The organism is Agromyces kandeliae, assembly GCF_009674665.1.
GTDB classification, from domain to species: Bacteria; Actinomycetota; Actinomycetes; order Actinomycetales; family Microbacteriaceae; genus Agromyces; species Agromyces kandeliae.
On the sequence record NZ_WKJD01000006.1, the window covers coordinates 342091 to 398607 of the forward strand.

Annotated in this window: 51 protein-coding genes (2 of these 51 cut by a window edge); 26 read left to right on the plus strand and 25 right to left on the minus strand. The window is 71.9% G+C overall.

The window, feature by feature from the left end:
- The 5 genes in view from GJR97_RS18670 to GJR97_RS03940 are tightly spaced (at most 2 nt apart) and all read left to right on the plus strand, a layout consistent with a single transcriptional unit that may run on beyond the window.
- Positions 1 to 86, plus strand: the end of a protein-coding gene (locus GJR97_RS18670; RefSeq protein WP_154345177.1) for a hypothetical protein. Its footprint begins 1099 nt before the window's first position; the window shows 86 of its 1185 coding nt (coding positions 1100-1185); its start codon lies off the left edge, out of view; the stop codon is at positions 84 to 86.
- Positions 77 to 745, plus strand: coding sequence for a DUF4129 domain-containing protein (locus GJR97_RS03925; RefSeq protein ID WP_324613121.1), 669 nt, complete (start codon positions 77 to 79; stop codon positions 743 to 745). Before GJR97_RS18670 ends, GJR97_RS03925 begins: the two co-directional genes overlap by 10 nt.
- Entirely contained in the window at positions 742 to 2013 is a 1272-nt protein-coding gene (locus GJR97_RS03930; RefSeq protein ID WP_324613122.1) for a DUF4350 domain-containing protein, read from the plus strand. Before GJR97_RS03925 ends, GJR97_RS03930 begins: the two co-directional genes overlap by 4 nt.
- The gene (locus GJR97_RS03935; RefSeq protein ID WP_154345178.1) at positions 2010 to 2981 is read left to right on the plus strand and encodes an AAA family ATPase; all 972 of its coding nucleotides are present in this window, start codon (positions 2010 to 2012) and stop codon (positions 2979 to 2981) included. The genes GJR97_RS03930 and GJR97_RS03935 overlap by 4 nt, the downstream gene beginning before the upstream one ends.
- A gap of 2 nt (positions 2982 to 2983) precedes the next feature.
- On the plus strand, positions 2984 to 4318 hold the full coding sequence (locus GJR97_RS03940; RefSeq protein WP_154345179.1) for a DUF58 domain-containing protein: 1335 nt from the start codon (positions 2984 to 2986) through the stop codon (positions 4316 to 4318).
- Between the two features lie 47 nt (positions 4319 to 4365).
- On the opposite strand, the gene GJR97_RS03945 is transcribed toward GJR97_RS03940, so the two are convergent.
- Positions 4366 to 5361: a stage II sporulation protein M gene (locus tag GJR97_RS03945; RefSeq protein ID WP_154345180.1), complete on the minus strand. Its 996-nt coding sequence runs from the start codon at positions 5359 to 5361 to the stop codon at positions 4366 to 4368.
- Between the two features lie 17 nt (positions 5362 to 5378).
- Between GJR97_RS03945 and GJR97_RS03950 the strand changes: the two genes are divergently transcribed.
- Positions 5379 to 6221 (plus strand): RDD family protein, encoded by an 843-nt coding sequence (locus tag GJR97_RS03950; protein ID WP_154345181.1) that lies wholly within the window; start codon positions 5379 to 5381, stop codon positions 6219 to 6221.
- A 24-nt stretch (positions 6222 to 6245) separates the two neighbouring features.
- On the opposite strand, the gene ahcY is transcribed toward GJR97_RS03950, so the two are convergent.
- The 3 genes from ahcY to GJR97_RS03965 are packed head-to-tail and all read right to left on the minus strand — an operon-like array spanning position 6246 to position 9433.
- Positions 6246 to 7733 carry an adenosylhomocysteinase gene (gene ahcY / locus GJR97_RS03955; protein WP_154345182.1) on the minus strand — a complete coding sequence of 496 codons (1488 nt, stop codon included), beginning with the start codon at positions 7731 to 7733 and terminating at the stop codon, positions 6246 to 6248.
- A gap of 54 nt (positions 7734 to 7787) precedes the next feature.
- Complete coding sequence (locus tag GJR97_RS03960) at positions 7788 to 9221, minus strand: phosphomannomutase/phosphoglucomutase (protein ID WP_154345183.1); 1434 nt, start codon at positions 9219 to 9221, stop codon at positions 7788 to 7790.
- Positions 9218 to 9433, minus strand: a complete 216-nt coding sequence (locus GJR97_RS03965; protein WP_154345184.1) for a DUF3499 family protein — start codon at positions 9431 to 9433, stop codon at positions 9218 to 9220. Before GJR97_RS03965 ends, GJR97_RS03960 begins: the two co-directional genes overlap by 4 nt.
- A 45-nt stretch (positions 9434 to 9478) precedes the next feature.
- Between GJR97_RS03965 and GJR97_RS03970 the strand changes: the two genes are divergently transcribed.
- Positions 9479 to 9922, plus strand: a complete 444-nt coding sequence (locus tag GJR97_RS03970; RefSeq protein WP_154345185.1) for a hypothetical protein — start codon at positions 9479 to 9481, stop codon at positions 9920 to 9922.
- A gap of 53 nt (positions 9923 to 9975) precedes the next feature.
- Here the strand turns inward: GJR97_RS03970 and GJR97_RS03975 are convergent, their stop codons facing one another.
- The 5 genes from GJR97_RS03975 to GJR97_RS03995 form a co-directional block, all read right to left on the minus strand.
- Positions 9976 to 11415 carry a DUF5719 family protein gene (locus GJR97_RS03975; RefSeq protein ID WP_154345186.1) on the minus strand — a complete coding sequence of 480 codons (1440 nt, stop codon included), beginning with the start codon at positions 11413 to 11415 and terminating at the stop codon, positions 9976 to 9978.
- Positions 11399 to 14395, minus strand: coding sequence for a glycosyltransferase family 2 protein (locus GJR97_RS03980; RefSeq protein WP_195760600.1), 2997 nt, complete (start codon positions 14393 to 14395; stop codon positions 11399 to 11401). The genes GJR97_RS03975 and GJR97_RS03980 overlap by 17 nt, the downstream gene beginning before the upstream one ends.
- A gap of 86 nt (positions 14396 to 14481) precedes the next feature.
- Positions 14482 to 14802, minus strand: a complete 321-nt coding sequence (locus GJR97_RS03985; RefSeq protein WP_129234301.1) for a WhiB family transcriptional regulator — start codon at positions 14800 to 14802, stop codon at positions 14482 to 14484.
- Between the two features lie 164 nt (positions 14803 to 14966).
- Complete coding sequence (gene galE, locus GJR97_RS03990) at positions 14967 to 15935, minus strand: UDP-glucose 4-epimerase GalE (protein ID WP_154345188.1); 969 nt, start codon at positions 15933 to 15935, stop codon at positions 14967 to 14969.
- A 55-nt stretch (positions 15936 to 15990) separates the two neighbouring features.
- Positions 15991 to 16140 (minus strand): hypothetical protein, encoded by a 150-nt coding sequence (locus GJR97_RS03995; RefSeq protein ID WP_154345189.1) that lies wholly within the window; start codon positions 16138 to 16140, stop codon positions 15991 to 15993.
- A gap of 98 nt (positions 16141 to 16238) precedes the next feature.
- On the opposite strand from GJR97_RS03995, the gene GJR97_RS04000 reads away from it, so the two are divergent.
- A complete protein-coding gene (locus GJR97_RS04000; protein ID WP_324613123.1) occupies positions 16239 to 17195 on the plus strand; it encodes a GlxA family transcriptional regulator in 957 nt (318 codons plus the stop codon).
- 46 nt (positions 17196 to 17241) lie between these two features.
- On the opposite strand, the gene manA is transcribed toward GJR97_RS04000, so the two are convergent.
- A complete protein-coding gene (gene manA / locus GJR97_RS04005; RefSeq protein WP_154345190.1) occupies positions 17242 to 18486 on the minus strand; it encodes a mannose-6-phosphate isomerase, class I in 1245 nt (414 codons plus the stop codon).
- 106 nt (positions 18487 to 18592) lie between these two features.
- Here manA and GJR97_RS04010 point away from each other — a divergent pair, with 106 nt between their 5' ends.
- From GJR97_RS04010 to GJR97_RS04020, 3 genes are read left to right on the plus strand one after another with little or no spacing between them, the layout of a single operon-like run.
- Entirely contained in the window at positions 18593 to 19771 is a 1179-nt protein-coding gene (locus GJR97_RS04010; RefSeq protein ID WP_154345191.1) for an acyl-CoA dehydrogenase family protein, read from the plus strand.
- Positions 19772 to 19820: 49 nt separating this feature from the next.
- A complete protein-coding gene (locus GJR97_RS04015) occupies positions 19821 to 21185 on the plus strand; it encodes an O-antigen ligase family protein (protein WP_195760601.1) in 1365 nt (454 codons plus the stop codon).
- Positions 21182 to 22453, plus strand: a complete 1272-nt coding sequence (locus tag GJR97_RS04020; protein ID WP_324613124.1) for an O-antigen ligase family protein — start codon at positions 21182 to 21184, stop codon at positions 22451 to 22453. Before GJR97_RS04015 ends, GJR97_RS04020 begins: the two co-directional genes overlap by 4 nt.
- A gap of 13 nt (positions 22454 to 22466) precedes the next feature.
- On the opposite strand, the gene GJR97_RS04025 is transcribed toward GJR97_RS04020, so the two are convergent.
- The gene (locus GJR97_RS04025) at positions 22467 to 23504 is read right to left on the minus strand and encodes a glycosyltransferase family 2 protein (protein WP_154345193.1); all 1038 of its coding nucleotides are present in this window, start codon (positions 23502 to 23504) and stop codon (positions 22467 to 22469) included.
- Positions 23501 to 24673, minus strand: coding sequence for a glycosyltransferase family 2 protein (locus tag GJR97_RS04030; RefSeq protein WP_229275949.1), 1173 nt, complete (start codon positions 24671 to 24673; stop codon positions 23501 to 23503). The genes GJR97_RS04025 and GJR97_RS04030 overlap by 4 nt, the downstream gene beginning before the upstream one ends.
- Positions 24674 to 24730: 57 nt before the next feature.
- On the opposite strand from GJR97_RS04030, the gene GJR97_RS04035 reads away from it, so the two are divergent.
- The 3 genes from GJR97_RS04035 to GJR97_RS17830 are packed head-to-tail and all read left to right on the plus strand — an operon-like array spanning position 24731 to position 27914.
- Positions 24731 to 25609, plus strand: a complete 879-nt coding sequence (locus tag GJR97_RS04035) for a glycosyltransferase family 2 protein (protein WP_154345195.1) — start codon at positions 24731 to 24733, stop codon at positions 25607 to 25609.
- Entirely contained in the window at positions 25606 to 26820 is a 1215-nt protein-coding gene (locus GJR97_RS17825) for a hypothetical protein (RefSeq protein WP_195760602.1), read from the plus strand. The genes GJR97_RS04035 and GJR97_RS17825 overlap by 4 nt, the downstream gene beginning before the upstream one ends.
- Positions 26817 to 27914, plus strand: a complete 1098-nt coding sequence (locus GJR97_RS17830) for a glycosyltransferase family 4 protein (RefSeq protein WP_195760603.1) — start codon at positions 26817 to 26819, stop codon at positions 27912 to 27914. The genes GJR97_RS17825 and GJR97_RS17830 overlap by 4 nt, the downstream gene beginning before the upstream one ends.
- A gap of 4 nt (positions 27915 to 27918) precedes the next feature.
- Here the strand turns inward: GJR97_RS17830 and GJR97_RS04045 are convergent, their stop codons facing one another.
- From GJR97_RS04045 to GJR97_RS18675, 5 genes are all read right to left on the minus strand, one after another.
- Positions 27919 to 29106 (minus strand): glycosyltransferase family 4 protein, encoded by a 1188-nt coding sequence (locus GJR97_RS04045; protein WP_154345197.1) that lies wholly within the window; start codon positions 29104 to 29106, stop codon positions 27919 to 27921.
- The gene (locus GJR97_RS04050; protein ID WP_154345198.1) at positions 29103 to 30707 is read right to left on the minus strand and encodes a DUF2142 domain-containing protein; all 1605 of its coding nucleotides are present in this window, start codon (positions 30705 to 30707) and stop codon (positions 29103 to 29105) included. Before GJR97_RS04050 ends, GJR97_RS04045 begins: the two co-directional genes overlap by 4 nt.
- A gap of 69 nt (positions 30708 to 30776) precedes the next feature.
- On the minus strand, positions 30777 to 32828 hold the full coding sequence (locus GJR97_RS04055; protein ID WP_154345199.1) for a hypothetical protein: 2052 nt from the start codon (positions 32826 to 32828) through the stop codon (positions 30777 to 30779).
- A complete protein-coding gene (locus GJR97_RS04060) occupies positions 32825 to 33277 on the minus strand; it encodes a hypothetical protein (protein WP_154345200.1) in 453 nt (150 codons plus the stop codon). Before GJR97_RS04060 ends, GJR97_RS04055 begins: the two co-directional genes overlap by 4 nt.
- A gap of 90 nt (positions 33278 to 33367) precedes the next feature.
- Positions 33368 to 36202 (minus strand): YfhO family protein, encoded by a 2835-nt coding sequence (locus tag GJR97_RS18675; protein ID WP_154345201.1) that lies wholly within the window; start codon positions 36200 to 36202, stop codon positions 33368 to 33370.
- A gap of 137 nt (positions 36203 to 36339) precedes the next feature.
- On the opposite strand from GJR97_RS18675, the gene GJR97_RS04070 reads away from it, so the two are divergent.
- Positions 36340 to 37281: a glycosyltransferase gene (locus tag GJR97_RS04070; protein ID WP_129233186.1), complete on the plus strand. Its 942-nt coding sequence runs from the start codon at positions 36340 to 36342 to the stop codon at positions 37279 to 37281.
- A gap of 1 nt (position 37282) precedes the next feature.
- Positions 37283 to 38194, plus strand: coding sequence for an NAD-dependent epimerase/dehydratase family protein (locus tag GJR97_RS04075; RefSeq protein WP_129233187.1), 912 nt, complete (start codon positions 37283 to 37285; stop codon positions 38192 to 38194).
- A 28-nt stretch (positions 38195 to 38222) separates the two neighbouring features.
- On the opposite strand, the gene GJR97_RS04080 is transcribed toward GJR97_RS04075, so the two are convergent.
- Positions 38223 to 39413 carry a glycosyltransferase gene (locus GJR97_RS04080; RefSeq protein WP_154345202.1) on the minus strand — a complete coding sequence of 397 codons (1191 nt, stop codon included), beginning with the start codon at positions 39411 to 39413 and terminating at the stop codon, positions 38223 to 38225.
- Positions 39414 to 39529: 116 nt separating this feature from the next.
- Here GJR97_RS04080 and GJR97_RS04085 point away from each other — a divergent pair, with 116 nt between their 5' ends.
- The 6 genes from GJR97_RS04085 (at position 39530) to GJR97_RS04110 (ending at position 45851) form a co-directional block, all read left to right on the plus strand.
- Entirely contained in the window at positions 39530 to 40513 is a 984-nt protein-coding gene (locus GJR97_RS04085) for a lysylphosphatidylglycerol synthase domain-containing protein (RefSeq protein ID WP_129233189.1), read from the plus strand.
- A 202-nt stretch (positions 40514 to 40715) separates the two neighbouring features.
- Complete coding sequence (locus GJR97_RS04090) at positions 40716 to 41903, plus strand: glycosyltransferase family protein (protein ID WP_195760604.1); 1188 nt, start codon at positions 40716 to 40718, stop codon at positions 41901 to 41903.
- Between the two features lie 12 nt (positions 41904 to 41915).
- A complete protein-coding gene (locus GJR97_RS04095) occupies positions 41916 to 42833 on the plus strand; it encodes an ABC transporter permease (protein WP_154345204.1) in 918 nt (305 codons plus the stop codon).
- 11 nt (positions 42834 to 42844) lie between these two features.
- Positions 42845 to 43744 (plus strand): glycosyltransferase family 2 protein, encoded by a 900-nt coding sequence (locus GJR97_RS04100; RefSeq protein ID WP_324613125.1) that lies wholly within the window; start codon positions 42845 to 42847, stop codon positions 43742 to 43744.
- A gap of 47 nt (positions 43745 to 43791) precedes the next feature.
- Entirely contained in the window at positions 43792 to 45021 is a 1230-nt protein-coding gene (locus tag GJR97_RS04105) for an ABC transporter ATP-binding protein (RefSeq protein WP_154345205.1), read from the plus strand.
- A complete protein-coding gene (locus tag GJR97_RS04110) occupies positions 45018 to 45851 on the plus strand; it encodes a glycosyltransferase family protein (protein WP_154345206.1) in 834 nt (277 codons plus the stop codon). Before GJR97_RS04105 ends, GJR97_RS04110 begins: the two co-directional genes overlap by 4 nt.
- Positions 45852 to 45858: 7 nt before the next feature.
- Here the strand turns inward: GJR97_RS04110 and rfbA are convergent, their stop codons facing one another.
- Both rfbA and GJR97_RS04120 read right to left on the minus strand, forming a co-directional pair.
- Entirely contained in the window at positions 45859 to 46728 is an 870-nt protein-coding gene (gene rfbA, locus GJR97_RS04115) for a glucose-1-phosphate thymidylyltransferase RfbA (protein WP_154345207.1), read from the minus strand.
- 3 nt (positions 46729 to 46731) lie between these two features.
- Positions 46732 to 47343: a dTDP-4-dehydrorhamnose 3,5-epimerase family protein gene (locus tag GJR97_RS04120; protein WP_324613126.1), complete on the minus strand. Its 612-nt coding sequence runs from the start codon at positions 47341 to 47343 to the stop codon at positions 46732 to 46734.
- A gap of 74 nt (positions 47344 to 47417) precedes the next feature.
- On the opposite strand from GJR97_RS04120, the gene rfbB reads away from it, so the two are divergent.
- On the plus strand, positions 47418 to 48416 hold the full coding sequence (gene rfbB, locus GJR97_RS04125; protein ID WP_324613127.1) for a dTDP-glucose 4,6-dehydratase: 999 nt from the start codon (positions 47418 to 47420) through the stop codon (positions 48414 to 48416).
- Between the two features lies 1 nt (position 48417).
- A complete protein-coding gene (gene rfbD / locus GJR97_RS04130) occupies positions 48418 to 49266 on the plus strand; it encodes a dTDP-4-dehydrorhamnose reductase (protein ID WP_324613128.1) in 849 nt (282 codons plus the stop codon).
- A 57-nt stretch (positions 49267 to 49323) separates the two neighbouring features.
- Here rfbD and GJR97_RS04135 read toward each other — a convergent pair whose 3' ends face one another.
- Both GJR97_RS04135 and GJR97_RS04140 read right to left on the minus strand, forming a co-directional pair.
- A complete protein-coding gene (locus GJR97_RS04135) occupies positions 49324 to 50841 on the minus strand; it encodes a glycosyltransferase (RefSeq protein ID WP_154345209.1) in 1518 nt (505 codons plus the stop codon).
- Positions 50838 to 51113, minus strand: a complete 276-nt coding sequence (locus GJR97_RS04140) for a hypothetical protein (RefSeq protein WP_154345210.1) — start codon at positions 51111 to 51113, stop codon at positions 50838 to 50840. The genes GJR97_RS04135 and GJR97_RS04140 overlap by 4 nt, the downstream gene beginning before the upstream one ends.
- A 51-nt stretch (positions 51114 to 51164) precedes the next feature.
- Here GJR97_RS04140 and GJR97_RS04145 point away from each other — a divergent pair, with 51 nt between their 5' ends.
- The gene (locus tag GJR97_RS04145; protein ID WP_154345211.1) at positions 51165 to 52145 is read left to right on the plus strand and encodes a glycosyltransferase; all 981 of its coding nucleotides are present in this window, start codon (positions 51165 to 51167) and stop codon (positions 52143 to 52145) included.
- Between the two features lie 124 nt (positions 52146 to 52269).
- The gene (locus GJR97_RS04150; protein WP_324613130.1) at positions 52270 to 53406 is read left to right on the plus strand and encodes a glycosyltransferase; all 1137 of its coding nucleotides are present in this window, start codon (positions 52270 to 52272) and stop codon (positions 53404 to 53406) included.
- 45 nt (positions 53407 to 53451) lie between these two features.
- Here GJR97_RS04150 and GJR97_RS04155 read toward each other — a convergent pair whose 3' ends face one another.
- The 3 genes from GJR97_RS04155 to GJR97_RS04165 all read right to left on the minus strand — a co-directional run.
- Entirely contained in the window at positions 53452 to 54816 is a 1365-nt protein-coding gene (locus GJR97_RS04155) for an LCP family protein (protein WP_154345212.1), read from the minus strand.
- Positions 54813 to 55280, minus strand: a complete 468-nt coding sequence (purE, locus tag GJR97_RS04160) for a 5-(carboxyamino)imidazole ribonucleotide mutase (protein ID WP_154345309.1) — start codon at positions 55278 to 55280, stop codon at positions 54813 to 54815. The genes GJR97_RS04155 and purE overlap by 4 nt, the downstream gene beginning before the upstream one ends.
- 114 nt (positions 55281 to 55394) lie before the next feature.
- A protein-coding gene (locus GJR97_RS04165; RefSeq protein ID WP_154345310.1) for a 5-(carboxyamino)imidazole ribonucleotide synthase crosses the window boundary here: on the minus strand, positions 55395 to 56517 show its 3' portion. 20 nt of this gene lie beyond the right edge of the window; only the last 1123 of its 1143 coding nucleotides appear in the window; its start codon lies beyond the right edge, outside the window — the gene reads right to left on this strand; it ends in the stop codon at positions 55395 to 55397.

Genomic DNA, 56517 nt, shown 5'->3' on the forward strand with positions numbered 1-56517 from the left:
ACGTGGAGGCGAGGGAGGCGGGCCGACCCGTGACGGACCCGTTCGCACCGGTCCCGACGGGCGATCCGACCCCGACGTGGTCCTGACCGCGCTCGCGCGGCTCGAGCCGCCGCTCGACCCCGACGCGCCCGAGGCGCGCCGCTGGGTGGTCGACGAACTCGCCGATCCGGTCTACCGCGCGGCCGAACCGACGCTCTTCGACCTCGCGGCGCAGGCGGTGCGCGACTGGATCGCGAGTCTCTTCAGCGGCGCCTCCGGGCTGCCGGTTCCGACGCTCGCGCTCATCGCGGTGCTCGTCGTCGCCGGGCTGGTGGGCCTCGGCCTCCTCGTGTTCGGGCTCCCGCGCCTGCGACGACGCGCGCCCGCCGGGATCGCGCTCTTCGACGACGACGACCTCCGTGATGCCGCGACGCTCCGCGTCGCGGCCGAGCGGGCCGCGGCGTCCGGCGAGTGGGCGCTCGCGATCGAGGAGCGCTTCCGAGCGCTCATGCGCGCCCTCGTCGAGCGCGAACTCGTGCGCGTGCACCCCGGCACGACGGCGCACGGGATGGCTCGCGCGGCGGCCGTGCCCTTCCCGGCACACGGGCCCGCAGTCGAGCACGCCGCCGACGCGTTCGACGGAGTGCGCTACCTCGGCCGCACCGGCGACGCCGACGCGTACGCCGAGGTCGCCGCACTCGACGCCGAACTCGGCAGGGCGCACCCGCTCACCGCACCGACGACGCCGATCGGAGCCGGAACGTGAGCGCCGCTCGCGAGGCCGAGACCGCGTCGACGGCTCGCACCCGATCCGACCGGCCGGCCCCCGCGATCACGCCCGGCGTGCGCCGAACGCTCCGACGCGGGCGGACCTGGATCGTCATCGCGCTCGCACTCCTCGCCGGCGCCCTGGTCCTGGTCGTCGTCCAGGGCGCGGTCCGAGCGCCCGGGTCTCCGCTCGCGGCCGACAACCCGGCGCCCGGCGGCGCGCAGGCGCTCGCCCGCGTCCTCGCCGACCGGGGCGTCGAGGTCGGCCAGGTGCGCAGCCTCGATGGCGCGCTCGACGCCGCACGCGGCGGAGCGACGATCCTCCTGCACGACGACCTCGGAGTGCTCGATCGCGAGCGCGTCCGCGAACTCGCCTCCGTCGCCGACCGCATCGTCGTGGCGCGGCCGGACTTCGCCGCCCTCGAGGTCCTCGCGCCCGGAGTCCGACTCGCCGGGGCCGCGGGAGACGCTCCCGCGGACGCCGCGTGCGCACTGCCGGCCGCCGACCGAGCCGGCGCGCTCTCCGACGGTCAACGCCTGCTGGCGATCGACGATGACGCCGAGGCATCCGGATTCGCGGGCTGCTTCCCGTCGGGCGATGGATTCGCCGTCGTCGCCGGGACCTCCCCCGACGGCGCCGAGGTGGTCCTGGTGGGCGCCACGACGCCGTTCGCGAACGAGACGATCGACGAGGCCGGCAATGCGGCCCTCGCGATCGGCCTGCTCGGAGAGCGCGACGCGGTCGCCTGGTACCTCCCCGGGCCCGGTGACGCGGATGCCGCGGACGCGCCGAGCCTCGCCGAGCTGACTCCGGGCTGGGTGAGCCCGGTCCTCGTCCTCCTCGTGGTGGTCACCGTCGCCGCGGGGATCTGGCGAGGTCGGCGATTCGGCCCGCTGGTCGTCGAGGACCTCCCCGTGCACGTCCCGGCATCCGAGACCGGCGAGGGCCGGGCTCGCCTCTACGCGAGGGGCTCGGCGAGGCTGCGTTCACTCGACCAGCTGCGGATCGGCTCCATCCGGCGACTGGCCGCCGCACTCCGCCTGCCGCGGTCGGCCGAGGTCGACGCCGTGGTCGCGGCCGCAGCGAGCACGACCGGACGACCCGCGGCGTCCGTTCGCGCACTGCTCGTCGACGCCGAACCGCAGGGCGACCGAGACCTGGTCCGCCTCGCTCGCGACCTCGACGGACTCGAACGCGCCGTGCACGCCGCGATCTCACCCGATCAGGCCCTCGAAGCCACCGACCCGACAGGAAGGCGACCATGACCGACCCGACCCCCGACGACGCGCAGTTGCGCGGTGCGCTCGACCGTGTCCGCACCGAGGTGGGCAAGGCGGTCGTCGGCCAGGACGGCGCCGTGACCGGCCTCATCATCGCGCTGCTCGCCGACGGGCACGTGCTGCTCGAGGGCGTCCCCGGCGTCGCGAAGACGCTGCTCGTGCGGACCCTGAGCCGGACGCTGCGCCTCGAGACGCGACGCGTGCAGTTCACGCCCGACCTGATGCCCGGCGACGTCACCGGGTCGCTCGCGTACGACCCGAGATCGGGCGAGTTCGCGTTCCGGGAGGGACCGGTGTTCACGAACCTGCTCCTGGCCGACGAGATCAACCGCACGCCCCCCAAGACGCAGTCGGCGCTCCTCGAGGCCATGGAGGAGCGGCAGGTCTCGGTCGACGGGGTGACGCGCCCGCTGCCCCGCCCCTTCCTCGTCGCCGCCACCCAGAACCCGATCGAGTACGAGGGCACCTACGCCCTGCCCGAGGCCCAGCTCGACCGGTTCCTGTTGAAGCTCGTGCTCGACGTGCCCGAGCGCGAGGCGGAGGTCGCCATGCTCCGACGCCACGCCGACGGCTTCGACCCGCACGACCTGGCCGCCGCGGGCGTCGAACCGGTGCTCGGCGCGGCCGAACTCCTCGCCGCCCGGGCGGCCGCCCGCCGCGTCGGCGTCGCCGACGACGTGCTCGCCTACGTCGTCGACCTCGCACGCGCCACGAGACGGAGCCCCTCGATGCGACTCGGCGTGAGCCCCCGCGCCGTCGCGGGCCTGCTCGCCGCAGCGAAGGCGTGGGCGTGGCTGACCGGTGTCGAGAAGGTGACGCCCGACCACGTGCAGGCCATGCTGCTGCCGGCATGGCGCCATCGCGTGCAGCTCCGCCCGGAGGCGGAACTCGAGGGCGTGTCGGTGGACCAGGTGCTGCGATCCGTCGTGCAGCAGGTGCAGGTCCCGCTCTGACGATGGCGCTCACCGGACGTTTCAGCCTGCTCGTCGCCCTCGGCGTCGTGCCCGTCGTGCTGCTCGGCAGCGATGCGGGCGCCGCATGGGCGGCCCTCGTGGTCTGGCTGGTCGTCGCGATCGGACTGGGCGCGATCGACCTCGCGATCGCGGCATCCCCGCGCCTGATCGCCGTCGAGCGCGAACTTCCGCCGCGGCTTCGCCTCGGCGAGACGGTCCGGTCCGAGCTGGTGCTCAGGAACCTCGGACGGCGGAGGCTCCGCGCGGAGGTGAGGGACGGCTGGCCGCCGTCGGCCGGCGTCCACGGGCGCAACCGCGCTCGCGTCGACGTCCCCGCCGCCGAGGGGCGGCGAGTGGTGCTCGCACTCACGCCGACCCGCCGCGGCGACCGCGTCACCGGAGCCGTCACGGTCCGTTCGCATGGGCCGCTCGGCCTGTGGGCCCGGCAGGCGACCCTTGCGGCGCCCGGCCGGATCCGCGTGCTGCCGCCGTTCCACTCCCGGGCGCATCTCCCCTCTCGCCTCACCCGACTGCGCGAGCTTGACGGAAGGACTCCGATCCTCATCCGCGGCCAAGGAACGGAGTTCGACTCCCTTCGCGAGTACGTGCGCGGCGACGACGTGCGATCGATCGACTGGCGAGCCACCGCACGCCGGTCCGATCCGGAGTCGCCCGGGTCTGCGAAGCTCATGGTCCGCACGTGGCGGCCGGAACGCGATCGGCGGATCGTGATCGTCGTCGACACGTCGCGGACGGCGGCGGCGCGCATCGGCGACGAGCCGCGCCTCGACACCGCCTACGAGGCGGCGCTCCTGCTCGCCGCCCTCGCCACGCACGCGGGCGACCGCGTGGACCTGCTGCTGTGGGACCGCCGGCTGCGCGGGCGCGTGCACGGTGCGAGCGGCCCGGACCTGCTCGCGCGCATGGTCGACGCGATGGCGGACGTCGACGCGGAGCTCATCGAGGCCGACTGGGCGGGGGTTCCCGCGCAGATCCGCGGGGTGACGAGCCGCCGCGCGCTCGTGGTCCTCCTGACCGCGGCGGACTCGACCGGCAGCGCACGCGGCCTGCTCTCCGTGCTCCCCGGACTCGCGTCGCGGCATCGCGTCGTCGTCGCATCCGTGGCCGACCCGACCCTCGAGGCCGCCGTCCGGCGTCGCGACGAGCTCGCCGACGTCTACGCGGCCGCGGCGGCCGAGCGGACCCGTCTCGATGCCGATCGCGTGGCGGCGGCCGTTCGACGGCTCGGCGCGTCGACCGTGGCCGCCGGCCCTGCCGACCTTCCCCCGGCGCTCGCCGACCGGTACCTCGAGCTCAAGGCCGCCGGGCAGCTGTAGCGGGTGCCGCGGCGATCACCGGTCGCGAGTCGTCCGGCGATCGCACGTCAGCCGGCGGTCGCGCGCCGTGACCCCGCGTCGAACTCGGCGAGGTCGCCCGTCTCGCCGGCTCGCGCCGCGCGGCGCCCGAGCACGAGCATGGCGAACAGCAGTAGCGCGAGCGCCATCGCACCGATCCCGATCTTGACCGGCCACGGCCACGGTGCGGGCGTGACGAACCCCTCGATGACCCCGGCGAGGAACAGGAAGAAGACCAGCCCGATCGCGACCGAGAACAGGGCGCGTGCGTCCTCGGCGACGGCGGCGCCACGCGTGCGTGCGCCCGGGGCGACCCACGCCCAGAAGATCCGAAGCCCGGCCGCGGCCGCGACGAACACGCACGCCAGCTCGAGCAGGCCGTGCGGGGCGATGTAGAGGAAGAAGGTGTCGGCCTCGTCGTAGGCGAACATGATCGCCGCGGTCAGGCCGAGGTTCTGCGCGTTCTGGAGGATCACCCAGGGCACCCAGACGCCGGTGATGCCGAACGCCACGCACTGCGCCGCGATCCACGCGTTGTTGGTCCAGACGGCCCCCGCGAAGGACGCGGCCGGGTTCTCGGAGTAGTAGGCGACGAAGCCCTCCTCGGCGACCTGCCGGAGCTCCTCCTCGCTACCGAGGTTCGCGAGCACGCGCGGGTCGGCGAGCACCCAGGTCGCGTACAACGCCGACACCGCGAACGTCGCGAGCGCGACGGCGAGGGTCAGCCAGCGCACCCGGTACAGCGCGGCGGGCAGCCCGACGAGGGCGAAGTGCGACAGCTGGCGGAGCGGGTTCTCGGCGACGCCGGTGAACCGCAATCGGGCGCGCGCGAGGGTGAGCGAGAGCCGTTCCCCGAGCGCGGTCGACCCCGCGGTGGCCTGGACGAGGGAGAGGTCGGCCGCCGCGGACTGGTACCTCTCGATGAGCTCGTCGGCCTCCGCGCCGCTCGGACGCGACCTCCTCGAGAGCGCGTCGAGCCGCTCCCAGTCGTCGTGGCGGGCGGTCGCGAGCGCGTCGAGGTCCATCTGCTTGAATACTAGCCATGCCCGCCGACGCCGCCCCCGCGCGGACCTCTGTCGCGCTCGACGACGAGGCGGTGCTCACCGGCGAGGCCGTGGCGCTGGACCTCCGCCCCGCGAGCGCCGTCATGCGCGCGGGCGGGGCCGCGATCGACGTGGTCCTCACGATCGTCGTCGGGCTGCTGGCACTCCTCGCGATCTCGGGGCTCGACCTCGACGAGGCCGCGTTCCGCGCGGTCGGCATCGCGCTCCTCGTCACGTGCATCGTCGTGCTGCCCACCGCGGTGGAGACGGCCTCGCGCGGCCGCTCGGTCGGCAAGCTCGTCATGGGCATCCGCGTGGTCCGCGACGACGGCGGGTCGATCGGCTTCCGCCACGCCCTGATCCGCGCGCTCACGGGCGTGCTCGAGATCTGGCTCACCTTCGGCGGGCTCGCGGTGCTCGTCGGATTCCTGAACCCGGATTCGAAGCGGCTCGGCGACATCCTCGCGGGCACGCACGGCCAGGTGGAGCGCGTGCGGGCGTACGTGCCCGCGTCGTTCGGGGTGCCCGACGCGCTCGTCGCGTGGGCCACGGTCGCCGACGTCGGGCGACTGCCCGACCCGCTCGCGCGCCGCGTCGCCACGTTCCTCCGCAACGCCCCGCACCTCGCGCCCGCCAGCAGGCAGCGCGTGGCCGCGTCGCTCGCGGCCGAGGTCGCCCCGTTCGTCTCGCCGATCCCCCACGTCGAACCCGAGCTCCTGCTCGCCGGCTTCGCGGCGCTCCGACGCGATCGCGACCTCGCGGCCCTCGCACTGGTCGACGCGCGCATGACCGCGCTGGAGCCGGTGCTCGAGTCGCGGCCGAACGGATTCCCCGAGCGCTGATGCGCCGCGGCATCCGCCTCGCGATCAGTACCGGTAGTGGTCGACCTTGTACGGCCCCTCGACCGGCACGCCGATGTAGGCCGCCTGCTCGGGCGTGAGCACGGTCAGCTCGACGCCGAGCGCGTCGAGGTGCAGGCGCGCGACCTTCTCGTCGAGGTGCTTGGGCAGCACGTACACGCCGATCGGGTACGCGTCGGGGCGCGTCCAGAGCTCGATCTGCGCGAGCACCTGGTTCGCGAACGAGTTCGACATCACGAAGGACGGGTGCCCGGTCGCGTTGCCGAGGTTCATCAGCCGCCCCTCGGAGAGCACGAGGATGCTGCGACCGGTCGGCAGGCGCCACTCGTGCACCTGCGGCTTGATCTCGACCCGCTCGGCGCCCTCGAGCGACTCGAGCGCGGCCATGTCGATCTCGTTGTCGAAGTGGCCGACGTTGGCGACGACCGCGAGGTGCTTCAACCCCAGCAGGTGCTCGAGCCGCACGACGTCCTTGTTGCCGGTGCCGGTGACGAGGATGTCGACCTGCTCGATCACGGACTCGAGCCTCGCGACCTGATAGCCGTCCATCGCGGCCTGCAGCGCAGTGATCGGGTCGATCTCGGAGACGATGACGCGCGCGCCCTGTCCGCGCAGCGCCTCGGCAGCGCCCTTGCCCACGTCGCCGTAGCCCGCGACGAACGCGACCTTTCCGCCCATGAGGACGTCGGTCGCGCGGTTCAGGCCGTCGGGCAGCGAGTGCCGGATGCCGTACTTGTTGTCGAACTTCGACTTCGTCACCGAGTCGTTGACGTTGATCGCCGGGAAAAGGAGTTCGCCGTCGGCGTGCAGCTCGTACAGGCGGTGCACCCCGGTCGTGGTCTCCTCGGTGACGCCCTGCAGCTCGGCGGCGATGCGGGTCCAGCGGTCGGGGCTCGCGGCGAGGGATCGGCGGAGGGTGTCCAGCACGACGCGGTACTCCGCGCTCGCGTCCTCCGCCGACGCCGGCACGGAGCCCGCGGCCTCGAACTCGCGCCCGCGGTGGACCAGCAGCGTTGCATCGCCGCCGTCGTCGAGGATCATGTTCGGGCCGATCCAGTCGGCGCCCGCGGCCTCGGCCTCGGCGCTCCAGTCGAAGATCCGGTCGGTGCACCACCAGTACTCCTCCAGCGTCTCGCCCTTCCAGGCGAACACCGGCACGCCGGCGGGCTCGTCGACGGTGCCGTCGGGACCGACGACGACCGCGGCGGCCGCCTCGTCCTGCGTGGAGAAGATGTTGCAGCTCGCCCAGCGCACCTCGGCGCCGAGCGCCACGAGCGTCTCGATGAGCACCGCGGTCTGGACGGTCATGTGCAGGCTCCCCGCGATGCGGGCACCCGCGAGCGGCTTCGACTCGCCGTACTCCGCGCGGAGCGCCATGAGCCCCGGCATCTCGTTCTCCGCAAGTCGGAGCTGGTGCCGGCCCGCCTCGGCGAGCGAGAGGTCGGCGACCTTGAAGGGCAGTGCGGATGTCGCGGAGGGCGTGACGAGGGTCATGCCGTCCATTGTCGCAGCCGCTCGGGCCCGAGGCATCCGACCGCCGCCCGCCGGCTAGGCGCGGATGAGCGCGAGCACCTCGTCGCGGATCGCCGACATGGTCGCGTCGTCCTCGCCCTCGACGTTGAGCCGGAGCAGCGGCTCGGTGTTCGACGGCCTGACGTTGAACCACCAGAACGGCTCGTCCTCGGCGGTGATGCCCGTCGCGGTGAGCCCGTCGAGCTCGTCGAACTCGACCCGGCCGGTGAAGGCCTCGACGATGCGCGTGTACGCGGCGGGGACGTCGGCGACGGTCGAGTTGATCTCGCCGGAGAGCGCGTAGGGCGTGAACCGCGCGGACATGGCCGAGAGCGGCTCCGCCTGCGAGCCGAACTCGGCGAGCAGGTGCATGGCTGCGAGCATGCCGTTGTCGGCGCCCCAGAAGTCGCGGAAGTAGTAGTGGGCCGAGTGCTCGCCACCGAACACGGCGCGGGTCTCGCCCATGCGGTCCTTGATGAGCGAGTGGCCGACGCGCGTGCGCACGGCCACGGCGCCGACCGCTTCGACCGTCTCGGGCACGAAGCGCGAGGTGATGAGGTTGTGGATCACGGTGGGTTCGGTCTCGCCCAGGGCCCGCACGCGGGCGATCTCGCGGAGTGCGACGATCGCGGCGACGGCCGAGGGGTCGACGGCCTCGCCGCGTTCGTCGACCACGAAGCACCGGTCGGCGTCGCCGTCGAACGCCAGGCCGAGGTCGGCCCCGTGCGCGCGCACCGCGCGCTGCAGGTCGACGAGGTTGGCGGGATCGAGCGGATTGGCCTCGTGGTTCGGGAACGTGCCGTCGAGCTCGAAGTAGAGCGGGACGATCTCGAGCGGGAGTGCGGGCAGGCCCGCCGACTCGCCCAGGACCGCGGGGACCGTGAGCCCGCCCATGCCGTTGCCGGCATCGACGACGACCTTCAGCGGGCGGATGCCGCCGAGGTCGACCAGGGTGCGGAGGTGCCGCGCGTAGTCGGCGAGGACGTCGGCCTGCTCGATGCCGCCGGGCTCGGGCACGACGGGGATGCCTCCGTCGAGGAAGTCCGCGGCGCGGTCGCGGATGGCGGCGAGACCGGTGTCGAGCGAGATGCCCTGGGCGCCGGCTCGGGAGAACTTGATGCCGTTGTACGCGGCCGGATTGTGGCTGGCGGTGAACATCGCCGCGGGCGCGTGCAGCGTGCCCGACGCGAAGTAGCTCTCGTCGGTCGAGCAGAGCCCGATCGCGACGACGTCGGCGCCACGGGCGGCCGCCCCGCGGGCGAACGCCTCGGCGAATGCCGGCGAGGAGTCGCGCATGTCGTGTCCCACGACGACGCGGTCGCCCCCTGCGCCGACCTCGTCCACGAACGCGGCGCCGAGCGCCTCGACGACCTCGGCGGTGAGCGCGTCGCCGACGATGCCTCGGACGTCGTAGGCCTTCACGATCGTTTCGAGGCGCGCGCGAGCGCGCGGGTTCGCGGGGGGATTCATGCGGTGAACCCTACCTCACCGAGGGTCACGTGCCGGATGATCTGCCAGCCTCGCGGAGCGGACGTCCGGTCGGCGTGGCGCGCGCAAAGATCGTAGGAGTGCGGCTCGCGCGTGAACGACAACGGCCCCAGCACGGCCAGCGAATCGGCGTAGTCGTACGTCAGGGTCGCGACCGCCTCGGCGGTGCATGCGGTGCGCGAACAACGTCTCATGGCGACCCCAGCGTATCGATCCGGGCGGCCGCTACGATGGAGGCCATGCCCCGTTCCCGTCGTGTCGCCGCGACGTCGGCCTCGCGGAGGCGCCTGTCGCGCGACCGTCACGGCCGCGGCATGCGCTCGGCGGTGACCGGCCCCCACCTCCCGCCGCTCCGCACCCGCATCGACGAGTTCGACGTCACGCTCGCCTCGACGGCGGCCTACCTCCGCGGGCTCTGGCCCGATCTCGAGGGCGTCTCGTTCCAGGTCGCCGATGCGCCGGCCGAGGCGATCCACGAGGATCACGTCGACCGGTGGCGCGTGTACCACGACGATCGCCGGATCGTCTTCTACCGACTGCCGATCGTGCGCTTCCTCCGCACCCAGGAGGGCGAGGAGAAGGACGAGCGGCTCCTCGTGGAGAGCTGCGTCTTCCGGGCGGTCGCCGAGTTCCTCGGGCGTGATCCGTGGGAGCTCGCGCCGGGTCGGTACCGCCACCTGTGATGCGCCCGGTCCACCCCTGAGCCGCCGCGGCGCCTCCCGGCGACGGCCTCGCCCTACTGCGGGAACACGCGCACCGGGGAATCGAGGGGGCCGGGCGGGGCGACCGGCATGGACGCGAGCACGTCGCCGCCTTCGAAGGTGACCGCCGCGTGCATCCCCTCGACGCCGTCGAGGATGACGCGATCGCCCCCCTGCACGGCGACGGAGGCCGAACCGCCGGCCGGAACCGCGACCGAGCGTTCGCTCCCGTCGATCGTGACCGTCGCGGCGACCTCCTCGTCGTCGGGGTTCGAGAGTCGGAGCGACGCTCCGGGCCCGTCCGGGATCGCGACCGCTGCGCGGTCGAGGAGCGCGCCGGTGGCGACCGACCACGCGAGGTCGGCGAGGATCGGGTCCTCGCCCTGGCCCAGGACCGTCGAACGGGCTGCCGCGACCACCGGGGCATCGGCGTCGACGACGACGGTGTACGAGCCGGGTTCGAGGGTGCCGAGCGGGAGGTCCGTCGCCTGGCCCGGGGCGAGCGTGACGTCGACCTGCGAGACGACGGCGCCGCCCTCGTCGTGGACCTCGACGACCGCGGAGGCCTCGGCCTGGTCGGGCGCGAACAGTCGGAGGGCGGGGTGGTCGTCGCCCTCGGCGTGGTCGTCGTCGGGCGCGACGCCCCGTGCGTCGGCCACGACGAACCCGGGCACGACCTGTCGCATCGCCGGCGGGGCGACCGGGGTCGACAACTCGACGCCCGCGGGCTCGAGGCCGAGCACGACCGAGTGCTGCAGTGCCGCGGCGATCGGCGCGCCCGCGCTGGTGACGTGGACGACCGGCGTGCGAACGCTCGGCGCGAGGCCGGCGAGCGAGACGACGCGCTGGCTGCCCGGGGGGACGACGATGCCGAGCCCCGACGGAGCCTCGACCGCGCCCGTCTCGCCGACCACCCGGAGGTCGACCGTGGAGGCGACCTCGCCCGGGTTGGCGAGCAGCACGAGGCCCGACCGCCCGACGTCGGTGGCGCCCGCGAGGAGCCATGAATCGGATGCCGGCTCGACGCACGCCGCCGCCGCGAGCCCGAGGAGGGACTCGGTGGCCGGGGTCTGCGACTGCGCGCCGGCGAGCATCCCGGCGAGCACCGCGCCGGGCTCGGCCGAGATCGCGACCGGGCCGCCGTCCGTGGCCGCGGCTGCGTTGTCGGGCGCGTCGAGCGGCACCTGTTCGATCGCGGCGCTCTCCGGGTCGGCCGCGACGGCGAGTGCGGGCGGGCCAACCGACCGTGCGGTGGCCGCCGATGCGGCGTCGTCCGCGAGGGACAGCAGGGGCCCCGGACACACCCGGAGTTGGCGGCTCTCCGCGGGCTGGACGACCGTCGACGGCGGTTCGGCCACGACCACGGGCAACGGCAGGGTCGATGCCGCGATCAGCGCGCCTGCGGCGAGGCCGCCCGCGGCCAGCGCCGCGACCGCTCGGACGCTCCCCCGGATCACGTCACGCCTCGTCGGCACGGCGGTCACCTCCGTCCTCGTCATCGGGTCGTGCGGATTCGTCGGCTTCGGCGTCCGGGTGCTCCTCGGGCGGCGTTACGCCCGAGCTCACGGCATCCGGCGCCGAACGGTCGACGTCCGCGTCCTCGCTCGTCGTCACGTCGTCCGATGCCGGCACCCTCGCCGGCCGCCGCCGACGGCGCACCGACGGCGGCCTGCGATCGGGCTCCCGACCTCCGCCGGTCGGGATCGAGAGCAGGAGCGCCGCTCCGATCACCACCAACTGGCCCGTCACGATCCAGCCCGCGAGGGGTCCCGCGTCCGGGATGCGCGCCCCGGGCGCCGCCGGATCGGCATCCACGAAGCGCCAGATCGGGCCGAAGTCGGTCTCCCCGATCGGGATGACCTGCGGGTTCCCGTCGAGGGCCGCACGCGCGCGCTGCTCGACGGCGATCGCAGCGGTGTCATCCGCGTCCGCCGCACCGACCAGCACGAACGAGAGCCCGAACTCCTCGACCGCCGCGTTCGCGTCGTAGCCGCTGCGCGACGCGAGGTTCCCCGCGAGGGTCGCGATCGACTCGGTGGTCTCCGTGAGGTCGCGCTGCGTGGACGCGAGCGTCGACTGCTGGTCGAGCGTGGCGCCGCTGCCGCGTTCGATGGTGGCGCGGATGCCGCCATCCGCCGTCGGCTGCATGCGAAGCGTGCCGACGCGCGGATCCGAGGCCGCCTCGGCCTCGACGAATGCCGGAAGGGTCCGCTCCGGTGCCGGTCCCACGGCCGTGCGCCCGAGCGCGAGCGCCGCGACGGTGGGTGCGACGGCCAGGATCCCGAAGACGACCACGACCGTCGCGGCCGCCGCCGCGCCCCGGCGCAGGGTGCTGAGTGCGAGGATCGCGGCGGCGAGGATGCCGAGCCACATCACGCTGATGCCGGCGCCCGCCCACACGGGCACGGCCCGCTCGCCGGTGAACGCGACGTGGACCAGGGTCGCGCCCACCGCCGTGGCGAAGCCCGCCGCGGCGAGGGCGAGCGCGAGCAGGCCTCCGCGGAGGCGGCGCGAGGCGACGACGGCGATCGCGGCGAGCGCCAGCGGGGCGAGGAGGACCGCGAGGAGGATCGGCGGCGGCACGACCTCCGCCACGAGCCCTCCGAGTGCGTCCTCCCATCGTCCCCACGTCCCGTTCGCCTGTCCGAGCGCGATCTGCGCGACGTCCGGCTCACCTCCGCCGTGCGGAAGACCGGGGTCCGCGAGGAGCGAGAACGGCGCACCGCGCCCCACCTGCTGCGCGACCAGCGGCAGGGCGAGCGCGAGCGCCGGCAGCGGGATGCCGGCGAGCCGCACGGCGGCGCGGCCGCTGAGCGGGAGGGCCACCAGCCAGGCCAGCAGGAGGGCGGGCGCGAGGACCGGGGCGCACGCGACGATCGCGGCGAAGACGAGCGACGCCGCCGCCGCGGCCGCCCACGAGGTGCCGGCGGCGAACATCAGCACGGCGAGCCACGGCAGCAGGACGTGCACGAGCACCGCGGCCGGGCGTCCTGCGGCGAGCGCATCGAGCAGCGGCGGCGCGACCGCCCATGCGAGGCCGCCGAGCACACGCAGCGAGGCGCGCTCGGTGAGGCGCGAGGCGGCGAACCAGCCGCCGAGGCCCGATGCCGGGATGGCGAGGAGCCAGAGCCCGAGGAGCGCCGCGGAGGGGTTCCAGAACGCCGCGCTCCCGAGGACCGCGAGCACGCCTGCGAACGGGTCGGCCGCGCCGACGAAGCCGCCGCCGACGTCACGCCACCCCGCGGCCGCGTTGCGCCACAGCGAGGCGAGATCGTCGGAGAGCGGCAGCAGGCCGCCGCCGGAGATCCCACCGGACGCGAGCAGTGGTGCGAAGAGGACCACCGACAGGGTCAGGGTGGCGAGCAGGACCCATCCGCCCCCGGTCTGCAGGAACTGCAGGTCGTCGACCCGGCCCCGTGCGCGCTGGCGGCGCGCCTCGGCGGCCTGCTGCCGTCGCACCCGCACCTCGTCGGGTCGGATCCGGAGCGGCGCGAGCGCGGACCACTTCACGGTCTTCACGTCTGCGATGGCGCGCCGCGAGCGCAGGATGCGTCGCGGCGCGACCATGACCTCGATCGCCGCGGCGAATTCGCCGGGGATCGAGCCGGGGGTCTTCACGAGCAGGTGCCGCAGCGACCGCAGCAGCGCGATGGGCAGCAGCGCGAGCCAATGGAGGGGAACGAGCGCGACGGGGGCGTCGGAGAGCCGTCGATGGAGCCATGCGGACCGGGCGACCCGCGCCCGGTGACGAGCGCCTCGACCACCTGGCTCGGCCCCGGGGCCCGCGACGCCGGTGTCGGCGAACCGCATCGACGCGGACGACACGGCGATCACCCGGTGCCCGCCGAGCCGGGCGCGCATGCCCAGGTCGAGTCCGTCGTCCACCACGGGCAACGCCGGATCGAACCCCTCGAGGCGGCGCCACACGGCGTGCCGGACGAGCATGCCGGCGGGGTCGGCTCCGAGGATGTCCGAGAGGTCGTCGTGCTGCCCCTGGTCGAGTTCGCCGTCGACGATCGCCAGGCTCCGGCCACCGCGCGTGACCGACCGCCCGAAGCGCACGATGCGCCTCGGGTCGTCCCACGCGACGAGCTTCGGCGCGGCGATCGCCGCGGTGCGGGCGTTCTCGAGCGCCGCGACGAGCGCTTCGAGCGCGGTGGGATCCGGGGCGGAATCCTCCGTCAGGAGCCACAGCGAGGACCGGTCGTCGTCCGGCTCCCCGAGGGTCCGCTCCACGGCGCCGACCGCTGCGCCGAACGGCTGGGGCGCCCCCAGCGAGACGACGTGCGAGGGCCGCTGCGCCTCGACCAGCCGACGGGTGGCGTCGTCGGCGTCCATGAGGACGACGGCGAGGTCGTCGGGCCGGCGCGTCTGCGATCGCAGCGCGTCGAGCGTGGCGCGAAGCCGGTCGCCGCCGTGCTGCACGACGAGGACGGCGGTGACTCTGGGGAACATCGGGGACAGCCTAGGCGGCAGCCCCCGCGGCATCCGTCAGCGCTGCGGGCGTGCCGTGAGCGCGGGCGACACGCCCCGACCGACGGTCAGCCGGCCTGTCTCCGGAGCTTGCGGCGCTCCCGCTCGGACAACCCGCCCCAGATGCCGAACCGCTCGTCGTTGGCGAGCGCGTACTCGAGGCACTCGGAACGGACCTCGCAGCCCGTGCAGATGCGCTTGGCGTCGCGCGTGGAACCGCCCTTCTCGGGGAAGAACGCCTCCGGATCGGTCTGCGCGCACAGCGCATCGGTCTGCCACGCCAGTTGGTTGTCGTCGTCTGCGACCCCGCGAACCCCCGGTACGCCGAGCCTCACGGGGTCGACGAACCAATCCTCAGGTACCCCAGAACGATATTCAGGCTTGCCCATATCGTCTCCCACCCAGTTGTACCGACATCCCCGAGGGGTGTGTCTCACCAATTACACCGGTGTAATTCGGTGGCGTCAAGTCGTGGATGGAGAACCCTCAATACCGCCTCGAGGCTTCACGCCGACCGCGACACGCTGGAGGCGTGTCCGAGTCGTGATCGGCCTCACCCGACGGCTGCCGCGCGGCGTGCCGACCACGCGCTGGCGACCATCTCGCCGAGCGTGTGGCGCATCCGCCAGTCGAGGTCGCGAGCTGCGAGATCGCCCGACGCGACGATGCGCGCCGGGTCGCCGGCACGGCGGGGTCCGACCTCGGGGGTGAAGTCGCTTCCGGTCACCCGCGCGACCTCTCGCATGATCTCGCCGACCGACACCCCGTCGCCGGATCCGAGGTTGTAGACCGACTCGATCGACTCGCCGGCGTCGAGACGGCGCGCGGCGGCCACGTGCGCGTCGGCGAGGTCGGCCACGTGGATGTAGTCGCGCACGCACGTGCCATCGGGCGTCGGGTAGTCGTCGCCGTTGATGCGCGGGGTGCGCCCCTCGAGCAGCGCGTCGAACACGAGCGGGAAGAGGTTGTGCGGACTCGGGTCGAACACCTCGTCGGTGCCCGAGCCGACGACGTTGAAGTACCGGAGCGACGTGTGGCGGAGGCCGGTCGCGCGCGCCTGGTCGGCGAGCAGCCACTCGCCGATCAGCTTGGACTCGCCGTACGGCGACTCGGGGCGCTTCGCCGTGCCCTCGGTCACGAGGTCGACGTCCGGCGTGCCGTAGACGGCCGCGCTCGAGGAGAAGACGATCCGATCCACGCCGCTCGCGGCCATGGCGCCGAGGAGCCGCGCGGTGCCCGTGACGTTCTGCTCGTACGTGTGGAGGGGGCGCTGCACCGAGACCCCGGCGTACTTGAAGCCGGCGAGGTGGACGACGCCCCGGACGTCGTGCGCCTGCATGGTGTCCTCGAGGAGCGCGCCGTCGAGGATCGAGCCGTGGACGAAGGGCGAGCCCTCGGGGACGAAGGTCCTCCGACCCGAGGAGAGGTCGTCGACGACGACCGTGTCGATGCCCTGCGCCCGGAACGCGCGCACGACGTGCGCTCCGATGTAGCCCGCTCCCCCGGTGACCAGCCAGCTCATGTCCCGCCTTCCGCCGCCGGAGCTTCCGGCGTCGTGACGATGCTAGCGGCCGGGGTCAGGCGCGACGCAGCGGGGCCCGATCGACGTGACGCACGCGGTCTCGGATCTCGGGTCGGCCGTAGCCGTCCGAGTCGAGGCGGAGCAGCGTCGCGACGACGCCCCACACCGCGAGTCCGGCGATGATCAGCAGCACGATGATGTCCATGGCAGGAATTCTCCGCCTTGCAAGATCCTGCCGAAAGTGGCAGACTCGCCACTGATCGACACATTCCTGCCACCGTGTGGCGGTATCGAGGAGGATCCGTGCTCCAGACCATCGCGTGCATCGCCGTCCCCCAGATGGCACCGTTCGAGTTCGGCGTGATCTGCGAGGTCTTCGGCATCGACCGGTCCGAGCAGGGCGGCCCGTCGTTCGACTTCCACGTCGTCGCCGCGGAGCCCGGGCCCATCTCGACGAAGCTCGGCTTCGACGTCGTCGTGCACGAGGGACTCGAGGCCGCCGAGACCGCCGACCTCGTCGCCGTCCCCGCCTCGCTCATCGACGAGCCCGCCCACCCCGAGGTGCTGCGGGTCATCCGCGACGCCGTCGACCGCGGCGCCTGGGTGCTGAGCGTCTGCTCGGGCGCCTTCACGCTCGGCCGCGCCGGCGTCCTCGACGGCCGCCGCGCGACCACGCACTGGATGTACACCGACCGCCTGGCCGAGATGTTCCCCGACACCGAGGTCGATCCCGACGTGCTCTTCGTGCAGGACGGCAAGGTCGTCACGGGCGCCGGCACCGCCGCGGGCATCGACGCGGCGCTGCACATCGTCCGCACCGAGCTCGGCGCGAGCGCCGCGAACATCGTCGCCCGGCGCATGGTCGTCCCGCCGCAGCGCGACGGCGGCCAGTCCCAGTTCATCCAGACCCCCGTCGTCGACGCCAGGAGCGACTCGTTCGCCCTCGTCACCGAGTGGATGCTCGAGCACCTCGACGAGGACCTCACGGTCGACCGCCTCGCCCGCAAGGCGCTCATGTCGCCACGCACCTTCGCACGCAAGTTCCGCGCCGAGACCGGCACGACGCCGAACGCGTGGCTCAACCGCCAGCGCCTCCTCCGTGCGCAGCAACTGCTCGAGGAGACCGACCTGACCCTCGAGGAGATCGCCCGCGAGACCGGCTTCGGCGCCGCGGCCGTCATGCGCCACCACTTCGTGAAGACGCTGCAGACCACGCCGACCCAGTACCGACGGGTGTTCGGTCCGCGACAGGTCGGGTGACGGCGAGCGGATGCCGCGGCATCCGTCGTCGATCACCGCGAGGTGCTCAGCCCATTGCGGGCGGCACCGTCGCCACCCAGGCGACGCCCTCGCCGGCGAAGGCGAGCGACGCCTCGTCAGGCGACGCGAACGCCGCCTCGCCGCGTGCCACGGCGATCGACCCGTGGGCGCCGGAGACCTCGACCCCGGCGCCCTCCGCGAGGACGATCGCGGGGCCGGAGAGCGCGATGCGCGCCGCCCCATCCGCCCCCTCGACGCGGAAGAGCGTGAAGTCCGGGACGGACGGGCGGTACTCGAGGACACCCGGAGCCGCCTCGATGGGCGCGAGCAGCGGCGGCTCGATCGGGGTGAAGTCGAGCACCTCGATGAGCTCGGGCACGTCGATGTGCTTCGACGTCAGCCCGCCGCGGAGCACGTTGTCGCTCGCGGCCATCAGCTCGATGCCGAGGCCGGAGAGGTACGCGTGGATGTTGCCGGCGTCGAGGAACAGCGCCTCGCCGCGCCGGAGGCTCACCCGGTTCAGGAGCAGGGAGATCACGATCCCGGGGTCGCCGGGGTACTCCTCGGCGAGGTCGAGCACCGTGCGGAACGAGGCGGCGAACGGCGAGGCGAGCGCCTCGTCGCTCGCGGCGAGCGCGGTCACGCGCTCGATGAGCCAGGCCGCCTCGCCGGTGTCCTCCCCGCGACCGTCCTGGAGGAGCCAGACGACGCTCTCGCGAAGGGCGTCGGGGCCGTCGAGCCGCGCGGCGAGCAGGTCGAGCGCGCCGGGCTGCGGTTCGGCCGAGGCCGCATCAGCGGCGCGGAGGGCCTCGACGACCCCGGCGACCTCATCGAGCGGCCGGAAGCCGGAGAGCGCCTCGAACCGCTCGCTCACTGCGACGATGAGCTCGGGCTTGGCGAACGGGTCCTTGTAGTTGCGGTCGAACGCGTCGATCGGCACGCCCTCCGCCTCCTCGCGTCCGTAGCCCATGCGCGCCTGGTCGGGCGTCGGATGCGCCTGGAGCGAGAGCGGGCGCGCGGCGGCGAGCACCTTGAGCAGGAAGGGCAGCCGGGCCCCCTCGCGTGCGTGCTCCGGTCCGAGCGCGAGCGCGGGGTTCGCGGCGATCAGCTCGGCGAGGTCGGACGCAGCCGCGGCATCCGCGTCGATCACCTCGGCGGGCGAGCCGGCGTGCGCCCCGAGCCAGAGCTCCGCCTCGGGCGAGCCGGTCGGATCCACCCCGCGGAACTCGGCGATCGCGGTGTGGGAACCCCACGCATAGTCTCGGGGCGTGTTGCGGATCGCGACAAACATGCGAAGTGGGTTCCTTTCCCGGTTTGGGGCCAAACTACCAAGCCCTGCGCCGGCCGGCCGGTGGCTGCATACGCTCGGCCCATCCCCCGATGACTGAGGAGCAGCCATGTCCTTCGAGCCGCTCGCGAGCGACTTCTACTCGTACGCGTCCCTGTTGACCGACCGCGAGCAGGAGGCGCTCACCGAGCTCCGCGCCTGGCTCGAGCGCGACGTCCGTCCGATCGTCAACGATCACTGGGAGCGCGCCGAGTTCCCCATGGAGGTCGTCAGGCCCCTCGCGGACCACGGCACGCTCGCGTTCGCGTGGGACGAGACGACGCCCTTCGAGAACTCCGCGGTCTTCCGCGGGTTCGTGGCGCTGGAACTCGCCCGGGTCGACGCGTCGATCGGCACGTTCGTCGGCGTCCAGAACGGGCTCGCGACCGGATCGATCTCCGTCGCCGGCTCCGCCGAGCAGCGGCGGGAGTGGATCCCGCGCCTCGCCTCCGGCGAGGTCGTCGGCGCGTTCGGCCTCACCGAACCGCTCTCCGGCTCCGACTCCGCACGCGGCCTGCGGACGACCGCACGGCGGGACGGCGACGAGTGGGTGCTGAACGGCGAGAAGCGCTGGATCGGGAACGCGACCTTCTCGGACATCACGATCATCTGGGCGAAGGACGAGGCAGACGGCCAGGTCAAGGGCTTCATCGTTCCCACCTCGACGCCCGGGTACGCCGCCACGAAGATCCAGGGCAAGATCAGCCTCCGGATGGTGCAGAACGCCGACATCACCCTCACCGACGTACGCGTTCCCGAGTCGCTCCGCCTGCAGAACGCGGACTCGTTCCGCGCCACGGCGGCGGTGCTCAGGCAGACCCGGGCCGAGGTCGCGTGGTCAGCGGTCGGCACGGCCATCGGCGCCTACGAGGCCGCCGTTCGCTACGCCACGGAGCGCGAGCAGTTCGGCAAGACCATCGGCTCGCACCAGCTGATCCAGGACCTGCTCGTGAAGTGCCTCGGCAACATCACGGCCTCGCTCGGCATGGTCGTGCGCGTCTCGCAGATGCTCGACGCGGGCGAGCAGCGCGACGAGCACTCGGCGCTGGCGAAGGCCTACGCGACGACCGCCATGCGCGAGACCGTCGCCTGGGCCCGCGAGGTGTGCGGCGGCAACGGCATCGTCCTCGACTACGACGTGGCCCGGTTCTTCGCCGACGCCGAGGCGCTCTACTCGTACGAGGGCACGCGCGAGATGAACACGCTCATCGTCGGCCGTGCCATCACGGGCGAGGCGGCGTTCGTCTGACCCGATGCTGCGGCCGGCCGGATCCGGCCGCCGCGATACCCTTGTGCGCATGACCCTCGGACGACGGCCGGTGCTGGAGAGCGCGTTCGCCACGTTCGTGTTCTTCACCGCGTTCGCCGGGCAGTTCTGGCGGAACCTCCTCGGCTGGTGGGGCTTCGGCGCGGTCGTCGCGGTCGTGCTGGTCGGCTCCGTCTGGCTCTGGGCCGCCCGACGACCCCGCCTGAGCTGGCGTCGGACGCCGAAGTCGACTCTGTTCCTCCTCGGCATCGCGACGCTCTCGCTCGCCTGGTCGCACTACCCGGGCGGCACCGCGCTCGGACTCGCGATCCTCTTCGTCACCACGATCGCCGCACTCTCCCTCACGCTCTCGCTGGGCTGGCACGGCGTGCTCCGTGCGGCCGGCAGCGCGCTGAAGTGGGTGCTCGCGCTCTCGCTGCTCTTCGAGCTCTGGGTCGCCGTGTTCGTCCGCGAGCCGCTGCTGCCGAACTTCCCCGACTTCGACGCGTCGACCGGGGACCTGCCGATGGCCTTCTACTGGTCCCGCGCCATGCTCTTCGACGGGGGGCCGATCGAGGGCATCGTCGGCAACCGCAACCTCCTCGGCATGGCCGCGCTGATCGCCGCGATCCTCTTCGCCGCGCTGCTCGCGAGCGGAGGGATGCGCCGCGCCCAGGGCATCGGCTGGCTGGTCGTGAGCGGCCTGATCCTGCTGCTCACGCGGTCCGCCACCGTCGCGCTCGTCGGGGTGCTCGTGCTCGCGGCGTACGGGTTCGCGATGTGGGCCCGCCGGGTCGGCCCCGAGCGCCGCCGCACCGTCTACGTCACCGCGGCCGCCGCGCTCGTGGCATCCGTCGCCCTCGTCGGGCTGCTCTGGAACGCCCTGCTCGGCCTGTTCGGCAAGAGCGAGGACCTCACCGGCCGCCTCGACATCTGGGATTCGGTGATCGGCCTCGCCGCGGAGCGCCCGGTGCTCGGCTGGGGCTACATCGGCTACTGGCAGCCGTGGGTCGACCCCTTCGACGGCCTGGCGGTCCGCAACGGCGTCGAGTACCTGCAGGCGCACAACGCCTGGCTCGACGTGTGGATGCAGCTCGGCGTCGTCGGACTCCTCGCCTTCGCCTCGATCGTCGTCGGCGCGCTCTGGAGGTCGTGGTTCCTCGCGGTCGACCGACCGAGGGACGAACGCGGGCACCCCGTCGGGTTCTCCGCGATCTCGCTCATCCCGCTGCTCGTCCTGGTCGCGCTGATCGGGCAGTCGCTCGCCGAGAGCCGGCTGCTCATCGAATCGGGCTGGATCCTGCTCCTCGCGATCGCGTGGGGGACCAAGCAGCGGCAGTGGTCGCCCGAACCGCTCCCGACCATGCCGCCGACCCGCTCGCCGAGGCGCTGGGCGCGCCCGGAGGTGCCCCGGTGAGGTCGGCCCTGCGCGAGTTCGCCGGCTCGGCGCGCTTCGCGCAGGCGGTGACGCTCATGTCCGTCGGGCTGGCGTTCTCGACGCACGCCGTGCGCGCCCTCGTGGGATGGCCCGGCCTCATCGCCGCACTGGCCACGCTCATCGTGCTCGCCGGCATCTCGCTCGTCGCGCGCTGGCGCGCGGTCGAGTGGTACGGCATCCTCCCGCTGACCATCCTCGTCTTCGTCGGATGGTGCGGCGCCTCGGTGATCTGGAGCGACACGCCGGGTCTCACCGTCCTCGGCGTCGGCTACCTCATCAGCTTCGGCGTGCTCGGGGTGTACATCGCGCTCATGCGCGACACCATCCAGATCGTCCGCGCCTTCGGCGACGTGCTGCGGGTCCTGCTCGGCGTCTCGCTCGCGCTCGAGGTGCTCTCCGGCATCCTGCTCGACCTGCCGATCGCGTTCCTCGGCGTCCAGGGGAACATCGCCTCGCTGGGCCCGGTCCAGGGGATGTTCGGCTCGCGGAACCTGCTCGGCTTCGTGGCGCTCATCGGCCTGATCACGTTCATCGTCGAGTGGCGCACGCGCAGCGTCCGTCCCGGGCGCGCGATCGCCTCCGTGGTCCTCGCGAGCCTGCTGCTCCTGTTCTCCGGCTCCCCCACGACCTTCGTCGCCCTCGGCGTCACGCTGGTCGCGCTCGCCGCGCTCTTCGGCCTGCGCCGCGTTCCATCCGAGACGCGATGGCGCTGGCAGCTCGCGCTGCTGATCTCCGCCGTCGCGATGCTCGTCGTCGGCTGGATCACGCGCATCCGCATCATCGAACTGCTCGACGCGCGCGGCGAGTTCGACGTCCGACTGGACGTCTGGCGCGAGGTCTCCCGCTACCTCGCGGTGAACCCGCTGCAGGGCTGGGGATGGGTCGGCCGCTGGCCCGATGCCGCGCCCTACGTCTGGGTCGAGCGCGGCGTCGGACGAGACCACTCGTCGGCGCTCAGCGCCTATATCGACGCGTACTTCCAGGTCGGGGTCATCGGCGCACTGCTCTTCGCCGGGCTCGTGGGCGTCGCGCTCGTCCGGGCGTGGCTCCTCGCCTCGTCGCGACGCAGCGTCGTCTACCTGTGGCCGGCCCTCGCGCTCGTCGCCCTCGCCGTCACGAGCTTCGCGGAGAGCTTCGCGCTGCTCGAGGGCGGCTGGATGCTGCTCGTCGTCTGCGCCGTGAAGGCCGCGCGCGACATGAGCTGGCGGGATGCGCTCGCGGGCGCCTCGCCCGCGAGACTGGCGTGAGTCCGACCCGACGTCAGACGGGCTGGACGAGGTCGCGCAGCACGTCCTGGGCGCCCAGCCCGTAGCGCGTGTACCGGCCGGTCCGCCACTCGCGCAGCACCGGCCCGACTCGCCGGAAGCGCGCCGCGGGCAGGCCCGAGCGTGCGCGCTCGTGCGCGAGCTTGTCGCCCGCCACGGTCGCGACGAACTCCGGCGCGACCGTCCGTGCGCGCTCGGCGATCCCCGGCAGTCGCTCGGCGAGCGCGATCGCGCGCGCGAGCAAGCGGGCGTTGCGTTCGGAGCGCGGAGCACGGAGCCGGTCCAGCCGCCCGCCCCAGCCCAGGGCCGTCACGCCGATCTGGTTCGCTCCGTGCTGCCGATAGCCGATGAGCGGCTCCGGCCTGACCGCGACGCCGCCCGAGACGGATGCCACGATCGCCAGCCACTCGTCGTGGACCCAGCTCGGCGGGAACGGCGCCGCGAGCTCGACCAGCTCGCGCCGCAGCATCATGGTGGCGCCGGTCAGGAGGTTCCGACGGAGCAGCTCGTCGAACGCGGCCGCGCCGTCGACCGAGGCCCGGAGCGACTCGTCGATCCCGAGGGTGCCGAACAGGGTCGCCTCCATGGGGGCCCCGTCCGCATCGACCAGTTCGGCGTCGGCGGCCACGAGGCGCAGCGCCGGACGCTCCGCGAAGGCGGCGAGCGCCACGGCGATGCGGTCGGGACGCCACACGTCGTCCTGGTCGGACAGTGCGACGACGTCGCCGGTCGCTGCGCGGAGCGCCTGCTCGAAGTTGGCGGTGACGCCGAGCGGCTCGACGTTGCGGAGCACGACGAGCTCGACGGCGCCGCCGGCCTCGCGATGCTCCCGCACCGCCTGCTCGACGATCGCGACCGTGCCGTCGGTCGAGGCGTCGTCGCTCACGACGATCTCGTCGACCGGCCTCGTCTGCGCGAGGATCGTGCGGACCTGCTCGCCGACGAAGCGCGCACCGTTGTGCGTGCCGATCGCCACGGAGACCGTCGCCGCAGGGGCCTCCGGTCGCGACGCGGCATCCGCTCCGGTGCTCATTCCTTCCGGAGCCCGACCTTGAGGACTCCGAGGAACATCCCGGCCATGACGGTCTGCGCCCCGAGCATCATGAAGAGCGCGGCGAGGACGGCCGTGCGCGCGGTCGTGCCGGGATCGAGCGGGCCGAAGTCGGCCGCGGCCCAGACTGCGAATTGCCAGATCGCGATGGCGAGACCGACGAGGAACAGGGCGAGCCCGATGAGGGCCCCGCTCTCGAGGCTGATCCGGCGTTCGAGCCGGTCGAAGTTGCGCGACCTCGGGATCCGGAAGCCCTCGTGCTGCGCGTAGATCTTGGTCAGGATCGCGAACAGCACGGACTGGTACCCGACGACCGTGAGCGCGGCGAGGTACACCTGGCTCGACAGGTCGAACCCGACGTCCCCGAATACGACCGGACCGAACGCGAGGGCGAGCGTGCCGAGGAGCCCCAGCAGGAACGCGACCGTTCCGGGGATGAGGAACAGCCAGCGGGGACTGAAGATGAGGAGGAACCGGAGGTGGCGCCATCCGTCGCGCCAACTGCGCAGGTGCGGCGGCCGGCTGCGGCCGTCCTTGTCGAGGGTCGTGGGCACTTCGGTGACCCTGAGCCCGCCGAGGGTCGACTTCACGACCACCTCGCTCGCGAACTCCATGCCCGTGGTCTGCAGGTGGAGGTCGAGCATCGACTGCCGGTGGAAGCCCCTCAGCCCGCAGTGGAAGTCGCCGATCGGGGAGCGGAACAGCACGCGTCCGACCCACGACAGCACGGGGTTGCCGAGGTACTTGTGCAGGGGCGGCATCGCACCCTCGGCGATGCCGCCGCGGAAGCGGTTGCCCATGACGAGCTGGTCGCCGGCGCGGAGCCGTTCGACGAACGCGTCGAGCTTCGAGAAGTCGTAGCTGTCGTCGGCGTCGCCCATGATGACGTAGGTGCCCCGCGCCGCTTCGATGCCTCCCAGCAGCGCGCTGCCGTAGCCCTTCGCGGGCACGTCGACCACGCGAGCGCCGCGCGCCCGCGCGATCTCCTGCGACCCGTCGGTCGAGCCGTTGTCGGCGACGACGACCTCGCCGACGACGCCGCTGCGCTCGAGGTACCCGTTCGCCTTGTCGATGCAGGTCGCGAGGGTCTCGGCCTCGTTCAGGCAGGGCATCACGATCGAGAGTTCGATCGTGTCGGTCGCAGCTGGCATGTCGCAGTGGATCCTGTCGGTGTGGGAGGGCGAGTTCATCGTACAGAATGAGACATCGTGGAACTCGGACTGGTGGTCTCGACGCTCGGCCGCGTCGAACCGCTGCAGCGCCTCCTCGACTCGCTCTCGGGTCGGCTCGCGTCGGGCGACGAACTCGTGGTCGTCGCCCAACGGAACCTCGCCGAGGTGACGGCGCTGGTCGAGCGCTTCGATGCCGGCCGCGGCCGTGCCGTCGTCACGACGAGCGATCCCGGCGCCGCACGAGGACGCAACCACGGCGTGGCGTCGCTCGTCGGCGACGACCCACTCCTCGTGTTCCCCAACGACACGACGTGGTTCCCGGCCGGCAGCCTCGAGGCGCTCCGGGCGCTGCCCGCGGAGACGCGACTCGCCGCGATGACCGTCGTCGACGAGCACGGCCCGAAGTTCGTCCTCCCCTCCGCGGGCACGCCCTTCGACCGATGGAACGCGTGGAACGTGATCGAGATGGGACTGCTCCTCCGGCGCAGCCTCTTCGACGCCGTCGGCGGGTTCGACCCCTCGCTCGGAACCGGCGCACCGACCCCCTGGCAGGCGGGCGAGGCGACCGACCTGCTCCTGCGCATCGACGACCGCCTCCCATGGGAGACGGCGCAGATCCGGTGGCTCCCGCCGTCGGTCGCGGTCGGCGGGATCGCCGACGCCCACGGACTCGAGCGCGCGGAGCGCCGACGCAAGCTCCGCGCCTACGGCCGCGGTCTCGGCCTGGTCGTCACGCGCTGGCGCTACCCGTGGCCGTGGCGGGCGGCGTTCGTGGGCGGTGGCCTCGCGTTCGGCCTCCGCCACGGCGGCGAGTACGGCGCGCTGGACGGCTGGTGGGTGTTCGTCGGTCGGCTGGAGGGCGCACTGGGCCGCACCTTCGGCGGCTCCGCCGCGGTCCAGGCGGTGCGCCGATGAGCCTCGAGTCCCCCGCGCCGATGCGCCTCCGCCGCGCCACCATGAGCGCGATCACCCTGCTCGGCGGCGTCTCCCTCGCGGTCATCCCGGCGGCGACCGTCTCGATCGCCTCACGCCTCTTCACGCCCGCCGAGCAGGGCGTCATCGCGGTCGCGGTCACCGTCGCGACCTTCGCGGGCCAGCTGGCGTTCGCCGTCATCGTCGAGTCGCGGCTGAGCTCTGCGGGCACCGAGCGACGCGTCGTCTTCCCGCTCTGGCTCGCCGCGGCATCCGTCGTCGCGGGCATCGCGGTCATCGCCACGGGACCGAACGTGGTATCCCTGTGCATCGGCCTGCCCGTGCTCGTCGCCGCGCTCGAGGTCGGCCGCGGCGTCTCGGTCGCCGAGCGCCTCGACCGCCGGGAGATCTGGGCCTCGATCCTCGTCGGCGCGGGTGCGCTCACCGGCGTCCTCGCCGGCTTCGCGGGCCAGGCGTGGGCGCTGACGCCGCTCGTCGCGGGCATCGTCGCGGCGACCGTCGTCCGGTGCCTGCCCGTCGAGCACCGGGCGAGCCGACCCGAGCGTCGCGTGATGGGATGGGTCGTCGCCGACACGGCGATCACCGGCGCCGTGTACCCGCTGCTCAACTCGATGATCCTCGCCTTCCTCGGTCCGAACGAGGCGGTGCTGTTCGCCGCGATCTCGACCGTGTCGGGCCTGCTCGCGATCCCGCTGAACTTCATGCGCCTCCGCCTGCTCAAGGAGCACTCGGGGCTCGACATCGTCGTGTCGGCCGGCGCGGTCGTCGCGGCGATCGTCGCGCTCCTCCTCGCGGAGTGGCTCGGCGTGTTCGGCTTCCTCTTCGGCGAGGCCTGGACCGCCTCGGCGACGCTGCTGCCGCTCCTCATCGCCTGTGCGTGGCGCGCGGCGTCGCTGGCGACCACGATCCCGTTCGCCTCGCTGCGGCGGCGCGGGGAGGTGCGACTCGTGACCGGCCTGCGCGCCCTCGTCTCGGTGATCACCTTCGCACTGGCCGGACTCGCGCTGGTCACCGGATCGCTCGCCGCGGTGTTCGGCGGGCTGCTCGTCGCCGAGCTGGTCTCGGCAGTCGTCTACGAGGGGGCGCGCCGTCGGCGGGTCTCGGCGGTGCGGGCCGGGTCGGCCTCCGGCACGGATGCCGCAGGCGCCGCGCGGCACGCTCGGGACGAGCAGGCGGGCGGCGACGCAGCATGACCCGGATCCTCGTCGACCTGCTCTTCCAGACCGGCCGCAAGGGCGGCATGGAGTCGTACGTGCGCGAGCTGTACCCGCGGCTCGGCTCCCTCAGGCCCGACCTCGAGTTCGTGGGCCTGGCCTCGACCGAGCTCGCGGAGGCCGGAGCGCCGTGGTTCCCCGGCGAGCTCGTCGCCTCCGGCCGCTCCGGCGAGGACCGGGTCGCGTGGGCGCGCGGCGAGGTGCTCGACGTCGCGCGCCACGCCGCCCGACTCGACGCCGACCTCGTCCATGCACCCGCGAACCTCGGCCCCATCCGCTCCCGGACCCCCGTGGTCCTCACGGTGCACGACCTGCTCCCCTTCCGGCACCCGGAGTACGTGCCCGGTCCGTACGCACCGGTGCTGCGCTGGATGATCCGCGGCGCCGCACGCGCCGCGCGCCGCGTGCTGACCGTGAGCGAGTCGACCGCGGGAGATCTCGCCGACCTGCTCGGCCTCGACCGGGCTCGGATCGACGTGGTGCCGCTCGCCGGCGGTGCGAGCGGCGCGACGGCCGGGGCATCCGCCGACGTGCGCCGTTCGGACGACCTCGTGCTCGCCATCGGCAACCGCATGCCCCACAAGGACTTCGCCGCACTGCTCGAGGCGGTCGCGCTCCTGCCCGCCGACCGGCGTCCGCGCGTGGTCGTGACGGGCAGCCACGACGACGACCCCCTCGCTCCGGAGGTGCGCCGGCTCGGGCTCGACGAGCGCGTGCGGCTGGAACGGTGGGTGGCCCCCGAGGAACTGGAGCGCCTCTACGGGGAGGCCGCCCTGTTCGCCTTCCCGACCCGATTCGAGGGCTTCGGGCTGCCGCTCATCGAGGCGATGGCGCGCGGTGTCCCGGTCGTGGCGTCCGACCTCCCCGTCCTGCGCGAGGTGGGCGGTGACGCGGCGCGATGGGTCGGACCGGGCGACCGCGCGGCGCTGTCTCGAGCGATCGACTCGCTGCTGTCGGACCCGGTGGAGCGGGAGCGGATGTCGCGCGCCGGCCTCGAGCGTGCGGCGCGCTTCTCGTGGGAGCGCACGGCACGCGGAACCCTCGCCTCCTTCGAGCGCGCGCTCGCGGGCTGAGCCGTCACCGGCGCAGTCGCTCGGCCCGTCGCAGGAGTTCCTCGACCGAACCGGCGAGGTTCCGGGACTCGCGCTCGCGCGCGAACCACTCGGCCGTGGATCGGCGCAGCTCGCCGCCGGCGTCGACGACCTCGCGGATGGCCGCCCCGAGCGCCTCGGCCGTGGCATCCGTCGCCACCGCCCCGTTGACGCCCGGCTCGACGAGCTCGACCGAGGCGTTGTCGTCGCCCGCCACGACCACCGAGGGCACGCCGAGGGCGGCCGCCTCGGCGACCACGAGCCCGAACCCCTCGCGCGCGGAGGGGTTCACGAGGGCCGCGGCGCCCGAGACCACCGCATCCAGGTCGTCGTCGTCCAGTCGCCCCAGGAAGTGCACGGCATCGACGACCCCCGCCGACGCGGCCGCCGCCCTCGCGCGCTCCGTCTCGGGGCCGGTGCCGACCACCCGCGCCTCGAGCCCCGGGATCGTGCGACGCGCCACCGCCAGGGCGGGCGGCAGCGCATCGAGCCGCTTGTCCGCGATGTGACGGCCGACGAACACGACGTACGGGGCCGCGGCCGGCGCATCGCCCCGGGCTTCGGGTGTCGCGCGACCGGCGAAGGCGTTGGGCGGACTGGCGAGGTCGAGCAGCCCCAGCACGATCGGGTCCGCGCCGGGCAGCGCCGCCCGGAGGCGCGCCAGCGTGAAGCCGCTGTTCACCAGCCGGATGTCGCCGAGCCGGACCGCGAGCCACTGCAGCACCGCCGCGACCGTCCCCGTCACCGCACCCGCATAGGCCCGCCACTTCCGTGCGGGCCACACCTCGAGCCAGTCGACGGCGATCACGACCGGACGTCCGAGGAGCGCCGCGCGGACCGCGAACACGTTGAGCACCGGCAGCGCGGCGACGACGACCAGGTCGACGTCGCGCCCGTGGCGGACGAAGTGGCGGAACAGGCCGAACGCGAAGGCCACGGCGCTCCGCGTCGTCCGCACGCCGCCATCGTCGTAGATCTCGCCGCGCCACACCGAGACGACGTCGAACGGAGCCGTGGGCGGCTCCGTCGGCGGCCACTGCGCGCGCGTGACGTACGTCACGTGCGCGCCGCGGGCCACGAGCTCCTCGGCCATGCGCCGGTAGACGCGCTCCCCGCCGCCCGTGTTGACCGGGAAGACGCAGTCGTACGCGATCGCCACGCGCTGCCGGCTCATGCGCTGGGGCTCCCCGACGCGTCCCCCTGCGTCGCCCGGGCGACGGCCGCGACGTCGACGGGCGCGAGGTCGGAGTCGAGCCGCGCGACCAGGACGCCGAGCCGGCCGATGAAGGCCGCATACGCCGCCGAGGCGATGGCGTACAGCGTGACGAGGAGCGGCCACCCGCCCGGGGGCTGCCACTCGGGCGCGAGGACCATCTCGGTGATGCGGTCGTCCAGGCCCACCACGTAGCGGTACATCACGAACAGGAAGACGTACGCGCCGAACGCGGCGAGGAGCACGCCGCCGAGCCACGTGTACCGCACCGAGAGCCGTGCGATGCGGTCCGGGGTCCTGCGGGAGAGCAGGTGGCAGATCACGATCAGCGCGCCGAGGTAGAGGAACAACCCGTACCGGCCCTGCCAGATGATCCCGGTCTGACCGACCGAGCGCGCCTGGACGAGCACCGGCACGACCACGCAGGCCGCGATCACGACGGCGATCACGACGGCATCGCGTCGCTGCGACGAGCCGACCGCGAGGAACACGACGGCGCCGACCACCGCCGCCACCGACCACAGCGCCCAGGCGGGGATGACGGTGTCGAGCCATCCGAACTCCCCGATGGCCTGCTGGAGCAGTTCATCGGTGAGGCGGAGCATGTAGACGACGCCCTCGAGGAACCCCGCGCCGACGAGCGGCGCATCGCCCTCCCTGGCCTGGCTGGAGAGGCTGCCGCCGACCAGCGTCCACCCGAGCGAGAACAGCCCGAAGACGGCGATGATCCCGAGCCAGAGGTAGCTCCGAGCCGTCGTGAACAGGCTCCGCACCGGCGCCCAGCCGACCGTCAGCGCCGCCAACGCGACGATGACGACGAGCCACAGCGGCCCGAGCGCCCGCGCGGTGACCAGTGCGGCGGATGCGAGCGTGACGACCACCCACATCCAGGTCCGCGAGAACACCGCAGGCGGTCCGTGGCCGTGCGCCTCGAACAGGCGCAGTACCGCGACCCACAGGGCGACGGATGCCGCGATCTCGAGACCGTTCGGATTGACCGAGCCCATGAGGTAGACGCACATGGGCAATGCCGAGAACGCGAGCGCGAGCGGCATCCACCGCGCCCTCGTGCCCGCAACGGCGAGCTGGAACGCGGCCCCGACGAACAGCGCACCGATCAGCGCGCTGACGATGCGCATCGCGATCACGCCCGCGTCGCCGCCGATGACGAGGGACGGCCAGCCGACGAGTGCATAGTAGACGGGGTTGTACGCGCCGGTCCAGGTGTTGAACCAGTCCTGCCCGCCCTCGTCGCCGAGCGCGACGCCGCAGTCGGCCGAGCGGTTCTCGTCGTCGACGTAGCAGAGCAGCGCGGGGTCGTACCGGTACTCGTCCGGCAGTCGCACGACGAGGTGGAGGACGCCCTCGACCTCGTCGCCGATCAGCTGGCCGCGGACCTGGGCGATCGCCTTCGTCGCGTGCGCGTTCTCGTCGGGCACGGAGAAGATCGGGGAGGCGAACGCCCACAGGATGCCGAGGAACGCCGTCAGGGCGAAGCCGACCAGTCCCGCCCGGTTCGCGGCGGAGCGGCGCGCGCCGGCCCCCGCCGGTGCGTTCACCACTGCGCGCGCTCCATCTCAGGCATGACCGCCCGAGTCTAGCAACGCGGACCTCGTCGACCGGGCCCGCACCTACGGGACGGTGACGGTGCGACAGCCCGCGGACGTGGTCGAACCGGGGCCCGACTTGTTGATGGCGTACGCGCAGATCGAATGCGGTCCCGGGCCGAGCCCCGCGAGATCGGCGCGGAACCCGTGCAGGTCGCCCATCCCGGGGAAGACGTCGCCGAGGCCGTCCTTGACGAGGCTCGCCTCGACGGACGCCGCGCCGACGCCGTCGACGTACACGTGCACGCGGATGGGATCGACGGTGTCCGGGTCGAACGCCCAGCCGCGCACGAAGGCGGTCCCCTTCTCAGCACCGGCAGCGGCTTCGTCGACCCAGATCTTCGGGGATCCCTGCGGCATGGCCACGTCGATGCACCCCAACCCCGCATTGCCGCCGTCGCCGACGTTGATGGCGTACGCGCAGACTCGGTGCGACCCCGGGGTCACGCCGGAGAGTCGGGCCGAGAACCCGTGAGCGGTGCCGTAACCCGGCCACGTCGGTGTCGCCCGCTCGACATCGGCGGCGATCGACGCCCAGCCCCGTCCGTCGACGTAGACGTGCACGCGGATCGGATCGACGACGTCCGGATCGTAGGCCCACCCGCTCACGTCGATGACGCCGATGTCCGGTGCCACGGCTGATTCGAACCGGCCGATCGGGGAGCCGCTCGGCATGGCCACCTGGGCGCACCCGATCCGCTTGTTCGAACCCGCGGCGACGTTGATCGCGTACACGCAGAGGCTGTGGGTGCCGGGGGCGACGCCGCCGATCGTCCCGGCGAATCCGTGCCGGTCGCCGAAGCCCGGCTTGGCGCCATCCAGGCCGGCCTTCACCGCGTCCGCGGCGATCGAGGCGCGACCGACCCCGTCGACGTAGACGTGCACGCGGATCGGATCGACCGTGTCGGGGTCGATCGCCCAGCCGCGGAACGTGATCTGGCCCGGCGCACCGGCGGCCTCGTCGATCACGCCGAACGGGCTCGCCGACGGGATCGCGACCCGGACGCACCGCAGCAGCGTGTTCGATCCCGCTCCGACGTTGATGCCGAAGACGCAGACGGACCGCACGCCCGGGTCCAACCCGCCGACTCGAGCCGTGAAGCCGTTCGCACCGGTCGAGGTCGGCTGATCGGCCGCGACGGAGGACTTGCCGACACCGTCGACGTAGACGTGGACGCGGATGGGCGAGGCGCTGTTCGGGTCGGATGCCGTTCCGCTGACCTCGATCGCGCGGTACCCCCCGACGGCTCGCGTCACGTCACCGCTCGGCGAGTCATTGCCCTTCGTCGATCCGAACCAGTCGGTGAACAATCGCCAGAAGTTCCGGTTGCCGTAGCTCGAGCACGAGTCGCCCGTTCCGTAGAGGTTGGCCAGGGCCGCGGAGTTCGGCGTGTACGGCGTGTAGAGGTAGAGCCCGGCGGTCGCCTGGTTCTTGATGTAGACCGTCTTCGTCCCGCATGCGCTGTTCGGGTGGTAGAGGATCGAGTTGTTGCGTCCCGCCTCGTACGCGCGACCGGTCGGGGCGGCAGCGTACCGCTTGAACTGGAGCGCCGCCGAGTACACCTGGTTGAAGAAGCCGTAGTACTGGCTGTCGCAGTCCGCGGTGTCGGGGCACCCGTACCCGGTGGCGCTGCGATACTGCCGATCGGTCGGCGAGGAATCGGTGACGAGGCTCTGCTCCTTCTCGATGAGCACGATGAGCGAGCGCGGGTTGATGCCGCACGCCTGTGCGACGTCGTAGATGATCTGCGCCGCCGACTGGTTCGATCGTCCCGAGTACGCGCTGCAGCGGCCGGACTCGCCCGACTTGTTCGACGTCGTGGTGCGGTAGTCCTTCAGGCACGTCGGCCCCGTCGTCGCCGTACAGGTCGGCACCCTCGCATCGAGGAACGACTGGATCGCGGAGGCGCTCATGGTCGATCGGTCGTAGAAGACCTGGTCGCTGATGATCATGCCGGGGTCGAAGTCGCGGGCGTCCGCTGCGCTGGCGGTGGAGTCGCCGGACACGGCATCGACCGCCGCGACTCCTGCGACGGCGACGAGGATCGCGACGACCGCGAGAACGATACGCCTCATTCGGGCACCTCGACCGTCGTCGAATCGCTTCGCACGTCGAGATAGCGCAGGGAGACCGACCAGAGTCCGGGACCGAGCTCGTCCCCGGTCACGTACACCGATCCGCAATCGAGGCTGCTCGGCCCGGGCTGCGGGGCCGTGGTCCGCGTGACGGTGGATCCGGCGAGGGAGAACTCGAACGCGCAGTCGACCGCATCGTCCAGGGAACCGTCGACGAGACCCGACGCGATCACCTCGCCCGACGGCTCGTTCCACTCCACGTGCGTGAGCAGCGGCGTCACCGCGGGCGCGCTGGTGGACGCCGATGTCGGATCGGGCGACGCGGTGGGACCGGTCCCCTCGGTCGAGGGCGTCGGCTCCCCGACCACGCCGGACGCGCCGCAGGCCGACAGGGTCGCGAGGCAGGCTGCTCCGATGAGCACGGCGATGCCCGTGTCCGTCGCACGCATCCGTGCCCCCTCCCGTTCGCACGTCGTCCGCGCCGACAGGCTAGCCGTGATGCCCCGCGACGGAGAGACGCCACGCCCGAGCAGCCGGGGTCAGTCCGAGTCGTCGGCGGTCCGCCGCCTCGACCGGAGCCACCATGCGCCGTAGCCCGTGGCGAGGCCGAGCAGCGTGACGAACGTCACGATCGTGCCCGTCGCGAATCCCGGCGGCGAGTACGACAGGACGACCCGGTGCTCGCCCTCGTCGAGTGCGACCGCGGCTGCGACGTGGTCTGCCGCGATCATCTCGGCCTGCTCGCCGTCGACCGTGGCCGACCAGCCCGGGCGCCGGAACGAGTCCTCGACGACGAGGAGCCCGTCGCCGTCCTCGACGACGACGCGGAACTCCTGCCGATCCGTCGAATCGGTCTCGATGATCTCGATGGCGGCGTTCGAGCCGGCATCGATCGGCTGCCGTGGCTCGGCGTCGAGCACGGCCGTGGCGGCGCCGACGAGTCCGGAGTCGAGCAGGTCGACGCGCGCGTCGGAGTCCTCCTCGACGATCGCGTCATCCGCCCAGTGAACCCGCTCCGCGGCACCCTGCCGCTCCAGGATCGTCGCATCGCCGGTATGCACGACCTGCAGGCCGTCGTCGGCGGGTCGGACGACGTCGATCGCGACGTCCGCGTCGGCGGAACTCGCGATGCGGTACTCCGAGTCGGCGCCCTCGATCGAGAGGCGAGCGAACCACTCCACGTCGTCGGCGATGTCCTCGCCCATGACGGCGACCGACCGTGTGCCCGAGGTCGCCGGAACCCAGGTCGACGTCTCGGTCAGGACGGAGCCCGACGAGGCATCCACGATGTCGACCACGAGGCGGATGCCGTCCGCGGACGATGCGACGCCCTCGTCGATCGTGTAGGCGACGCCGCGGACGGGACCACGTTGCAGCGCGCTCTCGAACACGCCCTCGCCCGCCGCCCGAACCCCGCCGACCCGGGTGGCCAGCTCCACGTCGCCCGGAAGGGCGACGCCGGGGTCGACCACGAGGTACCGGACGGCGAGGCGATCCAGCACCGGGGACCGCCCGTACTCCCCGAGCCCGTCGGCCTGGAGGGTGGAGTAGGTCGGGCTCTGCAGCGCACCGTCGTCGACGGCGAGCATGAGGTCCTTCCATTGCGGCGTCATGAAGGCGTGGCCGCCGACGGCTCGCTGACGGTAGACCGAGCTGGAGCCGGGCAGCGTCACCTGGCCGACCGAGGCGTATCGACTCTCGCCGAGATTGTCGTCCAGGTACCGGTAGGTCGACGTGCTCGGGTAGAAGGTCGAGGTCGCCGACGTCGGCCACCATGCGGACGCCACGAGCGTCGCCGGGATCACGAGCACGATCGGGATCACCACGGCAGCGATGACCCGGTAGACCGCGCGACGTCCGAAGTAGGTCAGGACGACCATGCCGGCCGCCAGGACCGCGGTGATCGCGATGGCGGCCACCTGATGGCGGACCTCGCCGAGCCGTTCGCCGGGAACGCGGCGAAGGGCGTACAGCACGATGCCGACGGCGCCCGACGCGAGAACCGCCGGGACCGCGAGCCGACCGGCCAGGGCCAGCCTGCCGCCGATGCTCGAGCCCGCCCACGTGCGGCGCAGGTCGGCCCCGGGAGCATCCGGAGACAGCATCCTGTCGAACCCGATGGCGGCGAGGATCGCGGCGCTGAAGCCGACGATCACGCGCAGCCTGCCGACCGGGTTGTTCGAGAAGATGGGCAGCTCCTGGGCGAAGCCGAGCAGCGGCCCGCCCACGTAGACCAGCACGACCGACACGCCGAGCGCGGTGGCGAAGAAGACAGCCACGCCCCGTTGGACTGATCCGCCACGCCGGAAGAGCGCCACCGTCGCGAGCAGCACCAGCGCCACCGCGCTCGCGTACGACAGGTGCTCGACGGGATGGCCGCCCCAACTGCCGATCGTGGGTCCGCCGTTGATGTCGGGCACGAGCGCCGAGGCGAGGTCCTCGACCGGGAGGTGGGATGCAGACGACTGCCGTCGGATGGACAGGTCGATCACGTTGAGCGCGTTGACCGCGAAGGGGACCAGTTGCCACGCGGAGAGCAGCAGGCCGAGCAGCACGCCGCCTGCGGAGACGAGTCCCGAGACGATCACCGCCCGCACGCCGGAGCGCATCAGGATGGCGCGCACGACGACGTAGGCCCCGCCGAGGTACAGGGCATACCCCGCGATGGCGGGGAAGCCTCCGAGCATCATGCCGGCGACGGCGAGGCCGACCGGAAGGATGTCGCGCAGGCGCGCCTCGACCGCAGCGCGCTCGAGTGCCCAGAACAGCAGCGGGATGAACGCCGCCACGCGGGTCTGGGGCCAGTTGGTCCACGCGATCATGAATCCCGATGCCGCGAACACGATGCTCGCTACGGGCCAGGTCTCCTGGCGGATCCCGAGGCGGCGAAGGAACAGGGACATGCCGATCGTGATGAGCGCGATCTCGAGCAGCTTGACGAACGCGGGCGCGAGCGCACCGGGAAGGATCCACCACGGAAGGGAGAGCGGGGAGTAGACGCCGAAGTTGGGCAGTCCGCCGAGTTCGGCGCCGCCCGCGACGTAGGGGTTCCACCCCGCCGGACTGCCGGCGCGGACCGAGTCGACGAACAGCAGGGTCTGGGGCGCGATGGTGTCGATCGTGTCCCCGATGAGTCGGTTCGTGATCGGCGACATGTCGGCGAGCTCCGACTGCCATGGGGGCACCGCGGCGAGGAACTGGGTGCCGAGGAAGGTCCCGACCCCGATCAGGGGAAGCCCGATGCTGACCACGGTGAACAGCGCGAGCGCACCCCACGACGCGACGAGCCCCCACGGCACGTTCGCGAGGCGGGCGGGGATCGCGGGCGCGCCCGATGCCGGGCGTCGGCGGTGCGGGGGCGTTGCCGTCGACACATTCTCTCCTTGGTGGGGGACCGGGACATTCTACGGATACCCGGCCGCGAGCACGCGGCGGGCCGGCCTCCGGTGAACTGAGATAATGACGTGCACGTCGCGTCGACGTGCACTCCGCGTCCCCACCAGAGAGCCCCATGAAGGTATTCGTCCAGATCCCCTGCCTGAACGAGGAGGAGACCCTCCCCGCAGTGCTGAAGTCCATCCCCCGCGAGATCCCGGGCGTCGACGAGGTCGAGATCCTCGTGATCGACGACGGGTCCACCGATCGGACGGTCGAGGTCGCGAAGGAGCTCGGCGTCACCCACTTCGTCCGCCACGCGCGGAACATGGGGCTCGCGCGATCGTTCGCCGACGGCGTCGACTACGCGCTGCTGCACGGTGCCGACGTCGTGGTCAACACCGACGGAGACAACCAGTACCCGCAGGAGCGGATCGCCGACCTCGTCCAGCCGATCATCGAGGGTCGGGCCGAGGTCGTGGTCGCGGATCGCCAGACCCAGAAGGTCGAGCACTTCTCGCAGTTCAAGAAGATCATGCAGCGCTTCGGCAGCTGGGTGGTCAACAAGGCCGCCGGAACGGACCTGCCGGATGCGGCGAGCGGGTTCCGCGCCTACTCGAAGGAGTCGTTGATCCGGCTGAACGTCGTCACTCGGTTCAGCTACACGATGGAGACCATCATCCAGGCGGGATACAAGCGCCTCGCGATCACGAGCATCCCGATCGAGACGAACCCGAAGACGCGCGAGTCGCGGCTCTTCAAGAACATCTGGCAGCACATGGCGCTGTCGGGATCCGCGATCGTGCGGGCGTATCTCATGTACCGCCCCTACATCGTCTTCGCCACGCTCGGCGTGATCCTCGCGGTGCTGGCCCTCATCCCGTTCGTCCGGTACCTCACGCTGCTCGCCCTCGAGGTGCAGGGCGACCACATCCAATCGCTCCTCATCGGCGCAATCCTGGCGACCGGCTCCCTGCTCTCGTTCGCACTCGGCGTCATCGCCGACCTCACGAGGATCAATCGGTCCCTGAGCGAGGACTCCCTCGACCTCCTCAAGCGGCAACGGTACGGTCGCTAGCGTGCGAGCGCTCGTCGTCGGGGCGAACGGATTCCTCGGCTCACACCTGGTCGATGCCCTCGCCGCGGCCGGGCACGACGTCACCGCATTCGACCGGTTCAGCACCGATCGCCGCGCGTTCGACGCCGACGTCGCCACCCTTCGCGGGGACTTCGCAGACGCCGAGGCCGTGGCGCGCGCGGTCGCCGGACACGATCGGGTGTTCCACTTCGTGTCGTCGACGACACCCGCGACGGCAGGAAGCGATCCCGTCCTCGATGTGCGCGGCAATGTCATCCCGTCGATCGCCCTCCTGCGCGCGTGCGCCGAGGAGGGCGTCTCGCGCGTCTACTTCGCGTCGTCCGGTGGGGCGGTCTACGGCGACCTCGGCGCGTCGCCCGTCCACGAGGACATGTCGCCGCATCCCGTCTCGCCGTACGGCATCGGGAAGCTCACCGTGGAGTCGTACCTCGGGTACTTCGCGCGGACCGCCGGGCTCGCATCGGTGGCGCTGCGGATCTCGAACCCCTACGGCCCCAGGCAGCGCGCGACCCATGGCCAGGGCCTCATCCCGATCGCCCTTCGCGCGATCGCCGCCGGCGAACCGGTGCTGCGCTACGGCGACGGCTCGATGGTGCGCGACTACCTCTACGTGGAGGACGCCATCCGCATGATCGTCTCGATCGTCGAAGCGGAGCCCGAGCACCTCGTGTACAACATCGGCAGCGGTCGCGGCACCACCGTCAACGAGGTCATCTCCGGCCTGGCTTCGGTGACCGGGATCGAGCCTCGCGTGGAGCAGCGCGATCAGCCGCCGACGTTCGTCCAGGCCTCCGTGCTCGACATCTCCAGGTTCACCGCCGAGTTCGGCGGGCCCGAGTTCACCCCGCTCGACGAAGGCCTCGAACGGACCTGGGCGTCGATGCGCCGCTGAGCCGGCGGTCGGCCGACCGACTCGGACTTCAGCTGGGGCGGACGCTCGCCACGGTCGTCAGGAGTTCGCCGTACTTCGCTCCGACGGCGTCGGCGGAGTACTGCTCCGCGGTCTCCCGGGCCGCTGCTCCCAAGCGCTGACGCAGCGCCGGATCGTCGACGAGGGCGTCGAGCGTCTCGGTCAGGCGGCCCGTGTCCCCCGGCGGCACCAGGACGCCGTTCACCCCGTCCTCGACGGCTTCATTGATCCCGGGGACGTCCGATGCGACGATGGCGCATCCGGCCGCCATGGCCTCGAGCAGCGCGACCGGAAGGCCGTCCTTGTCGCCCGACGCGGCGAGCACCGAGGGGAACACCGCGAGGTCGCACGCGGCGTACCGCCGCACGAGCTCCGCACGACCGAGCTGCCCCGCGAACGTCACGTCCAGTCCGAGCGCGCGGGATTCGAGCGACGCCCGCAACGGTCCGTCGCCGACGACGGTGAGCGAGACCGTCGGGCCGGACCCGAGTTCGCGCAGCGCGTCCAGCAGCACCTCGAGCCCCTTCTTCTCGACCAGCCGACCGACGAACAGGATCCGCGTCCGATCAGGTTCGGCCTCGACCGCGGGAACGGCCTGGACCGCGGAGAGATCGGCCCCCATCGGCAGGACCTGCACCGCGTCGGGCTCGGCACCCAACTCGATCACCCGTTCCCGCATCTCCGCGTTCATCACCGTCACTGCGCGCGCCCAGCGGACCACGCTGGACTTGAGCGCGCGCAGCGGCCGAGCGTTCAGCGCATAGAGGTCGCCGCCGAGCGTCGTCAGGAGCGCCGGCGTGCGGCTCAGGGCCAGTCGGGCGACGACGCCCTGAGGGATGATCCAGTGGACGTGCGCGACGTCCGGCCGCCAGTCGCGGGCCGCCCGACGCGTCGCGATGAACTGCGCGACGAAGAAGGGCAGGACCTGCAGCCACCGTGACCGCTTCTCGCGGAGGTTCTCGATGATGGCCCCGTCGGCCAGGTCCTCCCAGCGGCGCGGGAAGTAGCCGTACCGGCGGATCTCGAGCGCGCCGAGACGCTCACGTTCGGGCGCTCCGGGCACGCGCGGCACGACGACCATGACGTCGAAGCGCGCGGCCTCGCGCTCGGCGAGGTCGCGGACGAACGCCGGGGTGCCATCGGACGCGTGCGCGGGGAACGTGGACGCGAGGACGAGCAGTCGCGGCTTCTGGCCTGCCATGTACGGGACCTCCAAGATGACGTCTCGGCCATCGGGTTCCGGGTGACGGCCTCCGACAGTCTACGGACGCGCAGGCTGTGCGAAACCGCAGCTCGCATCCGGGATAATCGGTCCGGATGAGCACCCTGTCGCGTTATCGCAAGCCCCTCCAGTACGCCTTCGCCCTGGTCGCGCTCGCCGCGATCGTCTGGATCGTGGCGGCCAACTGGGATGCGTTCTCGACCGCCGTGCTCGGAATGGAGCCGTGGTGGCTGCTGGGGTCGCTCGCCGCGGGGGCCGTCGCGGTCGTGTGCTCGATGCTCGCGTGGCGATCGATCGTGATCGCGTTCGGCCACCGGGTCTCCCGCGCCGACGCCTCGCGGATCATCTTCATCTCTCAGATCGGCAAGTACATACCCGGAGGCGTCTGGCCGATCGTGGCAGGGACGGCGCTGGGCATCCGCGCCGGCATCCCGGGACCCATCACCGCCGCCACCATCCTGGTGCAGCTCCTCGTGAGCGTCGCCACCGGCTCCGTCGCGTCGATCGGCGTGCTGTTCGCATTCCCGCAGCTGCAGGAGTTCGCCTGGCTGGTCTGGGCGGCGGCCGCCCTCGGCATCCTCCTGCTGCTGCCTCCGGTGATGGAGCGCTGGCTCCGGTGGGGGTTCCGACTGATCCGGCGCAGCTCGACCCTTCCCGAGTCGATCGGAGCGGCATCGCTGGGCGTCGCCACGCTGTGGTCGTTCGCGAGCTGGGCGGCATTCGGGTTGCACCTGTGGTGCGTCGTCTCGGCGACGGTCGGACCCGACCCCGAGCTGATCCTGCTGTCCGTGTCGGCGTTCGCGTTCGCCTGGGTGGTGGGCTTCCTGTTCATCATCGCCCCCGCCGGCGCCGGCGTCCGCGAACTCGTCCTCGGCGTCGTGCTCGCGTCGAGCGTCGGGTCCGCGGCACTGCTCGGCATCGTGATCGTCAGCCGCATGATGCTCCTGGTCGTGGATCTCGCCATGTTCGGCGGCGCGCTGGTCTCCGCTCGACGCACGGCCGGAGGCGACCCTGCCGCGCTTCCCGACGGACTCCGCCCGGACGGTCCGGACGAAGCCGCGGGTGCGCCCGCCGACTAGCCGGGCGATCCGGGGGCCGACGTTCGCCCTCTCCCACAGGGTGTGGAAGGATCGAGTACCCGCCCCGCACACCCGAGAGCCCTGAATGTCCCCGAACCGCACGGAATCCTCCGCGCCAGGCGTCGAGGGGGTCATCGCCGACCACCTCGCGATCTGCGACGGTGCGAAGGCTGCTGGTCCCCAAGGAACCGTCGTCTTCTGCGTGTCCACCGACGACCCCGCCGAGGGGAAGGGCGACCTCTTCGTCGCCCTCGGCCTCGCTCGCGCGCTCAGTCGCAACGGCTGGGGGGTGCGTCTCTGGCCGATGAGCCGGTGGAACGATCCGCTCCCCGATGCGGATGTCGTCGTCAGCATGATCGAGTCGTTCGTGCCCGGAGGCGTCGCCGCGGGGACGGTGCTGCTCGGATGGGTCCGGAACTGGACCGAGCGGTGGGTCGAACTGCCGTTCCTCGCCGCGTTCGATGGATTCCTCGCCTCGTCGGCGGCGACGGCCGAGGAGATGCGCGCACGGTACGACGGCCCCATCGGCGTGCTCCCGATCGGCGTCGACACCGACCTGTTCGATGGCGCCGCCGAGGCCCCCCGGCCCGTCGACATCGTGACGACGGCGAACTTCTGGGGTGCCGAGCGCGAGCTGCAAGGCGCCATCGACTCCGTGTCGGAACACCATCGGATCGACTGGTACGGGCAGAACGCCGAGCACCTCGACCTTCCGGACGGCATCGTCCATCGAGGCTCGGTTCCGTTCGAGGAACTCCCCGCGGTGTACGGCTCGGCGAAGCTCGTCCTCGACGACCTGATCCGACCCGCGAAGGCGTTCGGCAATCACAACAGCCGCCTCTTCGAGGCCTTGGCGTGCGGAGCCCTCCCGATCACCAACACCAGCTCGGGCCTCGCCGAACTCGGCCTCTCCGACGTGCCCTCGTACGGAGGCGAGACCACGCTGGTCGAGGTCGTCGACGGCCTGCTCGCGGACGACACCGGTCGCGAAGCCGTCGCGGGCCGGCTCCGCGCGATCGTCCGGGATCGCCACTCGTACGCGGCACGCGCGGAGTCGTTCGAGGCGTTCATCGCGCCGGTCCGATCGGCCGGTCGACGGCAACGGCCGGACTGGCTGGGCTGGGCGACCGAGGTGCGCGAGTCGCTTCGCACAGCGGAGTTCGCGTTGGACGAGACCAGGTCCGGCCTGCACGCGGAGCAGCAGCGGACCAGGAACCTCCGATCGGAGCTCGACCAGACGCACGCCCGCCTGAACGAGGTCGCGACCCGCTTGAGGGCCATCGAGACCCATCCGGTCTACCGGACGCTGTCCAAGGCCGCCCGCGTCGCGAAACCCGTGCCTCGCCCCGCTCGCAAGGACGCGCAGGGAAGACCGAAGTCGAGCGAATAGACTCTCCACGTCATGAGTACCTCCTCCGATGCCTCCGCGCTTCGCGCTGCTCGCTTCCGCACGCTCTCAGACCTCCCCATGGAGGAGACCGCGAAGGACGGCGGCGGCTACAGCCTCCGCGGATCGCTGAAGGAGATCCTCGGACGGCGGGAGATGCTCGGCCTGATGGTGCGCCGCGACCTCAAGGCGCGGTACAAGGACTCCTCACTCGGGTTCTTCTGGTCGCTCGTGCGACCGCTCACGCAGCTGGCGATCTACTACGTCGTGCTGGGCCAGTTCCTCGGCGCAGCGCGAGGCATCCCGGACTTCGCCATCTACGTCTTCACCGGCCTCACCGCCTACACGCTCTTCAGCGAGATCGTCCTCGGCGGAGCGGGGTCGATCGTCGGCAATGCGGGCCTGGTGAAGAAGATCTACCTCCCCCGCGAGATCTTCCCGCTGGCCTCGATCGGCTCGGCGATCTTCAACTTCGCGATCCAGCTCGGCATCCTGCTGCTGGCCACCCTCGTGCTGGGTGCGTTCCCCCTCCACGCCGGCCTCGCCTACTTCTTCCCGTCGCTCGCGATCCTCCTCGTCTTCGGCGCCGCCCTCGCCCTCCTGCTCGCGGCGATCAACGTCTTCCTCCGGGACGTGCAGTACCTGATCGAGGTCGTCGTGATGCTCCTGATGTGGGCATCGCCGATCGTCTACAGCTGGTCGATGGTCAAGAGCGTCGTGCAGCCGTGGGTCCTCGAGCTCTACACGAACAACCCCATCACGCTGGCGGTGCTCGGGTTCCAGAAGGCCTTCTGGACGGCCGGCGCCGACGCCTCCTATCCGGACGACCTCCTGCTGCGCCAGGGCATCGCGATCCTCGTCGGTCTGGTCGGGCTGGTCGCGGCGCACGCGGTGTTCAACCGCATGCAGGGCGACTTCGCGCAGGCGCTGTAGGTGCACCGGCCGTGACCCGCGCGCACGTGACCACGATCGTCGTGGCGTACAACTCCAGCAGCGTCCTTCCGGGCCTGCTCGCCTCACTCGAGGCCGCCTCGACCGACGACGTCGATGTCGACGTGGTCGTCGTCGACAACGACAGCCGCGATCGGGACGCGAGCCGAAGGGCTGCCGAATCCGGTGGCGCGAGGTTCCTCGCGCTCGACCGGAACCTCGGCTACGGGGGCGGGGTGAACGCCGGTGCCGGGACCATCGCGGACGGCGACGGATACCTCCTCGTGTGCAACGCCGATCTCAGGTTCGCGCCCGGTTCCATCGACGATCTGGTGCGCTTCGCCGAGGCCCACCCCGAGGCCGGCGCGTTCGGTCCCGCCATCCTGAACGAGGACGGCACCGTCTATCCGTCCGCCCGCCGGTCCCCCACCCTCCGCGAGGGGGTCGGTCATGCGCTGCTCGGCGGAATCGCACCGCGCAATCCCTGGTCCCGTCGATACCGCGAGGAGTCGGTTCGCACCGACGGCCCGCGGCCGGCCGGATGGCTTTCGGGAGCCTGCCTCCTGATCCGCACCGACCTGTTCCGCCGGCTCGGCGGTTTCGACGAGAGCTACTTCATGTACTTCGAGGACGTCGACCTCGGCGACCGCGTTCGCGCATCCGGCCAGTCGAACATGTACGTCCCCGGCGCCCGGGTGACCCACCTCGGGGCTCATTCGACGAGCGAGGTCTCCACCCGCATGCTCGCAGTCCATCACGACAGTGCGTATCGGTACCTCTCGAGGCGCTACCCCGCGTGGTGGCAGGCACCGGTCCGCTGGCTCCTCCGGGCGGGCCTCTGGATCCGTCTCCGGTGGGTCACGCGCCGCGCGCGGCCACTCGCGACCGGCGCCGGGCGAACGGCGCACTCCTGACCCGCCCACTCCTCACCGACATCCACGCAGAAACGGAGCGACTCCGCATGGCCAGCACTGGTTCGGTCAGCCCGGCCGGGCAGACTCCGGCTCCCGAGGTCATCAGCCTCCAGGACATCTCCAAACGCTTCGTCATCCGCAAGGACAACTCGCTCAAGGAGCGACTCGTGACGCTCGGGAGGGCGGGTCGCCGTCACCGCGAGGAGTTCTGGGCCCTTCGCGGTCTGACCGCGCAGCTCGAGGCGGGGCAGACCGTCGCCCTCATCGGGCACAACGGTTCCGGCAAGAGCACGCTGCTCAAGATCATCGGAGGGATCATCGAGCCGACGCGGGGCACTGTGCGACGGCGTGGCCGCATCGCGGCTCTGCTCGAGCTCGGCGCGGGCTTCCATCCCGACCTCACCGGGAGGGAGAACGTCTTCCTCAACGCCTCGATCCTCGGCATGTCGCAGTCGGAGACCGAGGCGAGGTTCGACGACATCGTCGCGTTCTCCGGGATCGGCGAGTTCATCGACACGCAGGTCAAGTTCTACTCCTCCGGCATGTACGTGCGCCTCGCCTTCGCGGTGGCCGTGCACACCGACCCCGACATCCTCCTCGTCGACGAAGTGCTCGCCGTCGGAGACGAGGCGTTCCAGCGGAAGTGCCTCGACACCATCAAGCGGTTCCAGACCGAGGGCCGCACCATCATCCTCGTGACGCACTCGATGGGGCAGGTGTCCGAACTGGCGGATCGCGCCATCCTCCTGCATCACGGCGAGGTGATCCAGGACGGAGATCCCAACGCCGCGATCGCCGCCTTCCGCGACCTGCTGGAGAGCGAACGCCGCGACCAGGAACGGGATGCGCCGAGCAACCCGGTGCTCGAGAACGGCCGCGTCCTGTCGGCGAGCGTCCAGGTGGCCGGCCGCGCCGCCGACGAGCCGTTCCAGCCGGGCGACGACATCGTCATCACCACCACGCTGGAGCACACGAGCGGCATCGCCGAGTGGGTCTGCGCCGTGCAGATCGACAACGTCATGGGACAACCCGTCTGGGGTACGACGACGCGTCGCGTCGGAATCGAGCTCGCCCCGTTGGAGGGCACCCGGACGCTCGCGCTCACGGTCGACGATGCGATGTTCGCCGGTGGCAAGTACTTCGTGAACGTCTCGCTCATGGACTTCGCCGGGCGGCACCTGCACGACCTCGTCCAGGCGACCAGCTTCAACGTCGCCGACCAGCCGGACGCCGCGGGCTCGATGTACGCACGTCCGCGTTTCAAGGTCGTCGATTGACGGTCGTGGACCGGATGCGGCGACTCGTCGCCCGCGTCGGGCGTCGCGCCGCCCGAGCGCGTCGGACCATCCTGCTCCGACGCACGGAGCACGGGCGATTCGGCATGCAGGTCCTCGCTGGCCACCCCGGCGCCGAGTCGCTTCCCGTTGTGATGGCCCTGTGGTCGCGCCCCGAGCGCGCGACCGGGATCCTCGCCGAACTCGCCGCCCAGGAGGGAACGCCTCCGATCCGGCTGTGCTGGTGGAACAACGCGCCGGGCAACGACGCGGCGTACCGGTCCGCCGTCGACGCGCTGTCGCGGACCGGCGCGATCGCCAGCGTGGAGTACCGGTCGAGCCGCGTCAACATCGGCGGCCTCGCGCGGTTCCTCGTGATCCGACGCCTTCGACGCCAGGGGTACGCGGGCCCAGTCGTGCTCCTCGACGACGACCAGGTGATCGGCGCAGACTTCCTCGCACGGCTCGCGGCGCGGTTCGCTCCGCGCTCGGCACGCGGCGTATACGCCTTCCGTCAGCACGGCTCGTACTGGTCGCGCGAGGCGATCGAGGACGGCGATGCCGCGAGCTACGTCGGCACGGGCGGCTGCATCGTCGATGCGGCGATCGTCGACGATCCAGACTTCTTCAGCGCGCTGCCGGACCGGTACCGATTCATCGAGGACCAGTGGATGAGCTTTCGCGCCCGCGCCCGCGGTTGGGACCTCGAGAAGGCCGACGTACCGTTCGAGTTCGTCCTCGACGAGCGCAACCAGTACCACGGCCTCATCGAGCGCAAGGACGAGTTCTTCGCCTACCTCTACAACTCGCGCCCCGACCTGCGCCCGATGTGATCGGCGCTCAGGACTCGGTCGCGAGCAGGTGCTTCAGGTACTGCCCGTAGCCGCTCTTGACGAGCGGCGCGGCGAGTTCGCCGAGCTGCGCGTCGTCGATCCAGCCGGCGCGCCACGCGATCTCCTCGATGCAGCCGATCTTGAAGCCCTGCCGGTCCTCGATGACGCGGACGTACTCGGATGCCTGCATCATCGACTCGAAGGTCCCGGTGTCGAGCCACGCGGTACCACGGTCGAGCACCTGCACGTTGAGCCTGCCGGCTTCGAGGTACCGCTCGTTCACCGTCGAGATCTCGAGTTCTCCACGCGCGCTGGGCTCGATGGTCTTCGCGATCTCGACCACGTCGTTGTCGTAGAAGTACAGGCCGGGAACGGCGTAGTTGCTCTTCGGCTCGGCGGGCTTCTCCTCGATCGAGAGCGCGGTGAAGTTGTCGTCGAACTCCACGACGCCGTATGCGGTGGGGTCGCTCACCTGGTAGGCGAAGATGACAGCGCCCTCGATGTCGTTGTGCTGCCGCAGTGCCGAACCGAGTCCGGTGCCGTGGAAGATGTTGTCGCCGAGGACCAGCGCGACCGACTCGTCGCCGATGAACTCCTCGCCGATGATGAAGGCCTGGGCCAGCCCGTCCGGTGACGGCTGCACGGCGTACTCGAGGCGGATTCCGAGGTCGGAGCCGTCGCCGAGCAGCGCCTTGAACTGGGCGTTGTACTCGGGCGTCGTGATGATGAGGATCTCGTTGATGCCCGCCATCATCAGCGTCGACAGCGGGTAGTAGATCATCGGCTTGTCGTAGATGGGCATGAGCTGCTTCGAGATGCCCTTGGTGATCGGCCAGAGCCGCGTGCCGGATCCACCGGCGAGGATGATGCCGCGCATCGGTCAGTTCCCCTTGGAGTTCAGCGAGTCGTAGAAGGCGCGAGCGGCCTCCCAGGTGGGCAGCAGTCCGGATGCCGCGGCCTCGGCGAGGCTCGGAGCGTCGGTGTCCTTCGGTGAGAGCAGCAGTTCGCCGGCGTCGAGCGAGAAGTCCAACCCGATCTCGGGGTCGAGCGGGTTCACGCCGTGCTCTCGCGGCGCGTTGAACGGCGCGGTGACGAGGTAGCTGACCGTCGCGTCGTCCGTGAGCGCGACGAAGCAATGGCCGAGACCCTCGGCGATGTAGATCGCCCGCCGATCCTGCTCGTCGAGCATCACCGAGTCCCACTGGCCGAACGTGGGCGAGCCCACACGGATGTCGATGACGAAGTCGAGCACCGCACCACGCGTGGCGGTGACGTACTTCGCCTGGCTCGGCGGGATGTCGGCGAAGTGGATGCCGCGCACGACGCCGCGCTTCGACACCGACGTATTGGCCTGCGCGAGCGACAGCGGGTGCCCGATCGCCTCCTCGAGGCGATCGAAGCGGTACCACTCGAGGAAGACGCCGCGGTCGTCGCCGAACTGCTTCGGGGTGATCTCGTAGCTGTCGGGGATCTTCAGTTCGCGGATCTGCACCCCGGAAGTCTACCGAAGCCCGGCCGCGTCGCCCGATCACAGCGGTCACCGAGGACCTCGGTAGGATGAAGCGCGTGTCAAGACTCCTCGTGACCGGCGGTGCCGGCTTCATCGGCTCGAACTTCGTCCACTACGTGCTCGCCAACACCGACCACACGGTGACCGTGCTCGACAAGCTCACCTATGCCGGCAACCTCGCCTCGCTCGACGGACTGCCCGAGGACCGCTTCCGGTTCGTGAAGGGCGACATCCAGGACGCCGCGCTGGTCGACGCGCTCTTCGCCGAGCACGACGCCGTCGTGCACTACGCCGCGGAGAGCCACAACGACAACTCGCTGGCGAACCCGCGACCGTTCCTCGACACGAACATCATCGGGACGTACACGCTGCTCGAAGCGGCCCGCAAGCACGACACCCGCTTCCACCACATCTCGACCGACGAGGTCTACGGCGACCTCGAGCTGGACGACCCGGCGAAGTTCACCGAGCAGACCCCCTACAACCCGTCGAGCCCCTACTCCTCGACCAAGGCCGGCAGCGACCTGCTCGTCCGCGCGTGGGTGCGTTCGTTCGGCGTGAAGGCGACGATCTCCAACTGCTCCAACAACTACGGGCCGTACCAGCACGTCGAGAAGTTCATCCCGCGCCAGATCACGAACGTGCTGCGCGGCGAGCGTCCGAAGCTCTACGGCAAGGGCGAGAACGTCCGGGACTGGATCCACGCCAACGACCACTCCTCGGCGGTCCTCACGATCCTCGAGAAGGGCGTCATCGGCGAGACCTACCTGATCGGCGCGGATGGCGAGCGCAACAACAAGGACGTCGTCGAGCTCATCCTCATGACCCTCGGGCAGCCCGCCGACGCGTACGACCACGTCGTCGACCGGCCCGGCCACGACCTGCGGTACGCGATCGACTCGACCCGCCTGCGCAGCGAGCTCGGCTGGGAGCCGCAGTTCTCCGACTTCGAGTCGGGCCTGGCCGACACGATCGCGTGGTATCGCGACAACGAGGCATGGTGGGCTCCGCAGAAGGACGAGACCGAAGCGAAGTACAAGGCGCAGGGCCAGTAACGTGCGCGTGCTCATCACCGGCGCGAACGGGATGCTGGGCCGGGACCTCCAGGCGGCGCTCGCCGGGCGAGAGGTGACCGCGCTCGGTCGCGCCGACCTCGACGTGACGGATGCCGCCGCCGTCGGCGACGCCGTCGCAGGGCATGACGTCGTCGTCAACTGCGCCGCCTACACGAAGGTCGACGACGCCGAGGCGCACGAGGACCAGGCCTATGCGGTGAACGCGACGGGCACGGCGATCCTCGCAGGGGCCTGCGCGGCGATCGGGGCGCGCCTCGTGACCGTCTCGACCGACTACGTGTTCGACGGCAACGCCACCGAGCCGTACGCCGAGGACCTCCCCCGCGATCCGATCAACGCCTACGGACGCACCAAGGCCGCCGGCGAGGAGCTCGCGCTCGCCGCGCACCCGAGCGGGACCTACGTGGTCCGCACGGCCTGGCTGTACGGCGCCCACGGCGCGAACTTCGCGCAGACGATGCTCAACCTCGCGAAGTCGAAGGACACGTGGTCGGTCGTCGACGACCAGCTCGGCCAGCCCACGTGGACGGCCGACCTCGCCGCCCAGATCGTGGCGCTGCTCGACGCGGACGCTCCTGCGGGCATCTACCACGGCACGAACTCCGGCCAGGCGACCTGGTACGAGTTCGCCAGGGCGGTGCTGGAGGAATCCGGCCTCGACCCCGAGCGCATCACGCCGACCGACAGCTCGTCCTTCGTCCGCCCGGCTCCACGTCCGTCGTACTCGGTCCTCGGACACGAGGCGTGGGCGGCAGCCGGGATCGCGGAGATGCGTCCGTGGCGCGACGCGCTCGCCGAGGCCGTCCGGTCCGGCGCACTCACCAGCTGAGCCGAACGAGGGCGTCGCGGCATCCGGTCGGCGTCGGATGGCGCGACGCGCTCGCGGTCAGAGCATGCGCGAGTACATCTCGACCTGCATCCGGCGCGACCACCGCGACTGCAGCGTGGAGATGTCGGTGTCGAGGATCTTCGGATCCCGCGTCTTGGACTCGAAGTGGTACAGGCGCGCCCAGGGCGAGAACACTGCGGACCGGTCCGTCGCGCGGATCTTCATGTTCAGGTCGACGTCGTTGTAGTTGCCCGGGAAGGCGAGGCTGAAGCCGCCGACCTCGAGGAACACGTCGCGTCGGACGAGCGCGCAGGCCGCGGTGACGCCGGAGACCTCGTGATCGACGCTGAGCGACTTGATCGAGTCGTCGCGCCCGCCCTCCCAGCCGAAGGCGGCGTGACCGGCGACGCCGCCGGTGTAGACCTGCCCGGAGTGCTGCAGCGTGCTGTCCTCGAAGTAGAGCTGCGCGCCGACGATGCCGACACCCGGCTGCCGCGCGAGGCCGACCATCGTCTCGAGCCAATCCGGCGTCACGATCTCGACATCGTCGTTGAGCAGCATCAGGAACTCGCCGCGCGCCGCGGCGGCGCCGCGATTCATCTTGCCGCTGAAGTTGAACGGCGCATCCCACAGCACCAGGCGCAGGCGGTCGCCGCAGATGCGCTCGAGCTCCTCGACGACCGGCGTCGGCGTCTCGGCATCCGCCACGATCACGACCTCGACGTTCCCGTAGGTCGAGCCCTCGATCACGCCGCGGGCGGCCTCGACGACGAGTGCGCGTTCGGTGCCGCCGATCTCCGCACTGCTTCCGCGGGTCGGGATGACGACCGAGACCAGCGGCTCGTCGTCGACCGAGTAGCGCACGCGCCGGAGGAACGGCTCGACCTGGTCGACGCTCGCGCGGATCCCTCGAGACGCCAGCTCGTGCTCGACGACCCGACGCTGTGCGTCGGACGTGCCGGCGTAGTCGTCGTGCGCGAGATCCTCCACCGCGAGGACCTCGGGGAGCAGCGCGACCGTCTCGCCCGCCCGATCGAGCCGGAGCACGACGTCGAGGACCTGCGAGCGACGCGCGTCGGCGCGAAGCCCGCCCAGGCGACGGAGCGCGCCGACGCGGACCGCGACGACCGGGCCGAGGTAGTCGTTCCCGAACAACCGGAGCGGGGAGAACAGCGGTCGGAGGAGCGGTGCCCCATGGTCGGTCGTGGAGTCCCCGTAGGCGGCCTGCACCTCGGGGAACCGCGCGAAGAACCCGTCGAGCTTGGCGATGCCGTCGGGGACGACGCGACCGCCGCGCACGATGACGAGCACCTCCGCGGCGGTACGTGCGATCAGGTCGTCGAGGCTCGCGGCATCCGCCTCGGTCAACGTCGCGCCGGTCTCGCGCGCGGCGTGGGCGAGGTCGGCCCGCATCGCCTCGTCGACGCCGCCGTGTGCGACGAGGTACACGGAGCCCGGTGCGACGCCGGCCGCGATGACGGCGTCGACGGCGCGCCGTCCCTCGCCGGCGGCGAGGCCGGCCGCGTCGATCCAGACGTCGTGCCGGCCGGGGGCGACGGCCTGCTCGGTGCTCATCCGAGCAGCCGCCGCTTGATGACGCGTGCGGCGCGGATCGGCAGGGTGACGACGCGTCCGGCACGCCACGTCGTCGAGGCGCGCATGGAGGCGAGGTTGCGCTCGACCGCGACCACTTCGGTCGGTCCCAGCAGGTCGGCGGTCCGGAGCTCCCGGAGCTGCTCCTCGAGACCGATGACCCGGTCGAGGAGCTCGAGGTGCTGCTCGACCGTCCGTTCCTCGGGGGTCAGGCCCGTGTCGGACCTCCCCTCGGCCCAGTTCGCATCAGGCACGGCGCTCACGCTCGATCTCTTCCTTCCGTCGGCGGGACGTAAGCTAGCCTAATGCCCCGTTCGCGACCGCCCCGAGCACCACTGGCGACGGTCACGGCGTCGCCGCCGGCCGCCGTCACGGCGCGCGTCATCGCCGTCGTGCCGACGTTCCACCCGGACCACGACGTCGTCGAGAACATGCGGTCGCTTGCCTCGCAGGTCGACGAACTCATCGTCGTGGACGACGGCACGGGCCCCGCGGCGGACGAGGTCCTCGAGAGGATCGGCGACGAGATCGCGAACAGCCGCCGGATCCGCCTCGAGCGCAACTCGGGCATCGCGCGCGCGCTGAACGTCGGCGTGCGAGCGGCGATGGACGACGGCGCCGACTTCGTGGTGAACACCGATCAGGACACCGACCTCCCGGCCGGCTACGTCGTGGCGTGCCTCGAGACGTTCGCACGCGCGAACCGCGTGACGCGGGTGGGCATCGTCTGCACCGATCGCGTCAACGGCCAGCCCTCGATCCCGACGTGGTTCTCGCCCGAGGGCATCGGCCTGGTTCCGGAGGCGATCCAGTCGGGATTCGTCATCGCGCGCGAGTGCCTCGAGTCCGCCGGCCTGTTCGACGAACGACTCGTGATCGACTGCGTCGACACGGAGTTCTGCCTCCGCGTCCGCGACCACGGGTTCCGCATCGCGATCGCCGAGGACACCGACATCACCCACGCGCTCGGTGAGATGGTGCCCTTCCGGCCGTTCGGCCTGACGCTCGCGCACCGCGACGGCGGGCACCTGTACCAGTACCACTCGCCGTTCCGGCAGTACTACATCATCCGCAACAACATCGATCTCGTCTTCCGGAACTTCCTCCGTCGCCGGCGTTGGACCCTCGCGGTCGTGAAGCGCCAGATCGGCCCGACCTTCGATGCGATCGTGAGCGGGCCCAAGCGGACGAAGCACCTCGTCGCGACGGTCGTGGGCGGGGTCCACGGCCTGCTGCGCATCAGGGGACCGATCCCCCCGCGCCTGCTTCGCTACCTGCGGAGCTGAGCCCGCCCCCGCCGCCTGTGAGCGATCTCGACGACGTCAGGGCGACACCCCGCTAGTCTTTCTTGGGCCGTCGCATGCCGATTCCCCTGCGAGATCACCGAGCCGGCCGAAGGAGAGGACCGAGGTGACCACGACCCTCCGGTTGATCGTCGACCAGATCGTCGCGCCCGTGCCCGGGGCGGTCGGCCGGTACACGCGCGACCTCGCCGGCGCGCTGATCGAGTCCACCCCGTCGGGCTGCGAGGTCGAGGGCATCGTCTCGTCGTCGCTGCCCGGCGACTACGCGCGACTCGAAGCCGAGCTGCCCGGCCTGTCGGGCCTCTACAAGTCCTCGCTCGCGCGGCGCGAGCTCGCCGCTGCGTGGCAGTTCGGCCTGACCACCTCCCCGGGTGGCGGGATGATCCACGGGACGAGCCTGTTCGCGCCGCTGCGCAAGCACGATGCCGACGCAGGCGACCAGACGGTCGTCACGGTCCACGACGTCCTCGCGTGGACCCATCCCGAGGCGCTGAGCTCGGCATCCGTCGCGTGGCAGAAGGGAATGCTGAAGCGCGCTCGCAAGCACGCCGACGCGGTCGTCGTCCCGACGCACGCGCTCGCCGATCGGCTCTCGATGGTCGCGGACTTCGGGGATCGGATCCGCGTGATCGGCACCGCACCCCGAACCGGACTCGGGGTCGGCCCCGACGCCGAGGCACGCGCGGCGCGACTCGGCCTCCCCGAGGCCTACCTCGCCGTGTCGGGCACGCTCGAGCCCCGGAAGGGACTCGTCGACGTGCTGACGGCGCTCGGGCGGCCCGGCGCGCCCGACATCCCGATCGTGGTCATCGGACCAGAGGGCTGGGGCGACCAGCACCTGGCGCAGACCGCCGACGAACTCGGCGTCGACGTGCGCCGCGTCCACCGCTTCGACGATCTCGCCGCCGAGGACCTCGCGGTGGTGATCGCCGGCGCGACCGCCTACCTCGCCCCGGCGCGCGACGACGACTCGGGCACCGAGCTCATCGAGGCGTTCTCCCTCGGGTCTCCGGTCATCCACTCGGACACGCCCGCGTACCTCGAGGTCTCGGCCGGCGCCGGCCTCACGGTGCCGATCGGCGTCGACGACGGCTACGCCGACCGGCTGGCCGCCGCGATCACCCGCGTCGTCGAGGATCGCGACGCGGCGTACCGCCTCGCGGTCTCGGGCCACGACCGTTCGCGCGCGTACGACTGGCGCGACGCGGCGGAACGGGTCTGGCACCTCCACGCCGATCTCTGAGCGCCGCGGCGCCGCGCAGGCCCGAGCGGTGCGCGGCGGACCTCGTCAGCCCTCGTCGGGCTCCGTCGTCGGCGGGATGAGCGCAGTCTCGATCATCTGCCGGATCGCCTCGTAGTCGGGGTCGAGCGGATCCACGCCGTTGTCGGGCACGAGCGGCACGTCGACGATGGGCAGTTCCCTGGTCTTCCCCGCGAGATCGACGAAGTACCCGAGCATCGACTGCGGGACATCCGTCTTCACGACCTGGGAGCCGGCCGCCGCGACGTCCTGGAACTTCGAGAGGACGTTCGCCGCGTTGAACTGGGCGAGCACGGCCTCCTGGATCTGCAGCTGCCGGGCCATCCGGTCGTAGTCGCTCGTGCCGTGGCGCGAGCGCGCGTACCACAGCGCGTGGTAGCCGTCGAGGTGCTGCTCCCCGGCGGGGATCCACTCGGCGACCGTCGTGAAGGTCTCGTCCGCGTGGATCGGCACGTCGTGCGGGACCTCGACCGTGACGCCGCCGAGCGCATCGATGAGCTGCTGGAAGCCGGCCATGTCGATGAGCACGTAGTACTGGATCGTCAGTCCCGTGATGCCCTCGGCCGCATCGCGCATCGCCTCGATGCCCGGCTCGCTCCCCTCGGCGACCGCGTCGGGGTAGCGCTCGGGACTCTTCAGCTCGACCTCGGTGTAGATCGAGTTGAGCTGGCACACGTCGACGTCGCAGACGCCGTTCGCCCCGTAGCCGTCGGGGTAGGTCGCGCGCATCGGCGAGGACTCGTCGAAGGGGACGTTCGTCAGGTCGCGCGGGAGGCCGATCGTCACCGCCTGGCCGGTCTCGGCATCGATGCTCACGACGCGGATGCTGTCGGGGCGCAGGCCCTCGCGATCCGGCCCGGCGTCTCCGCCCAGGAGCAGGACGTTGTAGCGCCCGTCGACGGGCGGTTCGCTCGGACCGGCGACGAAGACGGACGACAGGAAGCCGCTCGCGGTCGTCGCGACATAGGCCCCGTAGGCGGCGCCCCCCGAGACCAGCACCATGGCGGCGATCGCGAGCGCCGCGATGCCGCCCCGCGCGGCCGGGACGGTCTTCACGAGGCGGACGAGCCGGAGCGTGTCGAACGTGAGCACGACCCAGAGCACGGCGTAGAAGACGGCGGCGATCGCGATGAGCCAGAGGACGATGCTGTTCGACGCGAGCGTGTAGACGACGGCGGGTGCGACGAGCCACGTGACGAACGCGACGACGACGAGCGCCCACAGCGCGAGCGTCGCGCCCAGCCCGAGCCGCCCGAGACGGTGGTTGCCCGCGAGCGACTGCGCCGACCCCGGGATCAGGATGTTCAGGCCGACGAGCCACCAGCCGCGCCGCGTCATGATCGGGCGCGACCCGGTGTCCGGGTAGCGGATCGGGCTGTCGGCGAGGCTCATCGGCTCGACTTCAGCCGTTCGTTCTTCTCCTCGACGAGCGCCGCGAGCGCGTCGGCGTACTCGGCGAGGGCGTCGCGCAGCGCGTCGTCGGCGGTGGCCAGGATCTTGACCGCGATGAGGCCGGCGTTCTTCGCTCCGCCGATCGACACGGTCGCGACCGGGACGCCGGCGGGCATCTGCACGATCGACAGCAGCGAGTCGAGTCCGTCGAGCCGGGAGAGCGGCACGGGGACGCCGACCACGGGGAGCGTGGTCACGGATGCGAGCATGCCCGGCAGGTGGGCGGCGCCGCCGGCGCCGGCGATGATGACGCGGATGCCGCGGCCCGCGGCCTCCTTGCCGTAGGCGATCATCTTCTCGGGCGTGCGGTGCGCCGAGACCACCTCGACCTCGTGTGCGATGCCGAACTCATCGAGGAGTTCCGACGCGTCCTTCATCACGGACCAGTCGGAGTCCGAGCCCATGACGACGCCGACGAGGGGGGTGGAGGGGTTGCCTGCGATCACTCGAACGATATTAGGGCCGACTGCTGCGAGTTCCCCGCAGCGGCGCTCCGCCGGGCCGCTCGCCGCAGGTGCTCAGTCCTGCAATGCGGCGGCCGCTGCGCGCGCCTCGTAGACCGCGTCGTCGAGGTCGTCGCCGATCGCGGTCACGTGGCCGACCTTCCGGCCCGGGCGCGGTTCCTTGCCGTAGTTGTGGATCTTCACGGTCGGGTGCGACGCCAGCGCGTCGGCGTACCGTTCGGCGAGCGTGCCCTCGGCGGGGCCGCCGAGGAGGTTCACCATGACCGCCCATTCGGCGTGGCATCCGGTGCCGCCCAGGGGCAGGTCGAGCACGGCGCGGAGGTGCTGCTCGAACTGGCCGGTGGTCGCGCCGTCCATGCTCCAGTGCCCGGAGTTGTGGGGTCGCATCGCGAGCTCGTTCACGAGCACGCGGTCGTCGGTCGTCTCGAACATCTCGACCGCGAGCACGCCGGTCACGTCGAGCCCCTCGGCGATGGCGACGGCGACGTCGGCGGCGACGTCGGCGAGCCGTCCCGCCGAGTGCGGAGCGGGGGCGATGACCTCGCTGCAGACGCCGCCGACCTGCACGGTCTCCACGAGGGGCCAGGCGACGACCTCGCCCGACGGGCGACGGGCGACGAGCTGCGCGAGCTCGCGGCGGAAGTCGACGAGCTCCTCGACGAGCAGCGCCCCGTCGCGGCCGTCCTCCGCGACCGCGGCGAACCATTCGGCGACCTCGGCCGCGGTGCGCACCACGCGCACTCCCTTGCCGTCGTAGCCGCCGCGCGGCGTCTTGACGACGGCCGAGCCGCCGTGCTCGGCGATGAAGGCGTCGAGCTGGTCGGGGCTCGACACGCGCGCCCACTCCGGGACGGGGAGGCCGAGGTCGGACAGGCGCTCCCGCATGAGGAGCTTGTCCTGCGCGAAGCGGAGGGCGTCGGGACCGGGGTGCACCCGGATGCCGGCCTCCACCAGCGCGCGCAGCACGTCCTGCGGCACGTGCTCGTGATCGAACGTGACGACGTCGACCTCGCGCGCGAACGGGAGCACCGTCTCGATGTCGGTGTAGTCGCCGACGCGGTCGGCCGCGAGCCCGGCCGCCATGCCGTCGGCCTCCGCGAGCACCCTGAGCTCGACGCCGAGCTCGATCGCCGCGGGGATCATCATGCGGGCGAGCTGCCCTGCGCCGATCACTCCG

Bases quoted from the DNA above. Each gene is read 5' to 3' on its own strand.
- GJR97_RS04095 (WP_154345204.1), top strand. From the start codon at position 41,916: ATGAGTACCTCCTCCGATGCCTCCGCGCTTCGCGCTGCTCGCTTCCGC.
- rfbA (WP_154345207.1), bottom strand. From the start codon at position 46,728: ATGCGCGGCATCATCCTCGCCGGTGGATCCGGCACGCGGCTCTGGCCG.
- GJR97_RS03985 (WP_129234301.1), bottom strand. From the start codon at position 14,802: ATGGGCAAGCCTGAATATCGTTCTGGGGTACCTGAGGATTGGTTCGTC.
- GJR97_RS03940 (WP_154345179.1), top strand. From the start codon at position 2,984: ATGGCGCTCACCGGACGTTTCAGCCTGCTCGTCGCCCTCGGCGTCGTG.
- GJR97_RS04105 (WP_154345205.1), top strand. From the start codon at position 43,792: ATGGCCAGCACTGGTTCGGTCAGCCCGGCCGGGCAGACTCCGGCTCCC.
- GJR97_RS03995 (WP_154345189.1), bottom strand. From the start codon at position 16,140: ATGGACATCATCGTGCTGCTGATCATCGCCGGACTCGCGGTGTGGGGC.
- GJR97_RS04085 (WP_129233189.1), top strand. From the start codon at position 39,530: ATGAGCACCCTGTCGCGTTATCGCAAGCCCCTCCAGTACGCCTTCGCC.
- GJR97_RS17830 (WP_195760603.1), top strand. From the start codon at position 26,817: ATGACCCGGATCCTCGTCGACCTGCTCTTCCAGACCGGCCGCAAGGGC.
- GJR97_RS03935 (WP_154345178.1), top strand. From the start codon at position 2,010: ATGACCGACCCGACCCCCGACGACGCGCAGTTGCGCGGTGCGCTCGAC.
- GJR97_RS04145 (WP_154345211.1), top strand. From the start codon at position 51,165: ATGCCCCGTTCGCGACCGCCCCGAGCACCACTGGCGACGGTCACGGCG.
- ahcY (WP_154345182.1), bottom strand. From the start codon at position 7,733: ATGACCCTCGTCACGCCCTCCGCGACATCCGCACTGCCCTTCAAGGTC.
- GJR97_RS03950 (WP_154345181.1), top strand. From the start codon at position 5,379: ATGCCCGCCGACGCCGCCCCCGCGCGGACCTCTGTCGCGCTCGACGAC.
- GJR97_RS04030 (WP_229275949.1), bottom strand. From the start codon at position 24,673: ATGCCAGCTGCGACCGACACGATCGAACTCTCGATCGTGATGCCCTGC.
- purE (WP_154345309.1), bottom strand. From the start codon at position 55,280: ATGGGCTCGGACTCCGACTGGTCCGTGATGAAGGACGCGTCGGAACTC.
- GJR97_RS04070 (WP_129233186.1), top strand. From the start codon at position 36,340: ATGAAGGTATTCGTCCAGATCCCCTGCCTGAACGAGGAGGAGACCCTC.
- GJR97_RS04055 (WP_154345199.1), bottom strand. From the start codon at position 32,828: ATGAGGCGTATCGTTCTCGCGGTCGTCGCGATCCTCGTCGCCGTCGCA.
- GJR97_RS04045 (WP_154345197.1), bottom strand. From the start codon at position 29,106: ATGAGCCGGCAGCGCGTGGCGATCGCGTACGACTGCGTCTTCCCGGTC.
- GJR97_RS17825 (WP_195760602.1), top strand. From the start codon at position 25,606: ATGAGCCTCGAGTCCCCCGCGCCGATGCGCCTCCGCCGCGCCACCATG.
- GJR97_RS04135 (WP_154345209.1), bottom strand. From the start codon at position 50,841: ATGAGCACCGAGCAGGCCGTCGCCCCCGGCCGGCACGACGTCTGGATC.
- GJR97_RS04025 (WP_154345193.1), bottom strand. From the start codon at position 23,504: ATGAGCACCGGAGCGGATGCCGCGTCGCGACCGGAGGCCCCTGCGGCG.
- GJR97_RS03965 (WP_154345184.1), bottom strand. From the start codon at position 9,433: ATGAGACGTTGTTCGCGCACCGCATGCACCGCCGAGGCGGTCGCGACC.
- GJR97_RS03960 (WP_154345183.1), bottom strand. From the start codon at position 9,221: ATGAATCCCCCCGCGAACCCGCGCGCTCGCGCGCGCCTCGAAACGATC.
- GJR97_RS04155 (WP_154345212.1), bottom strand. From the start codon at position 54,816: ATGAGCCTCGCCGACAGCCCGATCCGCTACCCGGACACCGGGTCGCGC.
- GJR97_RS03970 (WP_154345185.1), top strand. From the start codon at position 9,479: ATGCCCCGTTCCCGTCGTGTCGCCGCGACGTCGGCCTCGCGGAGGCGC.
- GJR97_RS04060 (WP_154345200.1), bottom strand. From the start codon at position 33,277: ATGCGTGCGACGGACACGGGCATCGCCGTGCTCATCGGAGCAGCCTGC.
- manA (WP_154345190.1), bottom strand. From the start codon at position 18,486: ATGTTTGTCGCGATCCGCAACACGCCCCGAGACTATGCGTGGGGTTCC.
- GJR97_RS04015 (WP_195760601.1), top strand. From the start codon at position 19,821: ATGACCCTCGGACGACGGCCGGTGCTGGAGAGCGCGTTCGCCACGTTC.
- GJR97_RS03980 (WP_195760600.1), bottom strand. From the start codon at position 14,395: ATGTTCCCCAGAGTCACCGCCGTCCTCGTCGTGCAGCACGGCGGCGAC.
- GJR97_RS04010 (WP_154345191.1), top strand. From the start codon at position 18,593: ATGTCCTTCGAGCCGCTCGCGAGCGACTTCTACTCGTACGCGTCCCTG.
- galE (WP_154345188.1), bottom strand. From the start codon at position 15,935: ATGAGCTGGCTGGTCACCGGGGGAGCGGGCTACATCGGAGCGCACGTC.
- GJR97_RS03945 (WP_154345180.1), bottom strand. From the start codon at position 5,361: ATGGACCTCGACGCGCTCGCGACCGCCCGCCACGACGACTGGGAGCGG.
- GJR97_RS04080 (WP_154345202.1), bottom strand. From the start codon at position 39,413: ATGGCAGGCCAGAAGCCGCGACTGCTCGTCCTCGCGTCCACGTTCCCC.